General features: G+C 68.7%; 57 protein-coding genes and 1 tRNA gene (2 of these 58 cut by a window edge). 35 read left to right on the plus strand and 23 right to left on the minus strand.

All coding sequences use genetic code 11. The features are described 5' to 3' along the window. Window positions 1-767: the 5' portion of a DUF3152 domain-containing protein gene (locus ACIRG5_RS38245; RefSeq protein ID WP_402914278.1), read on the minus strand. The gene continues 25 nt to the left of window position 1, outside the view; the window shows 767 of its 792 coding nt (coding positions 1-767); the start codon lies at window positions 765-767; its stop codon lies off the left edge, out of view. An 80-nt stretch (window positions 768-847) separates the two neighbouring features. Here ACIRG5_RS38245 and ACIRG5_RS38250 point away from each other — a divergent pair, with 80 nt between their 5' ends. Together ACIRG5_RS38250 and ACIRG5_RS38255 are read left to right on the plus strand one after the other, a co-directional pair. Continuing rightward, window positions 848-1,513, plus strand: a complete 666-nt coding sequence (locus tag ACIRG5_RS38250) for a response regulator (RefSeq protein ID WP_402914280.1) — start codon at window positions 848-850, stop codon at window positions 1,511-1,513. Further along, window positions 1,510-3,231 carry a sensor histidine kinase gene (locus ACIRG5_RS38255; protein WP_402914282.1) on the plus strand — a complete coding sequence of 574 codons (1,722 nt, stop codon included), beginning with the start codon at window positions 1,510-1,512 and terminating at the stop codon, window positions 3,229-3,231. Before ACIRG5_RS38250 ends, ACIRG5_RS38255 begins: the two co-directional genes overlap by 4 nt. On the opposite strand, the gene ACIRG5_RS38260 is transcribed toward ACIRG5_RS38255, so the two are convergent. Then, window positions 3,212-4,027, minus strand: a complete 816-nt coding sequence (locus ACIRG5_RS38260; protein WP_402914284.1) for an NAD(P)/FAD-dependent oxidoreductase — start codon at window positions 4,025-4,027, stop codon at window positions 3,212-3,214. The genes ACIRG5_RS38255 and ACIRG5_RS38260 overlap by 20 nt on opposite strands. Before the next feature lie 50 nt (window positions 4,028-4,077). Here ACIRG5_RS38260 and ACIRG5_RS38265 point away from each other — a divergent pair, with 50 nt between their 5' ends. Further along, window positions 4,078-4,638, plus strand: a complete 561-nt coding sequence (locus tag ACIRG5_RS38265) for a helix-turn-helix domain-containing protein (RefSeq protein WP_402914287.1) — start codon at window positions 4,078-4,080, stop codon at window positions 4,636-4,638. A gap of 7 nt (window positions 4,639-4,645) precedes the next feature. Continuing rightward, window positions 4,646-4,915 carry a DUF2277 domain-containing protein gene (locus ACIRG5_RS38270; RefSeq protein WP_402914290.1) on the plus strand — a complete coding sequence of 90 codons (270 nt, stop codon included), beginning with the start codon at window positions 4,646-4,648 and terminating at the stop codon, window positions 4,913-4,915. Here the strand turns inward: ACIRG5_RS38270 and ACIRG5_RS38275 are convergent. Beyond that, a complete protein-coding gene (locus ACIRG5_RS38275) occupies window positions 4,912-5,127 on the minus strand; it encodes a hypothetical protein (protein WP_402914292.1) in 216 nt (71 codons plus the stop codon). The genes ACIRG5_RS38270 and ACIRG5_RS38275 overlap by 4 nt on opposite strands. Before the next feature lie 357 nt (window positions 5,128-5,484). Here ACIRG5_RS38275 and ACIRG5_RS38280 point away from each other — a divergent pair, with 357 nt between their 5' ends. Both ACIRG5_RS38280 and ACIRG5_RS38285 read left to right on the plus strand, forming a co-directional pair. Further along, window positions 5,485-6,135 (plus strand): hypothetical protein, encoded by a 651-nt coding sequence (locus tag ACIRG5_RS38280; RefSeq protein WP_402914295.1) that lies wholly within the window; start codon window positions 5,485-5,487, stop codon window positions 6,133-6,135. Window positions 6,136-6,171: 36 nt separating this feature from the next. Continuing rightward, the gene (locus ACIRG5_RS38285; RefSeq protein ID WP_402914297.1) at window positions 6,172-6,603 is read left to right on the plus strand and encodes an SMI1/KNR4 family protein; all 432 of its coding nucleotides are present in this window, start codon (window positions 6,172-6,174) and stop codon (window positions 6,601-6,603) included. Here the strand turns inward: ACIRG5_RS38285 and ACIRG5_RS38290 are convergent. Together ACIRG5_RS38290 and ACIRG5_RS38295 are read right to left on the minus strand one after the other, a co-directional pair. Then, window positions 6,600-7,241 (minus strand): HNH endonuclease family protein, encoded by a 642-nt coding sequence (locus ACIRG5_RS38290; protein WP_402914300.1) that lies wholly within the window; start codon window positions 7,239-7,241, stop codon window positions 6,600-6,602. The two genes, ACIRG5_RS38285 and ACIRG5_RS38290, sit on opposite strands and share 4 nt — an antisense overlap. A gap of 63 nt (window positions 7,242-7,304) precedes the next feature. Further along, window positions 7,305-8,252, minus strand: a complete 948-nt coding sequence (locus ACIRG5_RS38295; protein WP_402914303.1) for a methionyl-tRNA formyltransferase — start codon at window positions 8,250-8,252, stop codon at window positions 7,305-7,307. A 93-nt stretch (window positions 8,253-8,345) separates the two neighbouring features. Between ACIRG5_RS38295 and ACIRG5_RS38300 the strand changes: the two genes are divergently transcribed. Continuing rightward, window positions 8,346-9,596 carry a lysine N(6)-hydroxylase/L-ornithine N(5)-oxygenase family protein gene (locus tag ACIRG5_RS38300; protein ID WP_402914575.1) on the plus strand — a complete coding sequence of 417 codons (1,251 nt, stop codon included), beginning with the start codon at window positions 8,346-8,348 and terminating at the stop codon, window positions 9,594-9,596. Then, window positions 9,593-11,128, plus strand: coding sequence for an amidohydrolase (locus ACIRG5_RS38305; RefSeq protein WP_402914306.1), 1,536 nt, complete (start codon window positions 9,593-9,595; stop codon window positions 11,126-11,128). Before ACIRG5_RS38300 ends, ACIRG5_RS38305 begins: the two co-directional genes overlap by 4 nt. On the opposite strand, the gene ACIRG5_RS38310 is transcribed toward ACIRG5_RS38305, so the two are convergent. Continuing rightward, window positions 11,106-11,417: a helix-turn-helix domain-containing protein gene (locus tag ACIRG5_RS38310; RefSeq protein WP_245822154.1), complete on the minus strand. Its 312-nt coding sequence runs from the start codon at window positions 11,415-11,417 to the stop codon at window positions 11,106-11,108. The genes ACIRG5_RS38305 and ACIRG5_RS38310 overlap by 23 nt on opposite strands. A gap of 39 nt (window positions 11,418-11,456) precedes the next feature. After that, window positions 11,457-12,266 carry a hypothetical protein gene (locus tag ACIRG5_RS38315; RefSeq protein ID WP_402914309.1) on the minus strand — a complete coding sequence of 270 codons (810 nt, stop codon included), beginning with the start codon at window positions 12,264-12,266 and terminating at the stop codon, window positions 11,457-11,459. A 152-nt stretch (window positions 12,267-12,418) separates the two neighbouring features. Between ACIRG5_RS38315 and ACIRG5_RS38320 the strand changes: the two genes are divergently transcribed. Continuing rightward, window positions 12,419-13,891 carry a CHAD domain-containing protein gene (locus tag ACIRG5_RS38320; RefSeq protein WP_402914312.1) on the plus strand — a complete coding sequence of 491 codons (1,473 nt, stop codon included), beginning with the start codon at window positions 12,419-12,421 and terminating at the stop codon, window positions 13,889-13,891. Between the two features lie 129 nt (window positions 13,892-14,020). Beyond that, the gene (locus ACIRG5_RS38325) at window positions 14,021-15,586 is read left to right on the plus strand and encodes a beta-N-acetylhexosaminidase (RefSeq protein WP_402914315.1); all 1,566 of its coding nucleotides are present in this window, start codon (window positions 14,021-14,023) and stop codon (window positions 15,584-15,586) included. A gap of 3 nt (window positions 15,587-15,589) precedes the next feature. Here ACIRG5_RS38325 and ACIRG5_RS38330 read toward each other — a convergent pair whose 3' ends face one another. After that, a complete protein-coding gene (locus ACIRG5_RS38330) occupies window positions 15,590-16,927 on the minus strand; it encodes an aldehyde dehydrogenase family protein (RefSeq protein ID WP_402914318.1) in 1,338 nt (445 codons plus the stop codon). 198 nt (window positions 16,928-17,125) lie between these two features. Between ACIRG5_RS38330 and ACIRG5_RS38335 the strand changes: the two genes are divergently transcribed. From ACIRG5_RS38335 to ACIRG5_RS38370, 8 genes are read left to right on the plus strand one after another with little or no spacing between them, the layout of a single operon-like run. Beyond that, entirely contained in the window at window positions 17,126-18,481 is a 1,356-nt protein-coding gene (locus ACIRG5_RS38335; protein WP_402914321.1) for a GAF domain-containing protein, read from the plus strand. A 59-nt stretch (window positions 18,482-18,540) separates the two neighbouring features. Then, on the plus strand, window positions 18,541-19,815 hold the full coding sequence (locus tag ACIRG5_RS38340; RefSeq protein WP_402914323.1) for an FAD-dependent oxidoreductase: 1,275 nt from the start codon (window positions 18,541-18,543) through the stop codon (window positions 19,813-19,815). Beyond that, on the plus strand, window positions 19,793-20,350 hold the full coding sequence (locus ACIRG5_RS38345; RefSeq protein ID WP_402914325.1) for a DUF402 domain-containing protein: 558 nt from the start codon (window positions 19,793-19,795) through the stop codon (window positions 20,348-20,350). Before ACIRG5_RS38340 ends, ACIRG5_RS38345 begins: the two co-directional genes overlap by 23 nt. Beyond that, entirely contained in the window at window positions 20,347-20,934 is a 588-nt protein-coding gene (locus tag ACIRG5_RS38350; RefSeq protein ID WP_402914578.1) for a uridine kinase, read from the plus strand. The genes ACIRG5_RS38345 and ACIRG5_RS38350 overlap by 4 nt, the downstream gene beginning before the upstream one ends. A gap of 46 nt (window positions 20,935-20,980) precedes the next feature. Then, window positions 20,981-21,511 (plus strand): RNA polymerase sigma factor, encoded by a 531-nt coding sequence (locus ACIRG5_RS38355; protein ID WP_402914327.1) that lies wholly within the window; start codon window positions 20,981-20,983, stop codon window positions 21,509-21,511. Continuing rightward, complete coding sequence (locus ACIRG5_RS38360) at window positions 21,508-22,230, plus strand: hypothetical protein (protein WP_402914329.1); 723 nt, start codon at window positions 21,508-21,510, stop codon at window positions 22,228-22,230. The genes ACIRG5_RS38355 and ACIRG5_RS38360 overlap by 4 nt, the downstream gene beginning before the upstream one ends. Before the next feature lie 10 nt (window positions 22,231-22,240). Next, a complete protein-coding gene (locus tag ACIRG5_RS38365; RefSeq protein WP_402914331.1) occupies window positions 22,241-22,525 on the plus strand; it encodes a DUF6412 domain-containing protein in 285 nt (94 codons plus the stop codon). 41 nt (window positions 22,526-22,566) lie between these two features. Beyond that, entirely contained in the window at window positions 22,567-23,184 is a 618-nt protein-coding gene (locus ACIRG5_RS38370) for a YidC/Oxa1 family membrane protein insertase (RefSeq protein WP_402914333.1), read from the plus strand. Here ACIRG5_RS38370 and ACIRG5_RS38375 read toward each other — a convergent pair. Beyond that, entirely contained in the window at window positions 23,166-24,692 is a 1,527-nt protein-coding gene (locus tag ACIRG5_RS38375) for a PucR family transcriptional regulator (RefSeq protein ID WP_402914336.1), read from the minus strand. The two genes, ACIRG5_RS38370 and ACIRG5_RS38375, sit on opposite strands and share 19 nt — an antisense overlap. 92 nt (window positions 24,693-24,784) lie before the next feature. Between ACIRG5_RS38375 and pruA the strand changes: the two genes are divergently transcribed. Then, window positions 24,785-26,410 carry an L-glutamate gamma-semialdehyde dehydrogenase gene (gene pruA, locus ACIRG5_RS38380; protein WP_402914338.1) on the plus strand — a complete coding sequence of 542 codons (1,626 nt, stop codon included), beginning with the start codon at window positions 24,785-24,787 and terminating at the stop codon, window positions 26,408-26,410. 88 nt (window positions 26,411-26,498) lie between these two features. Further along, on the plus strand, window positions 26,499-27,422 hold the full coding sequence (locus ACIRG5_RS38385; RefSeq protein WP_402914340.1) for a proline dehydrogenase family protein: 924 nt from the start codon (window positions 26,499-26,501) through the stop codon (window positions 27,420-27,422). Here the strand turns inward: ACIRG5_RS38385 and ACIRG5_RS38390 are convergent. Together ACIRG5_RS38390 and ACIRG5_RS38395 are read right to left on the minus strand one after the other, a co-directional pair. Then, the gene (locus ACIRG5_RS38390; protein ID WP_402914342.1) at window positions 27,409-29,823 is read right to left on the minus strand and encodes a hypothetical protein; all 2,415 of its coding nucleotides are present in this window, start codon (window positions 29,821-29,823) and stop codon (window positions 27,409-27,411) included. The genes ACIRG5_RS38385 and ACIRG5_RS38390 overlap by 14 nt on opposite strands. Window positions 29,824-29,934: 111 nt before the next feature. Beyond that, window positions 29,935-30,855 carry a class I SAM-dependent methyltransferase gene (locus ACIRG5_RS38395; protein ID WP_402914344.1) on the minus strand — a complete coding sequence of 307 codons (921 nt, stop codon included), beginning with the start codon at window positions 30,853-30,855 and terminating at the stop codon, window positions 29,935-29,937. A 211-nt stretch (window positions 30,856-31,066) separates the two neighbouring features. Between ACIRG5_RS38395 and ACIRG5_RS38400 the strand changes: the two genes are divergently transcribed. The 3 genes from ACIRG5_RS38400 (at window position 31,067) to ACIRG5_RS38410 (ending at window position 34,341) form a co-directional block, all read left to right on the plus strand. Further along, window positions 31,067-32,710: a bifunctional 3'-5' exonuclease/DNA polymerase gene (locus ACIRG5_RS38400; protein WP_402914346.1), complete on the plus strand. Its 1,644-nt coding sequence runs from the start codon at window positions 31,067-31,069 to the stop codon at window positions 32,708-32,710. A 124-nt stretch (window positions 32,711-32,834) separates the two neighbouring features. After that, window positions 32,835-34,217, plus strand: coding sequence for a carbohydrate-binding protein (locus ACIRG5_RS38405; RefSeq protein ID WP_402914349.1), 1,383 nt, complete (start codon window positions 32,835-32,837; stop codon window positions 34,215-34,217). A 52-nt stretch (window positions 34,218-34,269) separates the two neighbouring features. Continuing rightward, a tRNA-Val gene (locus ACIRG5_RS38410) sits at window positions 34,270-34,341 on the plus strand. 179 nt (window positions 34,342-34,520) lie between these two features. On the opposite strand, the gene ACIRG5_RS38415 is transcribed toward ACIRG5_RS38410, so the two are convergent. After that, complete coding sequence (locus tag ACIRG5_RS38415; RefSeq protein WP_402914351.1) at window positions 34,521-35,684, minus strand: alginate lyase family protein; 1,164 nt, start codon at window positions 35,682-35,684, stop codon at window positions 34,521-34,523. A gap of 108 nt (window positions 35,685-35,792) precedes the next feature. On the opposite strand from ACIRG5_RS38415, the gene ACIRG5_RS38420 reads away from it, so the two are divergent. Continuing rightward, window positions 35,793-36,434 (plus strand): helix-turn-helix domain-containing protein, encoded by a 642-nt coding sequence (locus ACIRG5_RS38420; protein WP_402914353.1) that lies wholly within the window; start codon window positions 35,793-35,795, stop codon window positions 36,432-36,434. Here ACIRG5_RS38420 and ACIRG5_RS38425 read toward each other — a convergent pair. Continuing rightward, entirely contained in the window at window positions 36,416-37,243 is an 828-nt protein-coding gene (locus ACIRG5_RS38425; protein WP_402914356.1) for a hypothetical protein, read from the minus strand. The two genes, ACIRG5_RS38420 and ACIRG5_RS38425, sit on opposite strands and share 19 nt — an antisense overlap. A 174-nt stretch (window positions 37,244-37,417) precedes the next feature. Between ACIRG5_RS38425 and ACIRG5_RS38430 the strand changes: the two genes are divergently transcribed. The 4 genes from ACIRG5_RS38430 to ACIRG5_RS38445 are packed head-to-tail and all read left to right on the plus strand — an operon-like array spanning window position 37,418 to window position 40,521. Beyond that, window positions 37,418-37,816: a hypothetical protein gene (locus ACIRG5_RS38430; protein ID WP_402914359.1), complete on the plus strand. Its 399-nt coding sequence runs from the start codon at window positions 37,418-37,420 to the stop codon at window positions 37,814-37,816. Window positions 37,817-37,832: 16 nt separating this feature from the next. Next, window positions 37,833-38,408: a DUF3558 domain-containing protein gene (locus tag ACIRG5_RS38435; RefSeq protein ID WP_402914362.1), complete on the plus strand. Its 576-nt coding sequence runs from the start codon at window positions 37,833-37,835 to the stop codon at window positions 38,406-38,408. Window positions 38,409-38,412: 4 nt separating this feature from the next. Next, entirely contained in the window at window positions 38,413-39,732 is a 1,320-nt protein-coding gene (locus tag ACIRG5_RS38440; RefSeq protein ID WP_402914365.1) for a PPE domain-containing protein, read from the plus strand. A 9-nt stretch (window positions 39,733-39,741) separates the two neighbouring features. Then, entirely contained in the window at window positions 39,742-40,521 is a 780-nt protein-coding gene (locus tag ACIRG5_RS38445; protein ID WP_402914368.1) for an ESX secretion-associated protein EspG, read from the plus strand. A 58-nt stretch (window positions 40,522-40,579) separates the two neighbouring features. Here the strand turns inward: ACIRG5_RS38445 and ACIRG5_RS38450 are convergent, their stop codons facing one another. From ACIRG5_RS38450 to rox, 6 genes are all read right to left on the minus strand, one after another. Next, window positions 40,580-41,740, minus strand: coding sequence for a lactate 2-monooxygenase (locus ACIRG5_RS38450; protein ID WP_319981814.1), 1,161 nt, complete (start codon window positions 41,738-41,740; stop codon window positions 40,580-40,582). 13 nt (window positions 41,741-41,753) lie between these two features. Then, window positions 41,754-42,125, minus strand: coding sequence for a VOC family protein (locus tag ACIRG5_RS38455; protein WP_402914372.1), 372 nt, complete (start codon window positions 42,123-42,125; stop codon window positions 41,754-41,756). A 10-nt stretch (window positions 42,126-42,135) separates the two neighbouring features. Further along, a complete protein-coding gene (gene secD / locus ACIRG5_RS38460) occupies window positions 42,136-44,256 on the minus strand; it encodes a protein translocase subunit SecD (RefSeq protein ID WP_402914374.1) in 2,121 nt (706 codons plus the stop codon). Window positions 44,257-44,331: 75 nt separating this feature from the next. Continuing rightward, a complete protein-coding gene (locus ACIRG5_RS38465; protein WP_402914376.1) occupies window positions 44,332-44,655 on the minus strand; it encodes a hypothetical protein in 324 nt (107 codons plus the stop codon). After that, window positions 44,655-45,605: a tetratricopeptide repeat protein gene (locus ACIRG5_RS38470; protein WP_402914379.1), complete on the minus strand. Its 951-nt coding sequence runs from the start codon at window positions 45,603-45,605 to the stop codon at window positions 44,655-44,657. Before ACIRG5_RS38470 ends, ACIRG5_RS38465 begins: the two co-directional genes overlap by 1 nt. Before the next feature lie 45 nt (window positions 45,606-45,650). Beyond that, window positions 45,651-47,078 carry a rifampin monooxygenase gene (rox, locus tag ACIRG5_RS38475; protein WP_402914382.1) on the minus strand — a complete coding sequence of 476 codons (1,428 nt, stop codon included), beginning with the start codon at window positions 47,076-47,078 and terminating at the stop codon, window positions 45,651-45,653. A 91-nt stretch (window positions 47,079-47,169) separates the two neighbouring features. Between rox and ACIRG5_RS38480 the strand changes: the two genes are divergently transcribed. Then, complete coding sequence (locus ACIRG5_RS38480) at window positions 47,170-47,631, plus strand: hypothetical protein (RefSeq protein ID WP_402914385.1); 462 nt, start codon at window positions 47,170-47,172, stop codon at window positions 47,629-47,631. Here ACIRG5_RS38480 and ACIRG5_RS38485 read toward each other — a convergent pair. Next, the gene (locus tag ACIRG5_RS38485; RefSeq protein WP_402914387.1) at window positions 47,575-47,967 is read right to left on the minus strand and encodes an NUDIX domain-containing protein; all 393 of its coding nucleotides are present in this window, start codon (window positions 47,965-47,967) and stop codon (window positions 47,575-47,577) included. The genes ACIRG5_RS38480 and ACIRG5_RS38485 overlap by 57 nt on opposite strands. A 10-nt stretch (window positions 47,968-47,977) precedes the next feature. Then, window positions 47,978-48,559: an NAD(P)H-dependent oxidoreductase gene (locus ACIRG5_RS38490; protein ID WP_319981822.1), complete on the minus strand. Its 582-nt coding sequence runs from the start codon at window positions 48,557-48,559 to the stop codon at window positions 47,978-47,980. 82 nt (window positions 48,560-48,641) lie between these two features. Between ACIRG5_RS38490 and ACIRG5_RS38495 the strand changes: the two genes are divergently transcribed. Then, the gene (locus ACIRG5_RS38495; protein ID WP_402914391.1) at window positions 48,642-49,115 is read left to right on the plus strand and encodes a MarR family winged helix-turn-helix transcriptional regulator; all 474 of its coding nucleotides are present in this window, start codon (window positions 48,642-48,644) and stop codon (window positions 49,113-49,115) included. Between the two features lie 5 nt (window positions 49,116-49,120). Here ACIRG5_RS38495 and ACIRG5_RS38500 read toward each other — a convergent pair whose 3' ends face one another. Continuing rightward, entirely contained in the window at window positions 49,121-50,308 is a 1,188-nt protein-coding gene (locus ACIRG5_RS38500; protein WP_402914394.1) for an NAD(P)/FAD-dependent oxidoreductase, read from the minus strand. A gap of 176 nt (window positions 50,309-50,484) precedes the next feature. On the opposite strand from ACIRG5_RS38500, the gene ACIRG5_RS38505 reads away from it, so the two are divergent. From ACIRG5_RS38505 to ACIRG5_RS38515, 3 genes are read left to right on the plus strand one after another with little or no spacing between them, the layout of a single operon-like run. After that, window positions 50,485-50,685, plus strand: a complete 201-nt coding sequence (locus ACIRG5_RS38505; protein ID WP_093599065.1) for a hypothetical protein — start codon at window positions 50,485-50,487, stop codon at window positions 50,683-50,685. Window positions 50,686-50,738: 53 nt separating this feature from the next. After that, entirely contained in the window at window positions 50,739-52,241 is a 1,503-nt protein-coding gene (locus ACIRG5_RS38510) for an AMP-binding protein (protein WP_402914397.1), read from the plus strand. A gap of 29 nt (window positions 52,242-52,270) precedes the next feature. Further along, entirely contained in the window at window positions 52,271-53,581 is a 1,311-nt protein-coding gene (locus ACIRG5_RS38515) for a response regulator transcription factor (protein WP_402914400.1), read from the plus strand. A gap of 228 nt (window positions 53,582-53,809) precedes the next feature. Here ACIRG5_RS38515 and ACIRG5_RS38520 read toward each other — a convergent pair whose 3' ends face one another. Next, the gene (locus ACIRG5_RS38520; RefSeq protein WP_402914401.1) at window positions 53,810-55,048 is read right to left on the minus strand and encodes a helix-turn-helix domain-containing protein; all 1,239 of its coding nucleotides are present in this window, start codon (window positions 55,046-55,048) and stop codon (window positions 53,810-53,812) included. Between the two features lie 28 nt (window positions 55,049-55,076). On the opposite strand from ACIRG5_RS38520, the gene ACIRG5_RS38525 reads away from it, so the two are divergent. Together ACIRG5_RS38525 and ACIRG5_RS38530 are read left to right on the plus strand one after the other, a co-directional pair. Further along, window positions 55,077-55,211 (plus strand): hypothetical protein, encoded by a 135-nt coding sequence (locus tag ACIRG5_RS38525; RefSeq protein ID WP_402914403.1) that lies wholly within the window; start codon window positions 55,077-55,079, stop codon window positions 55,209-55,211. Between the two features lie 124 nt (window positions 55,212-55,335). Further along, on the plus strand, window positions 55,336-55,749 hold the 5' portion of the coding sequence (locus ACIRG5_RS38530; RefSeq protein ID WP_402914580.1) for a PH domain-containing protein. 69 nt of this gene lie beyond the right edge of the window; only the first 414 of its 483 coding nucleotides appear in the window; its start codon is at window positions 55,336-55,338; its stop codon lies beyond the right edge, outside the window.

A 55,749-nucleotide genomic window follows, 5' to 3' on the forward strand; every position in this document is an offset into this window, starting at 1 on the left:
GTGCACACCTTCCCGTCCTGCGGGATGACCGCGCCCTGAGGCACGCCGTCGGTGATGCGGACGATCTCGTCGTTGGACACGCTGAACGTCTGCTGCATCATCACCGGCGCCGGGCCGCCGGCGATGCCACAGGGCTGGTGCCCCTGCCCGAACGCGTGCCCGACCTCGTGGTTGACCATGTACGTGCGGTAGGCGTTCAGGTCAGGCAGGAACGCGACGGCGCCACGGATCCAGCGGGCGGCGCTGAGGAACACGAGGTTACCGTCGCGGCACGAGACGTCGACCGGGATCTCAAAGCCGCACACGTTCCGGGCGGTCTGTTGGGACGTCAGCCGCACGCGCACCGATGCGGAACCGGAGACGCGCTGCACCGAGCGCGCGCCACGAGCAGTCCAGCCACGCGGGTCGGCGAGAGTGGCGTCCACGAACGCCGCGAAGGCCTGTTCGTCGACGGTGATGCCGTTCTCGATCTCGACGGCGTAGGTCCGCAACGGGCCCGTGCCGACGACCGGGCCGTTTCCCGGAACGACGTGGAACGTGCCCGCGCCAGACTCCGGGAACTCGGGGCCGTCGGGCAGGTCCGAGCTGGAGGCGTAGACGCGGGGCGGTGGTGGCGGGAGCGGGGCGGGCGAGGAGGCGACCTCGGCGGGCGTGACGGTCGACGGTGTGGTGGGAGCCGCCGCGGGGGACGTCTCTCCTGCCAGCTGCGTCGTCGTCAGCAGGATCGCGGTCAGCCCGACCGTCGCCAGAGCCAGGTGCACCTTCATGGCGGCAACGCTCGCCGGAACTGATGAAGAACCTGTTTACGTCCCGCTTGACTGTCGTGAAGGCCTGCATACTTCGCACTGTGTGTGCCCACATTCTCGTCGCCGAGGACAACGTTCACCAGGCTGAACTCGTCCGCCGGTACCTGGAGCACGACGGGCATTCCGTGGTGGTCGTGCACGACGGACGGGCGGCGATCGACGAGACGCGGCGCCGCAATCCCGACCTGCTGGTGCTGGACGTGATGATGCCGCTGGTCGACGGCATCGACGTGATGCGCGCGATCCGGGCCGAGTCGGACGTGCCGATCGTGCTGCTCACCGCGCGGTCCACTGAGGACGACGTACTGCTCGGCTTCGACCTGGGCGCGGACGACTACATCACCAAACCGTTCCGTCCACGGCAGATGGTCGCGCGGGTGCGGACGATCCTGCGGCGCACCGGCCGTGCGCGCGAGACGAGCGCCACGGTGCTCAAGGTCGGCGATCTGACCGTCGACCCGATCCGGCACGAAGTCCGCGTCAAGGACGAACTGGTGAGCCTCACGCCCGCCGAGTTCCGGTTGCTGGCCAGGATGGCCGCGCAGCCGCAACGGGTGTTCACGCGTGAGCAGCTCCTCGAAGACGGGTTCATCACCGCACGCACGGTTGACGTGCACATGATGAAGCTTCGACGCAAGATCGAGCAGGACTCGCGCCGGCCGGAACGGCTTCTCACCGTCTACGGCATCGGATACAAGCTGGTATGAAAAGCCTCCTCGTCCGGTTCTTCCTGTTCTCGCTGGTGATCGCGGCCTGCTCGATCGCCGTCACGGCGTGGCTCGCGTCGCAGGCGACGACAGGTGCGATCCGCCAGGAGCAGGGCGACGCGCTCGAGACCGACGCGCAGATCTTCGACGAGCTGGTGCACTACGCGGCCACGCACAAGGACTGGGCCGGTGCGAAGTCCGATGTGGACGGAATCGCGCAGAAGTACGACCGCCGCATCGCGCTGACCGACGGCAACGGCACGACGCTGGTCGACACCGGTGGCAAGAACTCGCCGCAACTGCCCATCACCCCCAAGGCGCTGGTCGACCCGTTGAACGTCAACGGGAAGATCGATCCCAGGGCGGTCGGGCCGTTCAAGCTCGCCGACGAGGAGTACCGCACGCTGCACGCCTACGCCGACCAGCTCCTCCAGTGCACCAGCAACAGGATCACGTTGATGGAGGCGCCCAACGGCCGGCCGCGGCTGTCCAACCTCGGCCCCGGCGAGCTCTCGACCTGGGACGACTGTTCGGTCGGCTACCGGCTCTACACGCTCACGGTGACGGAGAAGGCCGCGTACGGGCAACTCCAGGCCTTGTTTTCGAAGTGCCTCGACCAGCGCGTGCCGTACGGCAGGAACTACGACAAGCCACCCGGTCCTGGTCCCGACAACTTCGACTGGGAGATCACGACCGTCAACGGCGCGCCGCCGGAGGTGGTGGCGTGCATGGACACCTCGCGCCGCGAGCAGCTCAGGCCGTACGTCGCGGCGCCGGCCCAGCTGTTCCTCACCTCACCGACCGGTGACGAGCCGATGGCGATCGACCTCTCGACGACCGGCGCCACCCGGATCACGCTGGTGGCTCTGGGAATTCTCGCGCTCGCCGGGTTCGCGTCGTGGCTCACCGCCACCCAGCTCGTGCGGCCGATCCGAGCTCTCACCGCCGCCACGAAACGCACCGCCGAAGGCGACCGCACGGCACGGGTGGCGGGCGGGGCGGGCGAGATCGGTGAGCTCGCGCGGTCGTTCAACTCCATGTCCGAGAAGCTCGCCGAGACCGAACGCCAGCGGCAGGCCATGGTCAGCGACGTCGCGCACGAGCTGCGCACGCCGTTGGGCAACATCACCGGCTGGCTGGAGGCGACGCAGGACGGGCTGGCCGAACCGGACCCGCACCTGATCGCCATGCTGCTGGAGGAATCCCTTCTCCTGCAACGACTCGTGGACGACCTGCACGACCTCGCCCAGGCCGACGCGGGCACGCTCCGGCTCCACCCCGAACCGATCGCGCTCGACGACGTCGTGGACCAGGTCGTCAACGCGCAGCAGAACCGGGAGATCCTGCTGCGCGCGGAGACCACGCCGGTGCACATCAGCGCGGATCCGGTGCGGCTGCGGCAGGCGCTCGGCAACCTCGTCGCGAACGCCGTGCGCTACAGCCCGCCGGGCGGCGAGGTGGTCGTGAAGCTGTTCCAGTGGCAGGACAGGGCGATCCTGGAGGTCACGGACACCGGCACCGGGATCGCCTCCGACGACCTGCCGCACGTGTTCGACAGGTTCTGGCGCGCGGACAAGTCCCGCAGCCGCCGCACGGGTGGCAGCGGGCTCGGGCTCGCGATCACGCGGCACCTGGTCGAGGCGCACGGCGGCACGGTGTCGGTGACGAGCACTCTCGGCGAGGGCTCGACGTTCCGGATCAGCCTCCCGCGGGCATGAGGCCCAGCAGGTCCATGTTGATCATTCCGGCCGCCTGGGCTCCCTGAGCCGCGGCGACGATCACGATGGCCGTCGGGTCCGTGACGTTGCCCGCCGCGTAGACGCCGGGCACGCTCGTGCGGCCCTTGGCGTCCGTGCGTACGAACGGTCCTGCCATGGTCTCTTCGGTTTCTGCGCCCAACGCGAGCAGGAACTCGTCGCGCGGTTTGACCGGCGCGGAGTACACGAGCGCGTCAGCCGGGATGCGTTCCGAGCCGGAGATCACCGCGACCAGCCGGTCGTCCTCGACCTCGATGCCGTCGACCGCGGGCACGTGGGTGACGTCGTCCGACCACTGCCGGACCAGCTTCACCTTCATCTCCTCGCCGAACACCGCGAGCTTCTGGTCGCGGACCTCGTAGCCGTGGCAGTACGGGCAGCCGAAGACGTCGCGGCCCCAGCGTTCGCGCAGGTTGTCCGGCACCTCGTCGACCAGACCGGTCGCGAACAGCAGGCGCTGGGCGTGCACCGTGCGCTCGGCCAGTTCGACAGCGAACCCGTCGTCGGTCCTGGTCACGCCGCGAACGTCGTCGTTGACGATCTCTCCGCCGTAGCCCTCGACCTCGGCCCGTCCGTGCTTGAGCAGGTCCAACGGCGAGAGGCCATCGCGAGAGAGATAGTTGTGCATGTGCGCGGCCGGCGCGTTGCGCGGCTCGGCACCGTCGACCACGAGCACGCTGCGGCGCGCCCTGGTCAGCATCAGAGCGGCACTCAGTCCGGCCGCTCCCCCACCAATGATCACCACTTCGTACGTCATGCACCAACAGTGCGGTCGACAGTCCAGTTTTGGCAAAGTAAGTTGCCGTTATGGCAACAACCGTGGGGCAACGGCTCGCCGCGCTGCGGGCCGAGCACGAACTGACGCTGGCGTCGCTGTCCGAGATGACGGGCATCTCGAAGTCGACGCTGTCGCGACTGGAGACCGACCAGCGCAAGCCGACGCTGGAGCTGCTGCTGCCGTTGTCGCGGACCTACCAGGTGACCCTGGACGACCTCGTCGGCGCACCGGAGGTGGGCGATCCGCGTGTGCAGATGAAGCCGCGCGAGCTCGACCACGGCCGCGTCGGCATTCCGCTGACCAGGTCGATCGGGCCGTTGCAGGCGTGGAAGATGATCCTCTCCGACGCCGAGTTGCACGAACCGCGCGTGCACGAGGGCTACGAGTGGTTCTACGTGCTGAGCGGGCAGGTCCGGCTGCGGATCGGCGACAAGGAGGTCGTGCTGCGAGCGGGCGAGGTGGCCGAGTTCGACTGCCGCCAGCCGCACGCGCTGAGCAGCGCCGACGGACGGCCCGCCGAGATCATCAGCCTGTTCGGCAAGCAGGGGGAGCGCATCCACACCCGCGCGGCGCCGCCCAACAGGCCATAGTGGAGTCATGTGCCGAAACATCCGGGTGCTCCACAACTTCGAACCGCCCGCCACGTCCGACGAGGTGCAGGCCGCGGCGCTGCAGTACGTGCGGAAGGTGGGCGGTGCGGCCAAACCGTCCGCGGCGAACCAGGCCGCGTACGACAGGGCGGTCGCGGCCGTGGCGGCGGCGACGCAGGAACTGCTCGACGCGCTGGTGACGACCGCGCCGCCCAAGGACCGCGAGGTCGAGGCGGAGAAGGCTCGCGCGCGGTCCGCGGAGCGATACGGACGTTAGCGCGTGACGCGGGTGTCGAGGTACATGCAGATCAGCTTGGCCGCGACGCCCGCGGAGCCGACGATGAAGGCCTGGTCAGGGCCGAGCGTGACGGCGATAGCCCACAGCAGCAGTGCGATCAGCACGAGGATGACCGTCACCTGAGCCGCGTGCGGCCAGGTGCCGGGGTGGGTCAGCCACCTCGCAGACAGCCGCGGCTGCGGAACCTCCACGTCACCCGCTCTATCGGGTGAACGCTCCGCCTTTACCGCCATCGTGCTCCCTCGCCGTGATTCCTCCTGACGAACCCATTCTGCTGAGTTGATCTTCTACGGAGTGTTACTTCCGCTGGTCTTGCGGTGAGCGTTCGGTGAGCGTCGGCGAACGGCAGACGAACGGTCATCTGTGTGATCGGTTGCCGGTCCGTCACCGTCCGTTTACCGATTGCGATCTAGGTCGCAACTCTACGTGTCACCCACTCGGGTGACTGTTCGACACAAAGTGACCGTTGCACCGTTCGGAGCAGCGCCGTTTTTGTCAGACCCCTCGGATAACGTCAGGTGAAGCTCGCGGTACGAGGGGAGAAAACGTTGCCGGACAACAACGTCAGCGTCACCGCACTGTCGTTCACCGAGTACGTCATGAGCGGTCAGCGTGGACGCATCAACATCGTGTCGGAACAGCGGGGGATGTACCTGGCCTCCGATACCAGGGTGTGCGGGTTCTACAACCCGATCCGCGACGCCATGCGACGAGCGGTCAACTCGACGGAGCCGGAGATCGAGCTCAAGAAGGCGATCATGAACGCCAACCGCACGGGCCAGCCGCGGGCGTTCGAGGAGATCGCCGACGGCTTCCTGCCCTGGCTGACGGCCTTCAAGGCGACCGGGGTGCCGGTGGAGGGCGCCACCTACCGCGCCGGTGAGCTGACCTTGAAGGTGCGGCCGCACCTGGGGCTGCGCAAGAAGGACGGCACGACCTACGCGGTGCTCGTGCACGCCAAGGAGCTGCCGCTGACCAGGGAGGCGGCGAACGTCGGGCTGCGGATCCTGCAGCACACGGTCGCGGACACGCTGCCCGGCGCCGTCCCGCTGGTGCTCGACGCGCGGCGCGGCAAGGCGTACCAGATGCCGGCGCGCACGAACCTCGGGAAGCTCGACGTGCTGATCGCGGCCGAGGCCATGGGGTACGTGACGCACTGGAAGCTGTCCGGCCTGTTCGAGTCCGTCCAGGTCGGCTAGGGGGAAGAGTTGTCGGGGAGTGCGGACCTTCTCAGGTTGCTCAGGCAGGAGCCGAAGGGTGTGCCCGAGCAGGCGTGGGCGGAGGCCGAGGAGCACCTGGGGTTCGTGTTCCCCGATGATTACAAGCACCTGATGTCGGCGCTCGGCAACGGTGTCTTCGACCACGTCGTCGAGGTGATCTCGCCCGTCGCCGACGAGGACTCGCTCAGCAACTACCTGAGCGATGCGTACGACACTCCGGACGGCCTGGTTCCGTGGGGCAGGGCCGATCGCGGCTGCATCCTGTTCTGGCGCGCCGAGGGTCCACCCGACGAGTGGACGATCACTTTCGGCGACGCGGATTTCCGCGAGTGGGAGAGCTATGACGGGCCGATGACCGCGTTCCTGCACGACCTGCTCACCGGGAAGATCACGAGCAGACTCATCGAGTTCACACCGACCCCGAACCCCGGGTTCTGGCCGAGTTAACAGGTCTGGAGCAGGACGGCCAAGGCGTCGTGCTCGGCCTGGTCGACGGTCAGCTTGTAGCTGATCTTCACCGAGATCCAGTGCTGCGCGTACGTGCAGCCGTAGGCCGCGACCGGCGGCTTCCACTTCGCCGGGTCCTGGTCGCCCTTGGAGCGGTTGGACTTCGCGGTCACGGCGAGGAGCTGGATGCCGCCGAGGTCGTTGGCGAACGCCTTGCGCTCGTCGTCGGTCCACTTGTCGGCGCCGGAGCGCCACGCTTCCGCGAGGGGCACGGTGTGGTCGATGTCGACCTCGCCGGCGTCCTTGATCACCACGCCGTCGTAGGCGCTGTTCCAGGTGCCGGAGACCGCCTTGCAGTCCTTGTCCTGCTTGACGTCGGTGCCCTGCTTCTGCAGCACGATCTCCCTGGTGTCACAGGAGTTTCCCTGCGAGGCCCAGTGCGGGAAGCGGTCGCGGCTGTAGCCGGTCATCTTGCTCTCCGGCGCGATCTTCAACGCGGCGAGGTCCGACGAACCGGTCGGAACGGGCGCGGGCGTGTTGGGCGGATTCTCCTGGGAAGACTGGAGATTCGTGAGGTACCAACCCACTGCCACGAGCAGCACGAAGACCACCAGTGACGTCACCGCCGCACGATTCATGCGGCAATGATCGACCATGCCGATCACGGACCGGTCACCCGGCCCGTGATCCGCGTGTCGGAGCTACGGACGCGAGGTCAGATAGCCGCCCATGTGCTTGAAGTACTCGTGCGCCTTGAGCTCGGTGCCATCGGCGGTACGAACCTTCTTGACCAGCAACGCCTTGCTCTTGCCGCGCCTCGCCTCGGCGCCCGCGACGATCGTCACGCCGTCGCCCTCGCGGTAGAAGATCCGGCCGGGAGTTCCGCCGTAGACCTCGGCGGACACGTCGGCCTCGATGATCTCGAGGCGCTGGCCGCGGTGGAAGCAGTACGCGCTCGGGTACGGCGCGCACTGCGCGCGCACCAGGCGATCCAGTTCCTCGGCGGTCCAGGTGAAGTCGATCCGGAGGTCTTCCTCGGCGCGCTTGTGGAAGAACGAGGCCTGCGAACGGTCCTGCTTCTGGAAGTCCGTGCGACCGGACGCGATCTCCGCGAGACCGTCGACCGTGATCGGGCCGAACAGCTCCAGCGTCTTCTCGAAGAGCACGGCGGTCGTGTCGCGCGGGCCGACCGGAACCGAGCGCTGCAGCACGATGTCGCCGGCGTCGAGCGTGTCGTCCATCATGTGCGCCGTCACGCCGACCTCCTTCTCGTCGTTGAGAAGCGCCCAGATCAACGGCGAGAAGCCCGCGTACTTCGGCAGCAACGAGTCGTGCACGTTCAACGTGCCGTGCTTGGGCAGCGCGAAGACCTGCGGCGGGATCCAGGTCCGCCAGTTGCAGGCGACGATCACGTCCGGCTCGGCGGCCTTGAGCGCGTCGAACAGCTCCTGGTCCTCCGGGCGTTCGCGGACGAGGACCTCGACGCCGTGCTCGCGGGCCAGCTCCTCGACCGAATCGCTCCAGACCTTCTCGTACGCACCCTCACCCTTGGGGTGGGTCACCACCAGGACGACCTCGTGCTCGGACGCCAAAAGTGCCTGCAGGGTGCGATGACCCCAGGTCTGGAACCCGAACATGACGACCCTCATGGGGGTGTCCTCCTTCACTTGACTGCGATACGGTCAGGCTAACCTAACTGAAGGCTTGCGCAGATAGCTTAGGCTGCCCTAAGTTCGGTGCTCATGCATCCGATCTACGACATCGTCGGTATCGGGTTCGGTCCCTCGAACCTGGCGCTCGCCATCGCTCTGACCGAGCACAACGAGCAGGCCGAAACCCCTGTCACCGCGGTGTTCCTGGAACGCCAGCAGGTGTTCGGCTGGCATCGGGGCATGCTCCTGGACGACGCCACCATGCAGGTCTCGTTCCTCAAGGACCTGGTCACCATGCGGAACCCGACCAGCCGTTTCTCGTTCCTGTGCTATCTCCAGGACCGAGGCAGGCTGATCGACTTCGTCAACCACAAGAACCTGTTCCCGTTGCGCGTCGAGTTCCACGACTACTTCGAGTGGGCCGCGGCCCAGGTCGACGACATGGTCGCGTACGGCGCCGAAGCCGTTGGCGTGGAAGCGATCCAGGACGACCTGTTCGAGGTGACAACAGCCACGGGTGACGTGTACCACGCTCGCAACCTCGTCTTCGCGACCGGACTGCGCCCGACCGTGCCCGAGGGCATCACGCTGTCGGATCGCGTGTGGCACAACAGCGAGTTCCTGCACCGCGTCGGCGAGCTGACGGACCCGAAGCGCTGCGTGGTCGTGGGCGCCGGGCAGAGCGCGGCGGAGGCCGTGGCGTACCTGCACCGCGAGTTCCCCGGCGCCGAGGTGTGCTCGGTGTTCTCCCGCTACGGCTACAGCCCCGCGGACGACAGCTCGTTCGCGAACCGGATCTTCGACCCCGAGGCCGTCGACCACTACTACGACGCCCCGGACGCCGTGAAGCAGCGGTTGATGGACTACCACCGCAACACCAACTACTCCGTGGTCGACATCGACCTCATCGCGCAGCTCTACCGCACCACGTACCAGGAGAAGGTGCTGGGCACCGAGCGGCTGAAGATGATGAAGATGACCCGGCTCGTCGCGGTCGAGGAGTCGCCGGACGGCGCGCGTGCGGTGATCCAGTCGCTCGTCACCGGTGAGCAGGAGTTCGTCGACACCGACCTCGTGCTCCTCGCGACCGGCTACGACGAGGCCGCGCCGGTCCTCGGTTCACTGGACGTGACCTGCGCACGCGACGAGGCCGGCCGTCTGATCGTGGGCCGCGACTACCGCCTTCAAACGTCGCTCAGGGGCGGCATCTACCTGCAGGGCGGCACCGAGCACTCGCACGGCATCACGTCGTCGCTCCTGTCCAACGTCGCCGTGCGCTCGGGTGAGATCCTCACGTCCGTGCTGACCAACACTCCTGTGCCGGTCCTCGCGACCGCGTGAAACTCGATCTCAAGCTGACGGCCTGCCGGGCCATCACGATGGACCCGGCACGCCCCGCCGCGCACACGATCGGCATCTGGCAGGGCCGCGTCGCCGGGCTGGACGAGCAGGTCGAGGACCTGCCCGCCGCCGAGACCGTCGACCTCGGCAACGCCGTGGTGCTGCCGGGTTTCATCGACGCCCACACGCACCTGGCGTGGAACGGCCGTCGCACCATCGACATCACCGGCCTGACCGCGGTGACGCAGATCCTCGACCGCCTCGCCAACGCCCCCGGCACGGGCTGGATCGAGGCGTCCGGCTACGACCGCCGGATCATGGACCGCCTGCTCACCGCCCTGGACCTCGACCGGATCAGCGACGGCAGACCGGTGTACGTCGCCGACCTGTCCGGGCACGCGTGCGTCGTGAACTCCTTGGTGCTCAAGCAACTTCCGGAGATCACGAGCGACGGCTGGCTGACCGAGAACGAACAGCTGGCCGCGCGCACGTTGCGACTGCCCTACTCACTCGACGAGATCACCGCCGAGCTGCACGCGAGTGCGCGGCAGGTGCTGTCCGAGGGCGTCACGATGTGCGCGGAGGCGGGCATCGGCGCGGGCCTGATCGCCAGCAGCCCACTCGAAGCGGCCGCGTACCAACGCGCTCAGCTACCGATCCGCGTACAGCTCATGGTGTCCGCCCACGTCCTGCACGACGTCGCCGCCGACCCGTCGGACGGCATCCCGCGCGCGATCGACCTGGGCCTGCACACCGGTTTCGGCAGCGACGTGCTGTCGATCGGCGCCCTGAAACTGTGGACCGACGGCGGCATGATGGCCCGCACGGCCGCGTTGTCCGAGCCGTACCTCGGCAGCGACAACGCGGGCCGGCTCGCCGAGTCCGAAGAGTTCCTGCGGGCGGCGATCATCGACGGCCACCACGCGGGCTGGCAGCTCGCGATCCACGCGATCGGCGACCGCGCGATCGATGTCACCTTGGACGCGGTCCAAGAAGCACAACGCCAACGCCCACGCACGGACGCGAGGCACCGCATCGAACACTGCGGTCTGGTCCGCCCCGGACAGCTCAGCCGAATCGCGAGCCTCGGCATGGTTCCCGTCGTCCAACCAACGTTCCTGTGGTCCTACGGCGATGACTACAGCGAGATCATGGGCGAGACGCGGGCACCGTGGATGTACCGCGGCCGCTCGTTCCTGGACCACGGCATCACCGTCGCGGGCAGCTCGGACCGCCCCGTCGCGGACGGAGCCCCGTTGCGCGCCATCGAGTTCATGGCGCGCCGACGGTCATCCAGCGGTCGCGCGATCGGACCGGACGAGGCGATCACCGTCGAGGAAGCGATCCACGCCTACACGCTCGGCAGCGCCTACGCGTGCCGCAAGGAGCACGTGCTGGGCAGCCTCACGCCGGGCAAGCTCGCGGACCTCGTGGTGCTCGGCGACGACCCGCGCACGAGCGACGCGATCGCGGAGATCCCGGTGCTGGCGACCATGGTCGGCGGCTCGTTCAGCTTTCAGCGAGCTTCTTGATCGCGGCCAGCCGCTGGTCCCACTGGGAGGCGAGCGAGGACATCCACGTGGCGGTGGCGTCGAGCGCGCCGGACCGGACGGAGAAGTTGTTCTCCCGGCCGGCGCGGACGGACGCCACCAGCTCGGCCTTCTCCAGCACGACCAGGTGCTTCACGATCGCCTGACGGCTCACCGGCAGCTCACCGGCGAGCGTCGACGCCGACACGGGCCCCTTGGCCGCCACGAGGTCGAGCACCCGCCGTCGCATCGGATCCGCGAGCGCGGCCAGCACGTCGTCGACCTGACTCACTCGCCCACCCCTTCTGCAACCCGTCGGTTGCAGAACAGGCTACTGCAGGTGGAAGGTCGCGGCCAACGTCGTGAGGCGGTCGATGATGTCCGCGTAGACGTTCGTGCGGCGAACCCAGTTCTCACTCCCGGACGCGGCCGACGGCGGCTGCCCGAGCGGCGTGACCGCGTCCGTGACGCCGTACTCCAGCCGGTAAGCGAGGACCGCGATCGCCGACTCGAGCCAGAACGACGGGTCCGGCGTGGGAATCTCGCCCAGCCCGACCCGGAACCACACGGGCATGCGCGCGTACTGCCCGAGCGCCTCGGAGATGCGCCGCGCGGCCGCGTCCTTGATCTCGCCGCGAGCCTTGTCCCCGGCCAGCACGGCCTCGGTGCGCCACTCCTCCCCCACGGCGTCCTCGTCGGCCTCCAGCCGCTCGGCCGCCCGCTGCGCGCTGGCCTCGTTCGCGTTGATCAACCACTCCATCTGGCGGACCTCGTGCGACAGCGCGTCCCGCTCGAACCGGGGCACCCGCCCACCGTCCAGTTTGGACCTGGCCTCGTCGCGGCGAGCCTTGAGCCCGTCGAACTCCAGCACCTCGGCCCTGAGGTCGACCCGCGCCGGATCGGCGAGGATCTCCTGTTCCGCGTCCCATGCCTTGCGCAGCGCCTCGACCAGCGGTTCGACCTCGCCGGACACCGCGTCGAGGTCGGCGAGCGGCCCGTCACCGGCACCGGACAACCGCCGTTCCAGCACCGTCAGCCGAGCCGTGACGCGCTCCAGTTCCGCGGACAGCTGACCGACATGACTGATCAACGTGGCGACCTGGGGCTCGACCACGTCAAGCCGTTCCTTCTCCGTGGGCACGCGACCAGCGAACCGGACAGTAGGGACGCGCAAAAGCGGGTACCCGACGAATACACGCATTCGAGGAGCGGTTCCGCCCGGCCGTGGCAGCCACCCCTCACGCACCGTCACGACACTGGGTGAACTGGGACAAAACGAGGTATTAATAGAAAATGGCGACCTCCGTTACTGAGACCGAACGCAAGTACGAGGCACCATCGGACGCGAGTCTGCCGGACCTCACCGAGATCACCGGCGTGGCCACCGGCCCGGAGGAGTTCGACCTCGAAGCCACGTACTTCGACACGGACGACTACCGCCTGGCCCGCGCCGGCGTGACCCTGCGCAGGCGCGTGGGCGGCGACGACGAGGGCTGGCACCTCAAACTCCCGGCAGGCGAGGACTCCCGCCAAGAACTGCGCGTCCCCCTGGGCAAAGCCGTGAAGAAGCCCCCGAAGGACCTCTCCTCCCTGGTACGCGCCCACACCCGAGGCCAGAACCTCGCCCCAGTGGCCGAAATCCGCACCAACCGCCGCCGCTGGCAACTGACCAACGGCACCGGCGACATGCTCGCCGAGGTGGTCGACGACGTCGTCACCGCCCAAACCATGGGCTCTTCAACGACAACGACCTCATGGCGCGAAATCGAAGTAGAGCTGGGCGAAAGCGGCGACCGCAAGCTCCTGGACACCGTGGAACGCCACTTGGGCGACGCGGGCATCGTCCCGTCCTCGTCGAAGTCCAAGCTCTCCCAGGTGATCGGCGTGAAACGAGACGCGGGCCCCACCCTCGGCAAGAAGCCGACAGCAGGCGACGTCCTGCTCGCCTACCTCTACGACCAACGCGCAGCGCTGCAGAACCAGGACCCCCGAGTCCGCCGCGACGAGCACGACGCCGTCCACCAGATGCGAGTGGCCACCCGCCGCATGCGCTCGGCACTGCAAGCGTTCGGCAAGATCGTCGACCGGGAACAAACCCGCGCCCTCGCCGACGAACTCAAGTGGCTCGCCTCGGTCCTGGGCACCTCACGTGACCTCGAAGTACTCCGCACACGCTTCGAGAACAACCTCCACGCCCTACCGCCAGAACTGGCCCTGGGCGACGTGGCGGCCCGCATGACCCGCTACTTCGCCCCGCTGGAAGCCAAGGCGCACAAGGACTCCGTAGCGGCCCTGGACAGCGGGCGCTACTTCACCCTCCTCAACACCATCGACGCCCTCCTGACCGCACCCCCTCTCACACCTCTGGCTTCAGGCAAGGCGAAGGAAGTCCTCCCGCCCCTGGTGGAAAAGGCCCGCCACCGCCTGGACGTCCGCGTGGAGGAAGCGCTGAAGGTCAACGACAGCGACGAGCCACTGCACGAGGCCCGCAAGGCGGCCAAACGCCTCCGCTACTCGGCAGAAGTAGCCGAACCGGCACTGGGCAAGCACGCCAAGGCCCTGCGCAAGCGCGCGAAGGACGTCCAAACCCTCCTGGGCCACCACCAGGACTCGGTGGTGGCACGCCCAGTGCTGCTGGAACTGGGCAGGGGCGACGAGAACGGCTTCACCTTCGGCTTGCTCTACGGCCAGGAAGTCGAACTCGCGCACAGGACGGAAGCCGCACTCCCGGCGTTGTGGCACAAGCTGAGCAAGGAACACCTCTAGCAGCCACCCACCCCCAAGGTGACCCACCTGCGGACCTCGCCTGGAATTGGTCTGAACCTTGACAGCCAAGACCAACCCCTGAAACCGTGACCGAACGCCGCCAAGGTCCCCTCGTGTCCGGAGGATGGCGTGAAATCAAAACAACTGCAGGCCGCACTGGCGGCACTGGTGATCGCCGGATCAGGAGTGCTGGTGACCGACACAGCCGAGGCAGCCAAAGCCACCGCCCTGCAAGAACTGGTCCCCCAGCCGGTCCAGGTGCAGTCCAGGGCGGAGACCTTCACTCTCTCGGCGGCCGCCAAGATCCAACTGGGTTCGCCGGACGCCCGCAAGCCCGCCGAACTGCTGGCCAAGATCCTCCGCCCCTCCACCGGCTACGCCCTACCGGTGACTGACGGCGTGACAGGCGACGGCATCGTCCTGACCTCCGGCGCAGACCCGAGAACGGGCCCAGAGGGCTACCAGTTGGACGTGACCCCGAAACAGGTCGTGATCCGCGCCAACACCGCGGCAGGCCACTTCAACGGCATCTCCACCCTCCGCCAACTCCTGCCGGCCAAGGCAGAGGCGAAGACCAGACAACAGGGCCCTTGGCAGGTCCCAGGAGCCAGCATCCTGGACCACCCGAGGTACCAGCACCGAGGCGCCATGCTCGACGTCTCCCGGCACTTCTTCACCCCGGCCCAGGTCAAGCGCTACATCGACCAGATCCAGCAGTTCAAAATCAACTACTTCCACCTCCACCTGAGCGATGACCAGGGCTGGCGCCTGGAGATCAAGAGCTGGCCGGAGCTGACGAAGATCGGCGGCAGCACAGAGGTAGGCGGCCGCACGGGCAAACTCTTCTACACCCAGGACGAGTACGAGGACCTGGTCCGCTACGCGGCCGACCGGGGAATCACCGTGATTCCGGAGTTCGACATGCCGGGCCACACCAACGCCGCTCAGGCCAGCTACGCCGAACTGAACTGCGACGGCAAGAAGCGCCCCCTCTACACCGGCACCGAGGTCGGCTTCAGCTCCCTCTGCATCAACAAGGACATCACCTACAAGTTCGTGGAAGACGTCATCAAAGAGGTCTCCGCGATCACCCCGGGCCCGTACTTCCACCTCGGCGGCGACGAAGCACTCAGCACCCCCGACGCCGACTACACGACGTTCATGAACCGCGTCCTGCCGCTCGTCAAGAAGTACGGCAAGACCACCACGGGCTGGCACGAGTTCATCAAGACCACCAAGGACACCACGGCGATCCCGCAGTTCTGGGGCACCGAGACGACCGACGCCAACGTGGCCGCGGCGGCCCAGCGCGGCAACAAGATCGTCATGTCCCCGGCCAACCGCATCTACCTCGACATGAAGTACAACAAGGACACCAAGCTCGGCCTGGACTGGGCGGGCCTGGTCGAGGTCAAGGACGCCTACAGCTGGAACCCCGGCGCGTACCTCAAGGGCGTGACGGAAGCCAACGTCCGCGGAGTCGAAGCTCCACTGTGGACCGAAACGCTGAAGTCCTCCGCGGACATCGAGTACATGGCGTTCCCGAGGCTCCCGGTAGCGGCAGAACTCGGCTGGTCACCGGCGAGTGTCCACAACTGGGACCGCTTCGCCCCACGCCTGGGCGCGCAGGGACCGCGCTGGAAGATCCAGGGCATCAACTTCTACGCGAGCACCCAGGTGCCCTGGAAGAAGTAGTCCTCAGAAATACCCCTGCCCACGGTCCGAGTAGCTGACCAGCAGGTGCTTCACGCGGCGGTAGTCGGCGAGCACGGCGGTGTTCGCCGGGTACGCGTGGTAGTTGTTGACCCACACCCGCTCGGCGCGCAGTTCCTGGCCGACGTTGTGCGCGAGCGCGACGTCGCGGCACCAGATGCCGGCGCCGAGCTGGGCGGCGGCCTCGTTGGCGATCTTCAGCGCGTCATCGCGGTCGTCGAACCGGGTCACCGACACCACAGGCCCGAGCACGTCCTCCGAGAACACGGACGACCTGTGGTCACCTTCGAAGATCGTCGGCTCGACGTAGTGGCCGGAGGCCGAGCCACCAGCGACCAACCGCGCGCCCTCGGCCTTGCCGCGCTCCACGTACGCAAGAACTCGATCGCGTTGCGCAAGACTCACGACAGCGCCGACCATGGTGTCGGTGTCGAGCGGGTCGCCCATCCGCAACGACTGCGTGCGGACCGTCGCGAGGTGCAGGAACTCCTCGTAGACGGCGGTCTGGATCAACGCGCGCGACGGGGCCGTGGAGATCTCGCCCTGGTTGGCCGCGAACATCGCGAAGCCTTCCAACGCCTTGTCCAGGAAGCCGTCTCGCGACGCGGCGACGTCGGAGAAGAAGATGTTCGGGCAGCGCCCCGCCACGACGGGATGGTCGTCGGAGCCGGTCACGACGTTGACGACGCCGGGCGGCAGCAGGTCGGCGATCACGCCCAGCAGCACGTGGATCGAGGCCGGCGTCTGCAGCGCGGGCTCCAGCACCACGGCGTTGCCGGCGGCCAACGCGGGCGCGAGCACACGGCAGGCGTTCATCAGCGGGAACGTCCACGAGACGCGTTCGTGCACGACGCCGAGCGGCTGGAACGAGCGGTAGTCGTAGGAGTCGCGGCTGAGTTGCTCGACCTCGCCCACCTCGGCCCGGACGACGGCGGCGAACTGGCGGAACAGCTCGATCAGCAGCGGGATGTCGGCGACCAGGGCCTCGCGGACCGGCTTGCCGTTGTCCCACGTCTCGGCGACGGCGAGTTCGGTCGCGTGCTCCTCGATGCGGTCCGCGATCTCGCACAGCACGGTGGCGCGCTCTCGGGCCGTGGTGCTCCCCCACGCGCGTGCGGCGCCGCTGGCGGCGTGCAGTGCACGGGCGCGGTCGGCGTCGGTGCCGCGGGCGACCTCGGTGAACACCTCACCGGTCACCGGCGTGACGTTCTCGGCGTACTCGCCGGCCACGGGCGACACGTAGTCGCCGCCGATGAAGTGGTCGTACCTCGCTCGGTACGCGACCACGCTGCCGGGCTGCCCCGGTGCCGCGTACTGCGTCATTCTCGACTCCCTGCCAGAAGAGGGCCCACACGGAGGCTGAGGTGGGGGAAATGAGAAAGTAGGCAGCAGAACGTTGCATGCTCGTTGCAAGCCGTGGATGGATCAGTGACCCACGAACCCGGGCAACACGCACTGTTGCTGAGTCGAGTCAGAGATGCCGTGTTGAGTGGTACTCACACGGTTGATTTGCCACGCTCAGTGATTTCCGCGTCGTGGCAGCGGTCACTCGCCGCGAACGTCGATCCCGACCTGCACACCGCGCCGACCGTGTTCGCCGCCGACGAGCTGTCCGACCTGCGCGAACGGCATCCGCTGCACCCGACCCTGCCGTTGTTGCGCGAGACGTTGCTGGGCTTCGCGGAAGAGGCGAAGCACATCATGATCGTCGCGGACGCCCAGGGCCACATCCTGTGGTGCGAGGGCTCCAAGGACACCCGCGGCAGCGCCGAGAACGTCGGCCTGGCCGAGGGAACGCTCTGGTCAGAGGGTGCGGCGGGAACGAACGGCATGGGTACGGCGCTGGCGGTGAACTCCCCCGTCACGGTCCACTCCGCCGAGCACCTCGTGCGGACCTACCACCACTGGACCTGTGCGGCGAGCCCGATCCGCGACCCCGACACGGGCGCCACGATCGGGGTCGTCGATCTCAGTGGCCCGATCGAGACCGTCCATCCCTCGATGGTGGCACTGGTGTCCGCGTCGGCCCGGCTGGCCGAGTCGGAGATGCTCGCGCGGATGCACGCGCAGGACGAGGAGCTGCGGGCGCGCAACATGCGGCACCTGATCGCGTTGCGCGGTGAGCCCGGCGCGCTGCTCAGTCCCACCGGCAGGGTCGTCGCGGTCGAGCCGTACGGGCTGCTGCCCCCACGCGTCGACGTCTCCACGGACCGGGTGGAGCTGCCCGACGGCCGCGAAGCCGTGCTGGAGCCGCTCGCCCACGGCTACCTGCTGCGCATTCCACGTCAGCGGCACGTGCGGCGCAGCGTGCTGTCGCTGTCGTTCCTGCTGCCCGAGCCGAAGGTCGTGCTGGACGGCCGCGAGGTGCCGCTCTCGTTGCGGCACGCGGAGATCCTGTGCGCGCTGACGTTGCAGGGCAGGCTGACCGCCGACCAGCTCGCGCTGCACCTCTACGGCGAACGCGGCAACCCCACGACGGTGCGCGCCGAACTGCACCGGCTGCGCGCCCAGCTGGGCCCGGACGTGCTCGCGACCAGGCCGTACCGGCTCACCGCCGACGTCGAGACGGACTTCCTGGCGGTGCGGGCCGCGCTCAAGTCCGCCGACGTGCCGCTGGCCGCGAGCAGGTACCGCGGCTCGCTGCTGCGCCGCTCCGAGGCACCCGTCGTGCTGGCCGAGCGGGACGACCTCGCGACCGGCGTGCGCAAGGCGGTCCTGCAGCGCGGTGACGCGAACGCGCTGTGGACCTTCACCCAGACCGACTCCGGCGAACACGACGTCGAGGCACTGGAACAGCTGGTCAAGCTGCTGCCGCCGGACGACGTCCGGCTCGCGATCGCCACCGCGCGGCTCAGGAGACTCAGTCAGGACGATTGACAAGACTCTCGTGAACTGAATATCTTCCTTGCTAAGAGATTTGGCGAGGGGGAGTTGTCATGCGCGTACTCATCATCGGAGCGGGGACCGGTGGCCTGTGCCTGGCGCACGGGCTGAAGAAGGCCGGCGTGGACGTGGCGTTGTTCGAACGCGACCGCACGCCGCGCAGCATGCTGATCGGCTACCGGGTGGGGATCAGCCCGGACGGAAGCAAAGCGCTGCACAGCTGCTTACCTCCGGACGTGTTCGCGGAGTTCGTCCGCACCACCGCCCGGCCGCCGAAACACATAGTCATGCGCACCGAGAAGTACAAGGAACTGCTGGTCGGCGACATCGCGACGGATCTCGACGACAGCCGCAGCGAGAAGTCGGTCAGCCGGATCGCGATGCGCACGGCGTTGCTCGGCGGCCTGGACGACGTCGTCCGGTTCGACAAGACGTTCACGCGCTTCACCCGCAACGACGACGGCACCGTCACCGCGTTCTTCGACGACGGCACGTCCGCGACCGGTGACGTGCTGGTGGGCGCGGACGGCGCGCAGTCCAGGGTGCGCAGGCAGCACCTGCCGGACGCCAAGGTGGTCGACACCGGCATCACGTCGATCGCGGGCAAGCTGCCGCTGACCGAGGAGAACGCGAAGCTGCTGCCCCCGCTGGCCGACGGCGGCATCACGTTGCTGTTCGGGCCCCACGGCGAGTTCGTGATCATCCACGTGATGCGCTTCGACGGCACGGGCGTCGAGGACGACTACATCATGTGGGGCTACGCGGCCGCGCACGACAAGTTCCCGGACATGAAGGGCATGAGCCAGGCCGAGCTCAAGCAGGCCGTCCTGACCATGACCCCGAAGTTCCACCCGAACCTGCGCAAGCTCTTCGCGCTGGCCACGCCGGAGACCGTGTTCCAGATCAGGGTCCGCACGTCCGAACGGCTGCGGCCGTGGAAGCCGAGCAACGTCACGATGATCGGCGACTCGGTGCACCTGATGACGCCCGGCCGCGGCATCGGCGCGAACACCGCGTTGCGCGACGCGGAACTGTTGTCCCGCAAGCTGATCGAGGCCCACAACGGCAAGAACGTCGTAGAGGCGATCGGCGAGTACGAGCAGGAGATGATCGAGTACGGGTTCGAGGCCGTGGAGGCCTCGCGCGAGATGATGGACGGCAACAGCCTGGTCCACAAGCCCGTGATCGGACGGATCGCGGCGGCGTTCCAGCGGACGTTCCTGCGCGTCACCAACGCCGTGCCCGTGCTCAAGCGGAAGATGCTGGCCGAGGACGCGGCCGAGCGTGATCACGTAAGTTCTGACCATGAGGTTGTTCACGCCGGGTGAGGTCGTGGTGCGGCGTGAGGTGCTGCACGGCAAGGTCTGGTCCGAGATGCCGACCAGGGTGATCGCCGACGAGCCGGGGCTGCTCGCGGTGTTCGTGGAGCCGGGCACCCGGCTCACCTACCCCGACCACCACCACCCGCACCCGTGGGACAAGCCGGAACGCGGCTTCTGGCGCGGCCACGGCAAGCTCATGCTGCACCGCCCGCGGGACGCCTACTCCGTCGACCTGTTCTGGAAGGGCGAGAACAGGACGTTCGGCAACTACTACCTGAACCTGCAGGCGCCCTACCGCCGCGTCGAGGACGGGTTCGAGACCCTCGACCACGCCCTGGACTACACCCTCGACCCGGACGGCACCTGGGCCCAGCGCGACCTCGACGAGTTCGAGGAGCAGGTCGCGTCGGGCAAGTACTCCGCGCGGGAGGCCGAGGAGATCAGGGCCGAGGGGCTCAAGATCGAGAAGATGCTGGCGTCCGGCGAGATCTGGTGGGACACGGCCTGGGCGGACTGGCGACCACCGTTGGACTGGCGGTGAAGGTCCGGCCGCTCACGTTCGACACGCTCGTCGCCGAGATCGTCGGCCAGGTGTCGGAGATCGGCGGACGGGTGCGCGTCCTGATCGACGGCGCACCCGCCGCCGAACCTGGCAGGCTCGCGGACGCCGCCGTGGAACCGTTGCGTGCCTTGGGCCGTGCGGTGCAACGAGTGTCTCTTGAGGACTTCCTGCGCCCGGCCTCGGTGCGGCTCGAACACGGCCGCACCGACTCGTACTCGTACCGGCACGACTGGTTCGACTTCGGCGGACTGCAACGCGAGGTGCTCGACCCGGCGATGGACGGCAAGGTGCTGCCGTCGTTGTGGAACGCCGCCACCGACCGGGCCAGTCGCGCCGAGTACGTCGACCTGCCGGAGAACGGGGTCGTGCTCGTCGACGGCACGCTGATGCTCGACCGGTGGCTGCCGGCCGAGCTCACGGTCCACCTGTGGCTCTCCCCCGGCGCTTTGAAACGCAGGACCGCCGAGGAGTGGACCCTGCCCGCGTTCGACGACTACGAGCCGGTGGCCGACCTCTTCGTGCGCTACGACCACCCCGAACGGCCGGGTCTGGTCGAGTCGTGAACCGCTCTGCCCGCCGCGGACATAGGCGGGGCAGAGAGGAGGGTCCGTGACCGACGAAGAACTCTGGGGGCAGGTCCGGGCCGGTGTGAGCGAGGCGTTCGGGCTGCTGTTCGAACGCCACGCCCAAGCCGTGTTCGCCTACTGCCTGCGCCGCACCGGTACGTGGGCGGTCGCCGAGGACCTGGTGTCCGTGGTGTTCATGGAGACCTGGCGCAAACGCACGTCCGTGACCGTCGAGGAGTCGCTCCTGCCGTGGCTGTACACCGTCGCTTTGGGTGTCACCCGCAACCACCAACGTGCCCGCAAGCGGTACAAGACCGCGCTGGACAAGGTTCCGCCACAGCCCGCCGATGACGTGGCACGGCGGGTGGACGCGGAGGCCAGGACCAGGACGGTGATCGCGGAGCTGGAGAAGCTGCCCGCCGGGGAACGGGAGGTGCTGGAGATGTCCGCGTGGTCGGACCTGAGTCAGGCGCAGATCGCCAGGGTGCTCGGCATCCCGGTCGGCACGGTGAAGTCCCGACTCGCTCGCGCGCAACGCACCGTGCGTGGCGCCCTGCTTGAGGAGGCACTGTGATCAAGCCCGACATCCCGCAGCTGGAACCGATGCGGCTCCAGGTCCGCAAGCACGCGCTGCTCAACGAGATCAGTTCGAAGCCGTCCCGGCGGTGGTGGCGTTTCACGGTGCCCGCGACGGCTCTCGTGGCCGCCGTCGCCGTGACGCTCGTGCTGTGGACCCCGACGAACCAGGACGCCTCCGCATCGTGGACCGCCGAGCCGAGGGCGCCCGGCGACATGTCACCCATGATCGCGGAGTGCGGGAAGACGCTCGACCGGCACGACGCGGAGCGCGGGGTCGAGGGCCAGCCGGTCTGGCCGGCCCCGCGTGAGGTGTCGGTCACCGACCACCGCGGCAACACGACGATGGTGCTGTTCACCAGTCCGCAATCCGAGGCACTGTGCTGGGGAACACCGAATGCCGTCGGCTTGGGCGCCCACGGCGGCATCGAGGAACGCGAGCCGCTCGGCGACCGCCTGTTCGCCGACTTCGCCCCGCAGATCGGCATGACGGAGGTGGGCAGTGACATCAGCACGACCGTTCTGATCGGCCGGGTGAGCCCGAAGGTCGGCAAGGCGGTCATCGTCACCGAGGACGCGCTGGAGGTGACCGCGAGTCTCGGCGACGGCTGGATCGTGACGTGGTGGCCGAGCCTGGGCGTGCCGAAGCAGGTCCGGCTCTACGACCAAGCGGGCAGCCTGCTGGAGACCGCCCCGATTCCCGTCAAGCGCAGGTAGTCTGCAAGGCATGTGGCGGCCGGAGACCAAGCAGCGAGCGTTGTTGATGCTCGCGGTCTTCCTGCCTGCCCTCTACGCCTTCACGTTGTTCTCGTCTCCGACCGAGGTCGTCGCGGCCGTGACCGCGCTCGCCCTCGCGTTGATCGTGGTCGTCGCGCTGGTGCCGCTGTCGGTGGCACCGGCGCGGTCGCTCTCGATCCGCGAACGAGCCCAGCGCTCAGCCCAACTGCGGCTGCGAAACCCTGACGCCGCAGGCAAAGCCCGTCCCCGAGCACCGGGATGCCGGACGTTCTGACACGTCCCGCACTTCCCTGACTCAAGACGGAGAAACACACCTTGTTCGCTGACCTGGGCGCTGCCCTGGCGAGCTTCGGCATGCCCGCGCTCGCCATCGTTCTGTTCACGATCGTCGTGCGGCTCGTGCTGCACCCCTTCTACCGCGCGGCCGTGCGTGGCGAGAAGTCCAAGGCCAAGCTCGCGCCGGAGATCCAGAAGCTGCAGAAGAAGTACGGCAAGGATCTGATGAAACTCTCGGAGGAGTCGCAGAAGGTCTACAAGAAGAACGGCGTGTCGATGTTCGCCGGCATGCTGCCGATGCTCGCGACCGTCCCGTTCTTCATGGTCATCTACCAGGTCGTGACGACGCCGAACCCGTTGCTGGACGGCACGTTGTTCGGCATTTCGCTCGGCTCGCACTTCACGACCGGTTTCGCGTGGGTGTTCTTCGTGCTGTTCGGGCTGCTCGCCGTGGTCGCCTATCTGACCGTGAAGTGGCAGCAGTCGCGGATGACCACCACGCCCCAGCCGGGGTTCATGACCGGGCTGGTCAAGGTGCTGCCGTTCGGGACGATCCTGGTGGCCGCGTACCTGCCGCTGGCCGCCGGGTTGTACCTGCTCACCACGACGACGTGGACGATCGCGGAACGGGCGTTGCTCTACCGCATCCTGAGCTGAAGCTGGGCGACGAGCCGGACGAGCGGGTCGTCCAGATCCAGGTCGATCCGCTTGAGCCGGTACCTGAGCGTGTTCGGGTGGACGTGCAGCCGGTCTGCCGCGGCGCGCACGTCACCCAGCGCGTCGAGGTAGGTCAGCAACGACTTCGCGAGTTCCGGGTCGAGCGCGTCGATCCTCGGATCGCGGATCCGCGGATTGTCCTGCAGCAACGCCAGGATCTCGCTCACCAGGACCTGGGAGCGGACGTCGGCGAGCGTCGCCACCTCGGCGTCGAGGTCGCGGGCCATCGCGTCCAGCACGCGTTCGGCCTCCTGGCGGGAGATCTGCGCGTCGTCCAGTGTGGACACCGTCGAGCCGACGGCGGCTTGGACGGCCGTGTGCAGGTGACGGCGTGCGGTGGTGACGATCTCCCTGGTCAGGCTCAGGAGTTGGGCGTTCGGGGCGAGGTCCGGCAGCAGGACGTAGGTGCGGCCGCCGGACTCGCTGACCAGCGCGCTGCGCCGGTACGCCGCCGCGTGCACCGAGATCAGCCCGGTCATCTCGGCTCGGCGCAGCTCGTGTTCGCTGCGGTCGCCTTCGGCGCTGCGCACCGCGAACACCACCACCGCGGCGGGTTTCGTCGGGTCGGCGCCGATCTGACCGGCGACGGTGGCGGCGTCCATCCGTCCGGTGAGCAGGGCGGCCAGGAGGTTCTCGCGGAACCTCGACGTGGGCTGGTTGCGTTGCTGGATCAGGTGCGGGGCGGTGACGCGGGCGGCGCCGAGCAGCGCTCGTTCGGCCTGGTCGGTCAGCGGCTGGTCGCCCTCCTGCACCCAGATCGTGCCGAGCGGCTGGCGGCCGGCGTGGATGCCGACGGCGATGCGTCTCCGGATGCCCAGTTCGGGGCGTTCGTCGATGCGGACGACCTCTTCTCCTGACCGGAGGAGGTTGTAGACACCCCATTCGCGCAGCATCTTCAGGTACGGCTCCGGGCCCTGGCGGCCGAGGATCGAGAGCCGTCGCAGTTCGTCGACCTCGTCGGACGAGCGGGAGTAGGCGAGCACGCGGCTCGCGGTGTCCTCGATGCTGACGATGCCGCCGGTCAGGGTGGCAATCGTTTGCGCGAGCGCGAACAGGTCGCCGAGGACCTCGCCGTCGTCGGTCGTGGTCGTCAGGACGCCTTTGGCGAGCGACTCGAGGTGGCCCCAGCGGACCTCGGGCCGGACTTCCAGCAACGCCACTCCAGCGTCCGTCGCCGCCTGTTCGAGCGCCTGGGACGACTCCTTGACCGCGACCGCGGCGGCTTTGGCTCGTCCCGCGGCCCTGATCAGCGGCAACGCGGCCCGGCCTCGGGCGCCGATGAGCAGGGCGAGGTCACCTTGCGCCACGTCCGGCGGGTCGTCCGGATCCATGATCACCACATCGCGCACGTCCACCTCCAGGCCCTGCGGGGCAACCTGCAGTTCGACGAGCGGATCGCCCAGCGCGATGAGAACGTGGCGGAGGCTCGACACTGTTCGATCGTACATCTGACCTGGTGAATCTTGGCGTTTCGCACAACCGAGGCCAGGTCGCGCGGACTTACGGTTTGCGTACCGAACAAGCCCATAAGGAGTTGCGAGTGGACGCGGTCACCCAGGTTCCCGCCCCGGTCAACGAGCCGGTCCTGCAGTACGCCCCCGGTACCCCGGAGCGCGCTGAGCTGCAGGCCAAGCTGGTCGAGCTGCAGAAGGAGCCGCTCGATCTGACGCTGACCATCGGTGGCGAGCAGCGTATGGGTGGCGGCGAGCGTTTCGACGTCGTCCAGCCGCACAACCACCGCTCGGTCCTCGGCACCCTCGCCGGCGCGACGCAGCAGGACACGACCGACGCGCTGCGGGCCGCCCGTGAGGCTGCTCCGGCGTGGCGCGCGATGTCGTTCGACGACCGCGCGGCGATCATCCTGCGCGCCGCCGACCTGCTCGCCGGTCCGTGGCGGCAGACGCTGAACGCCGCCACGATGCTCGGCCAGTCGAAGACCGCGATCCAGGCGGAGATCGACTCGGCGTGCGAGCTGATCGACTTCTGGCGCTTCAACGTGCAGTTCGCCCGCACCCTGCTGGCCGAGCAGCCGATCTCCTCCCCCGGCGTGTGGAACCGCACGGACCACCGTCCGCTGGAAGGTTTCGTCTACGCGATCACGCCGTTCAACTTCACGGCCATCGCCGGCAACCTGCCGACCGCGCCCGCGCTGATGGGCAACGTCGTGCTGTGGAAGCCGTCGCCGACCCAGTCGTTCGCCGCGCACCTCACCATGCGTCTGCTCGAAGAAGCCGGCATGCCCCCCGGCGTCATCAACCTGCTGCCCGGTGACGGCCTCGCGGTGTCCGAGGTGGCGCTCTCGTCCCCCGACCTCGCGGGCATCCACTTCACCGGCTCCACGCCGACGTTCCAGAAGCTGTGGGCGCAGGTGGGCGCGAACATCGCGAACTACCGCTCGTACCCGCGCATCGTCGGCGAGACCGGTGGCAAGGACTTCATCCTGGCGCACCCGTCGGCCGACCCCGACGTGCTGCGCGTCGCCCTGATCCGCGGTGCTTTCGAGTACCAGGGCCAGAAGTGCTCCGCCGCGTCGCGCGCCTACGTGCCGCGCTCGGTGTGGAACAAGATCAAGGACCAGTTCCTGTCCGAGGTCGACGCCCTGACCTACGGCGACGTCACGGACTTCTCGAACTTCGGTGGCGCGGTGATCGACCGCCGCTCGTTCGACAAGCTGTCGGGCGTGCTGCAGGCCGCTCGCGCGGACTCCTCGCTGGAGATCGCCGCCGGTGGCACCGCGGACGACAGCGACGGCTTCTTCGTGCGGCCGACCGTGCTCGTCGGTTCGGACCCCACGAACTCCGTGTTCACCACCGAGTTCTTCGGCCCGGTGCTCGCGATCCACGTGTTCGAGGACGCGGACTACCTGACCGTGCTCAAGCAGATGGAGAGCGCGGCGCCCTACGGTCTGACCGGCTCGATCATCTCGCGTGACCGTGCCGCCGTGGCGCACGCGCAGGAAGAGCTGCGGTTCGCCGCCGGCAACTTCTACGTCAACGACAAGCCGACCGGTGCCGTCGTGGGCCAGCAGCCGTTCGGCGGCGGCCGCGCGTCCGGCACGAACGACAAGGCGGGGTCGGTCCACAACCTGCTCCGCTGGGTCAGCCCGCGCTCCATCAAGGAGACCTTCGCGGCGCCCACCTCCCACCTCCACCCGCACCAGGGCTAGATCCAGCCCTTCTGAAGTGAGGGGAACGTCCTTGAGCCACAAGCACCGGGACGTTCCCCTCACCTCTCACACCCTGAGGACGTGAACCATGTTGCGCTCCAGCCTTCTCTTCGCGGCCCGCAACGCGAGCGCCCGCAAGCTCGTCGAGTCGACGCCGCTGACCCGGCCCGTCGTCGAGCGGTTCGTCGCCGGTGCCGACGTCTCCTCCGCGATCCGCGCGACCGCCGAGGTGCTCGGCGACGGTCGTCTGGTCACGCTGGACCACCTCGGTGAGGACACCTTCGAGGAGTCGCAGACCAACGACACCGTCGAGGCGTACCTGACGCTGTTGTCACGACTGGAGTCGCACGGACTCACCGAGGGCGCCGAGGTGTCGGTCAAGCTGTCCGCCGTCGGTCAGTCGCTGGCCGTCGACGGCGAGAAGATCGCGCTGGAGAACGCCCGTCGCATCTGTGCCGCCGCCGGTGTCGTCGGCACGACCGTGACGCTGGACATGGAGGACCACACCACCACCGACTCGACGCTGGGCATCCTGCGCGAGCTGCGAGTGGACTTCCCGTGGGTCGGCGCGGTGCTGCAGGCCTACCTCAAGCGCACCGAGCAGGACTGCCGCGACCTCGCGTACTCCGGTTCGCGCGTGCGGCTGTGCAAGGGCGCCTACCAGGAGCCTGCTTCCGTTGCGTACCAGGACAAGCACGACGTCGACCTGTCGTACGTGCGGTGCCTGAAGGTGCTGATGGAGGGGCAGGGCTACCCGATGGTGGCCTCGCACGACCCGCGCCTGATCGCGATCGCCGCCGACCTGGCGTCCGCGCGCTCGAAGGACACCTACGAGTTCCAGATGCTGTACGGCATCCGGCCCGAGGAGCAGCGCCGCATCGCCGCCGAGGGCAACCGCATGCGCGTCTACGTTCCGTACGGCGACGAGTGGTACGGCTACTTCATGCGCCGCCTCGCGGAGCGTCCGGCCAACGTGGCGTTCTTCGTGCGCTCGCTGCTCACGAAGAGCTGAGCTCGGCGGCCGTTTCGAGGGCGAACCGCAACTTCACCGGCTCACCTGCCTCGCGGAAGACGTCAGCCGCGCGGTGGGTGAGCCGAAGTGCTTTCTCCGTCTCGTACTTCGTCTCCGCGCACAACCGCCCGTAGATCGTCAGCGCGTCGCCGTAACCGGCGTGGCGGTCGAGGTCGAGGCCTGCCATGTGCCACAGCACGACGGCCGTGTGCGCGGTGTTGCGCGCCTCTTCCTTCCGTTCCGCGCCACGGAGTCTGCACACGTGCTGCTGCAGGGCCGAGAGGTAGACGGTGGGCGCCGTCCTCGCCTTCAGGGCCTGGCAGACGCCGACCGCGAACTCGGACATCCGCAACGCGCGGACGTGATGGTCCGCTTCGGACAGCGCGCGGGCGGTGTTCTGCAGCGGTGGCGCCAGTTTCGCGCCGAAGAACTCGACGAGCTGCGAAGGTAGGCGGTGGCAGAGTTCGAGGCACTCGTCGGCGGTGTGCAGCGCCTGCGCGTCCTGGTCGTGCAGGAGTTGCTGCTCGACGAGCATCGCGAGGGCGATCACGAGGCCCGCCTGGTTCCAGACGAGGTCCTCGGCCGCCAGTTCCCGATACACCTCAACGGCTTCCTCGGCCGCGCCGACGTCGCCCACGACCTTGGCGACGTTGAGCAGTGCGGCGCCCAGGCCCTTGCGGTCGCCCGTCTCGCGCCAGAGCATCACGGCCTCGCGGGCGGTGAGCGCGGCGTCGATGTCGTCGGCCAGCTCGCTCAGAGCCTGGCTGCGCTGGGTGAGTGCCTCGGCGAGGTCGGTGCCGAACGTCTCGGGATTCGCGACGGCGAGGCGGCGGAAGAGGTCGATGGCCTCCTTCAACGCCTCGCTGGCCGCTTCGGCCCTGCCCAGGTCGACGAGCATGGTGCCCGCCGCGACGAGGTTGCGGGCCAGTTCCGGTTCGAAGCGCGGGTCCTCCTGGGCGAGCACTCGCCAGTTCGCGATGGAGAGCTGCATCGAGTCGGCCGCGTGCTGCTTGTTGCCCTCGACGTGGAAGCGGCGGGCCATCGCGGCGGCGACCCTGGCGAAGTCGGCGCGGAACAGCGCCGGGTGGTTCTTCGCGAGCTCCTGGAAGAGCAGGGTGGCGCGGCTGATGGCGGTCATCGCGTCCTCGTCGCGGCCGAGCGTCTGGTAGCGGTAGCTGATCTGCTCCAGGGCGGACGCGAGCTGCGGGATGGACTCCGGGTCGGCCTCCGCGATCTCGCGCCAGAGGTCGATCGCCTCCTCGGAGACGGCCAGCACCTCGTCGTTGCGCTGCGCGTTGATGAGCCGGAGTCCCAGGTCTCCCAACGCGTCCGCGAGCAACGGCCGGTTCTCCGGGTCCTGCCTCGCGAGCTCGCGGTAGCACTCGACCTCGGCCTGGGAGGCCTCGACGGACTCCTGGCGCAGGCCGCACAGCATCGTGCGGGCGCTGAGCATGCCGTACATCTCGGCGCGTTCGAGGACGTCGTCGGCGCGCTCGATCAGCCGGTGGGTGAGGATCGACGGGATCGCGTCCGTGGCGAAGCGCTCGTCGCGGAAGACCTGGCGGGCGATGGTCTCCAGGGTGGCGAACGACCCGATCTCCGCGGCGACGCGGAGGCTGTCGCGGGCCATGTCGCGCACGATCTCCGGGTTGCCCGTGACGAGCTCGTCGAGCCTGGGCCTGAGGTTCGGCCAGCGCAGGGCGGCGCGGGCCAGCAGGTCCGGGTCCGGGGTGTCGGGGGTGGCGACCGCGTGGTAGTCCTCGGCGATGCGGCCGGTCTTGCGGCCGTCGTCGCGTTTGAGGAGTTGCCGCACGAGCTGGGTGCGGTTCACGTCGCACGGGTCGCCGTGCACCGCGGTCAGCGCGGCCATGTGCAGGTCGAGGACCGTCTCCCCGGCGATGTTCGGCGGTGGCTCGTCCGGCGCGGTCACCGTGAGGTGCTTGGCGAAGTGCTGGCAGGCCAGCGTGAACGACTCGGCGCGGTCGTCCAGCGTCGAGGCCAGTTCGAGGGCGGTGACCTGGTGGTCGAAGTCCGCGATGCGCTGGCGGGTGGAGGACCACCACCAGCCCGTGGTCCTCGCCGCCAGCAGCACCCGTGTGCGCGCTGGTCCGTGCCGGAGCGTGTCCTGCAACTGCACGAAGACGTCATGCCACCGCAGGCGATCGGCGTCGTCGATCACCAGCAGCCTGCCGTGCGCGTCGTCGTCCCAGAGCTCCTCCCGGAAGTGCTGGAGCAGCCTGGTCTTGCCCGCGCCCGCCGGGGCGTGCAGCAGCAGAGACGCCTGCGGCGCGGGGCTGTCGCGCCACAGCGTGAGTGTGCGCAGTTCGGATTCTCTGCCGTGAAAGGGGACCACCTGGTGGGTGGGATCCAGCAATGCGGCGACGCTGAGTGCTCGGTCCACGGCTTCATAGTCGGCCGGTCACCAGGCGAGGGATAGCAAGACCACACCATCGTGGCCTTTTCCCGTTTTTCCTTCACTCCATTGCCTACTGGCTTGGAGAAGCTCCAACAGCTACCCGCGACGGGCCAGGTGGTGACGGTAGCTCTCGTACTCGCCGACGAACTTCGTCCGGATGCGGGCGAGCTCCAGCACCTTCGACAGCGTGTCCTTGTGGCCGATGAAGTCGGCGCCGGCGTAGTGCGCGCCGTTCAGGCCACCGATGATCCGGGCCCGCAATGGCATCTGCTTGCGGGCGTACTCCTTGCGGAAGAAGCTGCCGGGAGCCATCCGCTGGCGGATCGCGCTCTTCACGTTCTCCGTGACGTCGCGCTCCGCGATCCAGTCGAACTCGGTGACGTTCTGCTGCAAGCTGCTGCGGAACCGCTGGTTGGAGCGGGGGTCGAAGACGTCGATGATCGAGAAGTGACCGCCGGGCTTGAGGACCCTCGCCACCTCGCGGAAGAACTTCTCGACGTCGGGATAGTTGTGCGAGCTCTCGACGTTGATGACGAGGTCGAACTCGCCGTCCTCGAACGGCAGGCTCTCCGCGTCGCCCTCGACGTAGGTGAGCCGGTCGCCGCGCGCGAGGATCGCGTTGGCCCTGCGGATGGCCGCGCCGGAGATGTCGAGGCCGACCGCCCTGGCCGGGTCGATCAGGCGGGTGAGGAAGTTGAGGCCCTCGCCCATGCCGCAGCCGACCTCGAGGACCTTGAGGGTCCTGAAGTCGTTCGCCGTGTACGGCAGCCCGCGCAGGGTCTGGAAGTAGAGCTGCTCCGAGAACCCGTCGCTCACGCCCGCGTTGAAGTTCGGGCGCAGGCCGTTGAGCTCGTTCAGCAGTTCGGGGCAGTGCATGCCCCAGTTCCAGAAGTCGCCTGTCCGCGACCACGACGCCACGTCGTCGTAGACCGCCGAGACAGCGCCCTTGAGCTGGGCCGCGTCGGGGATGCCGGCGTTGAGGTCGCGCAGGCCGGTGGCCGCGTTGCCGTTGGTCATGAGAGCTCTCCCAATGTGAGCGTTCCTTGGTTTGGCACTGTGGCAGCGCTCCCACTAGGAGATGACCTGTGGTTTGACTGAGAACCTTTCCAATCACGACGCCGCGCTGCGCGAAGCGCTACCTCCCGGCGCGCGCCGCTCATGTACTGGTTACTCGTGAAAGTCTCAGCCTGGACTGAAATTGTCAGACCTGTTCGGCACAATCCCAGGTGTGCTGGTCGCTCTGGTTGCCGAGGCGGACGGTGCCGGGCGGTGGCAGAAGCTGAACGATGACGGGACGCCCTCTGGTCCCGTGATGACAGCTTCGTCGCTCGCCTCGGCCGTCGCGTCGCTGGAGCGCGCCCACAGACCGCGCTGGGTGTGGGCGGACACGTCCGAGATCTACCCGGTGCTGCTCTCGGCCGGGGTGCGGGTCGACCGGTGCTGGGACCTGCACCTGACCGAGGCGTTGCTGCTCGGCGTGGAGGGCCGGCATCGCGAGCCGAAGGAGCTGCCTGGCGCGTTGGCCCGGGTGCTCGGGTTGCCCGCTCCCGCCGACGTCGGGCCGCCCAAGAAGGACGACGCGCTGACGTTGTTCGGGCCGGAGCCGGTGACGCTGCCGGGCGACACGGACGAGCTGGCCGCGTTGTCGCTGGTTTTCCGTTCGCAGCAACGGAATCCGGCGCTCGGGTTGCTGATCGCGGCGGAGTCGGCGTCGGCGCTGGTGGCGGCGGAGATGACGCACCACGGGTTGCCGTGGCGGGAGGACGTGCACAACAGGTTGCTGGAGGAGGTCCTCGGGCCGCGTCCCGCACCCGGCCAGCGGCCGAAGTTGTTGCAGGACCTGGCGGATCAGATCCAGGAGGCGTTCGGCGGGCGGGAGATGAACCCGGACGCGCCGGCCAGCATCGTGCGGGCGTTCGCGCGGGCGGGCATCGAGGTGCCGTCGGCGCGGCGGTGGGTGTTGAAGAAGGTCGATCACCCTGCCGTGGCACCACTTCTGGACTACAAGGAGCGCGCACGGCTGTGGGTGGCGCACGGCTGGTCGTGGCTCGACACGTGGGTCGAGGACGGGCGGTTCCGGCCGGATTACGTCGTGGGCGGCGTCGTCACCGGACGTTGGGCGTCGCGTGGTGGAGCCGCGTTGCAGATTCCGCGGCTGATGCGGCAGGCGGTGATCGCCGACGACGGGTGGTGCCTCGTCGCGGCGGACGCGTCGCAACTCGAACCGCGGATTCTCGCTGCCCTGTCAGGGGATTCGCGGTTGATCGAGGTCTGCGGGGACGACGACCTCTACGCGTCGCTGGCGGAGGACTCGTTCAAGGGCGAACGGCCGCGGGCGAAGATCGCGATGCTGTCGGCGATGTACGGCGGCACCTCTGGCGAGGCCGGGCCATTGCTCGCCGTGCTGCGCAAGAGGTTTCCGATCGCCGTCGGCTACGTGGAGGACGCCGCGCGCGCCGGCGAGCAGGGCCGTATGGTGCGCACGCGGCTGGGCCGCACGTCACCCACGCCGTCGGCGGCGTGGCAGGAGCTGACCGGGGGCGCCGACGAGTCGGGTGAGTCGTCGAGCTCGTCGCGGCAGGCGGCGCGGAACTGGGGGCGCTTCACCCGGAACTTCGTGGTCCAGGGCAGCGCGGCGGACTGGACGGCGGCGTTGCTGGGCGTGCTGCGCAACCGGTTGCCCGCCGACGCGCACCTGGTGTTCTTCCAGCACGACGAGGTGCTCGTGCACTGCCCGCTCGCCGACGCCGACGCCGTCATCGAGGCGATCGCCGAAGCCGGGCGCGAGGCGACGCGGCTTCTGTTCGGCGGGACAGCGGTGCGGTTTCCGATGAACGCGGTGCCCGTGACCTGCTACGCGGACGCGAAGTAAGTCCAAACGAGACGCCGCGCAACCTGGTGCGTTTTGGGGCGTTAGTCCGAACGGAGGCTTGCTCTTACCCCGTGAGAGCGCTCTCATAAATGGACTGCACCCGTGACAAGGAGGTCACCCGCGCATGAGGCAACGACGCCGCATCCTCGCGGCCACGACAGCTCTTATTGCCGCGGTACCCCTGGCGATCGCCGCCATGTCCGCCAACGCTTCGATCCCACCCCCTGCCGCGGGATGGACGCAGGTGTGGGGTGACGACTTCAACGGTTCCAACGGATCGCTGCCGTCGAGCTCCAACTGGATCATCGACACCGGCCACGGCTACCCCGGCGGACCTGCCAACTGGGGCACTGGCGAGATCCAGAACTACACGAACAGCACCAACAACCTGAAGCTCGACGGCAACGGCAACCTGCGCATCACCGCCCTGAAGGACGGCGGGGGCAACTGGACGTCGGCGCGCATCGAGACCCAGCGCTCCAACTTCAAGCCGGCGGCCGGCGGCAAGCTCGCCATCGAGGGCCGGATCCAGATGCCGAACGTGACCGGTGAAGCCGCTCTGGGCTACTGGCCCGCGTTCTGGACCCTGGGCGCGCCGTACCGCGGCAACTACTGGAACTGGCCGGGCATCGGCGAGTTCGACATCATGGAGAACGTCAACGGCATCAACTCCGTCTGGGGCGTGCTGCACTGCGACGTCGCTCCCGGCGGTGCCTGCGGCGAGTTCACCGGCATCGGCAACTCGCGGGCGTGCCCCGGCTCGTCCTGCCAGTCCGCCTTCCACACCTACCGCTTCGAGTGGGACGACGCCGCGAAGACGTTCACGTGGTTCGTCGACGGCCAGTCCTTCCACCAGGTGACGCAGGCACGCGTGGGCGTCAACGTGTGGAACGCGATGACGTCGCACGCCGGGCATTTCATCCTGCTCAACCTGGCGATGGGCGGCGCGTTCCCGAACGCGTTGAACAACAACCAGCCGACCCCTGTCGCGGCCACGCAGTCCGGGCACTCCATGGTCGTGGACTACGTGGCCGTGTACTCGGCTGGCGGCGGGACCACCACTCCCCCGACGACCACGACCACCACGTCGAACCCCGGCGGTGGGGGCTCCGCGTACAGCGAGCTGCAGGCGGAGAACGCCTCGGAACGCTCCGGTGGTTCGGTGGCGCCAGGGGATGGTGGTTCCGGCGTTCACCAGATCGCGAACGGCGGCTACCTGAAGTTCTCCGGCGTGAACTTCGGCTCGGGGCCTGCCCGCCAGTTCCTGGCGCGCGTGGCCTCCGGCGCCGGTAGCGGGGTGAGCGGCCTGGTCGAAGTGCGGCTCGGATCGCGCACGGCGACTCCGGCGGGGTCGTTCGCGGTCGGCAACACCGGTGGATGGGACGCGTGGAGAACGATCCCCGCGAACATCTCGGACATCTCCGGCACGCACGACGTGTACGTGACGTTCACGAGCGGCCAGCCGGCGGCTTACGTGAGCGTGAACTGGGTGAAGTTCGGCCTCTGACCCCCTGAGCGCGGGGACCGGTTCGTCCGCTAGAATGTCATCCGTACGACACGGATGATTAGCTCAGCGGGAGAGCACTACCTTGACACGGTAGGGGTCACTGGTTCAATCCCAGTATCGTCCACGGAACTCGGGGCGAGTTGTGTTCGCGGAAAGCGCGAACCGGCTCGCCCCGTTGTGTTTTCTGGGGGTGCAACCCCCAGACCCCGCCCGGCGGGCTTCGCCCCCGGACCCCCTCCGTGGTCACCTCGTGCGGTCCAGGCTCGTACAGCCGTCACTGGGAAACGGGCCCTTCTTCTCGTTCTAGCCCAGGTTGTCGCCGTGGGTCAGCGTCTCCCACGACACGAACAGGTTGTTGGTGCCGAGCGGGCGGCGCTGGGTCGTCCACGTCCCGGTGTTGGGCATGGGATTGCCGAGCCTGTTGTGCATGGCGTTGTAGCCGACCTCGGTGATCGGCCCGAGGCCGCGCTTGACCGCTCCGCCGCACAGCCACGACGGCGGCCCGTTCAGTTCGTAGGTGGCTTGGAAGCCCAGTGCCTCGCGCAGGCGCGTGCCGACCTCGGGGTAGAGGTCGACGCCCTGGATCCGGGAAGTCTCGGCCACGTGCGAGATCGCGGACAGGCCGTATCCGGTGTGGACGAAGTCGCGGCAGGTCTCCTGGGTGAGGCCGTTCACGAACGTCGACTGGCCGTGCCAGAAGCCGATGATCTTCTCGCGGGTGTCGAGGTTGTTGCTGGGCACGGTTTTCGGCAGCGCGCCATCGGACGTGAGGTAGATGAACGCGGGGACCCTCGCGCGGTAGAGGCTGATGCCGCGGTCGTAGATGGCCTTGTCGTCCAGGAAAACGCCGATGCCGACGATGGCCTCGGCGATGCTGAGCTCCCAGTTGCCCGTGCGGGGGTCGCTGCCCTGGATCTCGTTGTAGTAGACGTCGCGCAGCATCGTGCCGAACCTGCCCGCGTTGGGCCAGGTCCCGTAGACGTGCTTGATGATCTCGGCGGCGCGCGGCCAGCTCGACGCCGACCACGCCGTCTTCAGGTGGGCGTTGTCGTGGGTGTGGTCGCGGATCGTGGCGGACCAGGCGTCCATGATCTGGATGGCCTTGGTGGCGTACCTGGCGTCGCGCGTCACGTACCAGGCCAGCGCGTGGGTGTAGGCGGCGATGGCGTCTTCGCGTTCGTCGGTGCAGCCGTTGTCGGGGTTGGACACCGGGCCGCACTCGACCACCGCGCGTGGGTGCGGCGTGTACGACAGGGATGCGTACCGGGAGCCCATCATCGCGTCGTAGGCACGCTTTTGCGGCTGGGTGCCGGCGTTGACGCGGGTGCGCATGACGTCCAGCTGGCCCTTGCTCACGAGCACGCCGGGGTGGGTGAACGTGGGCGGGGCAGCCGTCGCCGAGGGCGCTCCGGTCAGGGTGAGCACCACCGTTGCGGCCAAGGCTGTGCGCAGGGATTTGCCTCGCATGGAGTTGTCCTTCGGTCGTCTCCTCGTGGGGGTGTGGCGACGGGAGTTTTGTCTTACCCACCACGGATGACAACGTTTGCAGCGACCGGAAACAGGTACGGTCGGTCTGTGTACGCCGAACGTCCTGCTCCCGCGGGCCTGGCCTGCCTCTGGACGCGCACGGTGGCCGCGCCGACCGTGCAGCGGGTGGTGCCGGACGGCTGCACGGACCTGATGTGGGCGCCCGCCACCGGTGCCTTGTTCGTGGCCGGTCCGGACACTTCGGCTCAGCTCGCCGTGGTCGCTCCCGGGACGTTGTACGGCGTGAGGTTGCCGCCGGGGGCGTTTACGTCGGTGTTCGGGGTGCCCGCGCACGCCGTCCGGGATCTGCGGGTGCCGTTGTCCGAGCTGGTGCCTGCCGCGCGGCTCGGATCGTTCTCCGAGATGGTGGCGTTCTGCGCTTCGCGGGTGGTCGTGGACCCGGCAGTGGCCGCGACGGCTTCCCTGCTGCGTTCCGTGGACGTGGCGTCGGCGGCGTGGAAGATCGGGCTGAGTTCACGTCAGCTGCGGCGACGGTGCCTGGACGCGTTCGGGTATCCGCCCAAGGTGTTGCAGCGGGTGTTGCGGTTCGACGCGGCACTGCGGCTGGCCTGGGACGGCGTGCCGTTTTCTTCGGTCGCCTTCGAGGCCGGCTACGCGGACCAGGCTCATCTGGCCCGCGAGGTGCGTGCGTTGGCTGGGGTGTCTTTGGGTCAGCTGATCCGACCGTAGCGGCGCAGGGTCAGCAACGCGTCGACCGTGGCGATGGAACGCCATTCGAAGTCGACGACCGGGGTGAAGGCGGGGAACCCGAAGTTCCAGCCGCCGTCCTCCTGCTGACCTCGCTCGAGTTCGTCGAGGTCTTCGGTGAGTTCTTTCTCGGTGAACCAGCCGCAGGCGAGGCTGGTGGGTTTCTGCGCGTAGGTGTGAGGTTCGAGTGCTTCGCCGTCCGCGTACCCCTCGGTGCTCGGCTGGAGGTGCTTGAGCTTCTCGGCCGCGAGCTCGGCGCGGGACCGGTCCGGCACCTCGTCCAGGAACATCGCCGCTGCTCGCAACTCGTACGGATGGGTGTTCTCTAGCTTCTCGATCTCCTGCCAGCAGTAGCTCGTGGCCTTGTCGAGCCACGGGTCGGTCGTGCCGAGCGCGTGGAGGGCGGCGGCGATCTGGGCGGTCAGCAGGAGTCCGCCCTGGTCGTCGGCGGCGACCCAGGGTGCCTTCGGGTGGTCCTTCGAGGTGGACATGCCGAACGGGACGGAGCCGTCAGGGCAGGTCTCGGTGAGCCAGCGCAGGATCGATTCGGCCTGCTCCGGGGCGTTGACCTCGACGAACACCTGAAGGGCGCGCAGGGCGTGCAGCGGCTGGCTGGTCGGACCGCGGTGGTCGGGTTCGAGGCCGTACCCGTAGCCGCCGTCGTCGTTGCGGTAGGCCAGCACGGCCTGGACGACGTGCTCGGCCTTCCCGCCGCCGAAAGCGTGTTCGAACCAGCGCTGTTCCAGCGTGCGGGCGTTGAGCCAGAGGAAGTTCCTCGCCTGTTCGATCATGCCTCGAACCTATGCCGGTCATGGAGCGGGGTCTTGAACGAATCGGCCATGTGACCTGATCAGCTGATCCGTTCGACTCCGCAGGGAACCGGTCCTATGCGAAAATCCTCTAACAGGGGTGTGGAGTTCTGAGGGGAGCTGGCCAGGATGCTGATGTTCGACGCACTCGTACCCGTGAGCACTTCCGGGGCCGTCGGCAAGGGTGTCGGCGCCGCCATGGGCGCCGCGGCGGGAGCAGCCGCTGGTGCGGGCGGCGGCGGAGTCGCGAAGTTCAGCGTCGATCCTGACCAGGCGCAGAAGATGATCGACGGCCTGAAGAAGGCAATCGAGAAGCTGATCGATCTGAGGGACAAGTCCGACGAGATCCAGAACTCGGGTGCTCCCGGTCCAGACCCCTACAGCGGCTATGCGACGCTCGCGATGCGCAAGACGGCTGGTGCCGAGCCCGGCGGATACCTGTGGGCGAACCAGGAAGCGCAGAAGGCTCTGGAACAGACCGTCAAGAACATCGAGAAGGCACTTGCCGAGTACCAGGCCACCGACGACGCGGCGCAGTCCGCGATGAAGGGCTGACACGATCTTGAAGCGCATGACCGCCCTGCTCACCGCTGTGCTCGCGTTCGGCGCACTGACGGGGTGCACGGCCACCCAGACCGGCGGTAATCCGACCACGGCGCAGCCGACTGGCACCGGTCAGTCGAGCAGCGAGCCCACGAGCGACGGGTCCGACGCTGGGCTCAGCATCGCCAAGTTCGTGAGCAGCCCGTGCAGCATCCTCACCGCGAGCCAGGTGACGACGCTTGGTTCTGTGCGAGCTCCAGAGCCCGGCACCGGCGAACTCGGCCCCAATTGTGTGTGGAGGGGCCAGGACGTCATCAAGAACTCGAAGTACACGGTGCACGTGACCGAGAACAAGCCCTTCGAGGACATGGTCAACAACGTCAAAGCCAACCCGGTCTTCACTGAGAAGAAGGTCGACGGCGTGCGGCTCTACTCCACCAGTCAGACCGACGCGTCGACCGGTTGCCTGACCTCACTGCAGGCCTCGAAGAACGACTCGATCACCATTCAGGTCGCCACCGCCGCGGACGAGCGCGCGACCAAGCCGGCCTGCGCGGAGTCCGAGCGGGTCGCACAGCTGATCATCACAAACCTGAAGGGGTAGCGAGATGGCTGGGGATGAGCCGAACATCGGCGGCTTCGCGATGCTCCCCTTCGCGGGCGGCGAAACGATCTACAAGTGGTTCGAGAACGGCAAGGGACCGAGCCAGAGCACCTCGGTCACCTCGCAGGCCTGGCGCAGTCTCTCCAGCGGACACGGGGATGTCGCCCAGTTGATCGAGAAGGCCGTGAGCGATTCCGGTGCCGCCTGGGAGGGCTCCGCGGGTGACTCGGCCCGTGGAAGCACCTCACCGCTCGCGACGTGGGCAACCGTCACCGGCGAGTCGGCGACCCAGGCGGGCACGACCGCCGACACCGTCGGCAGCGCGTACGCCGACGCCAAGAACTCGATGTCCATGCCGCCGAAGGTTCCGGACAAGCCGTTCCTGAACGACTGGCGTCCGTGGGACACCGACTACGACAAGGCGCTCGAGAAGAACCAGCAGGTCAGCGAGCAGAACGTCCGGGCGTTCAACCAGTACGCGGGCGCGGTCAACGCGAGCATGAGCAACCAGCCGACGTTCATCGCGCCGACCGCAACCGATGGCAGCGTCCAAGAAGAACCGGGCGGCGACAAGAACAACGTCGACAAGGTCGGGATGCAAAGCCAGCCTCCGCCCACCATCGGCAACCCTGGCGGCGGCGACCGCAACGGTGGCGGTGGCCAGGACGGCACGGACCTGTCCACCTGGACGCCGCCGGGTACCGGTGGTGGCGACGACACCGGCACGTCCGGCGTCAACGACCCCAAGTTCACTCCGCCGCCCACCGATGACGGCGGGCGGCGTCCGCCGCCCAACATCGGCGTTCCGACCCAGCCGCCGGACGGCGTGTTCAACCCGAACGACCCGCGGCGTCCTGGCGGGCCGCTCGACCCCAACAACCCGCGCAACCGTCCCGGCGGCCCTGGTGGGCCCGGTGGACCCAACGGTCCCGGCGGTCGTGGTCTGGGCGGACCCGGCGGCGGTGGTGCCGGCGGCGGTCGCGGTGGCGGTGGCCTCGGCGGACCCGGTGGCGGCGGCCTCGGTGGTGCTGCGGCGGCCAAGGGCATGGGTGGTCCTGGCGGCATGGGCGGCGGCTTCGGTGGCGCGTCCGGTGTTGCCGGTGACGGTCGTGGTGGCGCTGGTGGCTTCGGGCCGTCCGGTGCCGGTGCGGCGGGTGCCGGTGGCCGTGGTGCGGCGGGCATGGGTGCCGGAGGTATGGGCGCCGGTGGCGGTCGCGGTGACGGCGAGGAGGACAAGGAGCACAAGTCCGCGTCCTACCTGCAGGAGACCGAGGACATCTTCGGCGACGGAACGATGGTTGCTCCGCCGGTCATCGGCGGATAAGGGGGAATCGTGCTGCGGAGCAGGGTCGCAATCCCTGTCACGGCGCTCTATCAGGCGTGGCAGGCCGCGGGCCTGCCGACGCTGCACCGTGCGTTGATCGCTCAGGTCGACTTCGACGAGGATCTCCTCGAGTCGGGCGACGTGAGCGAGCTCGAACGGTTGCAGCGGTCGGCGTGGGCGCAGCTCGAGCAGTACGGGCTCGCGCGCGGCGGTCAGATCCACCCGGATCTGGCGAACGCGCTGCGGCTCGTGGTCGAGGCCGGCGTGGAGTACTGGGCGTTCTTCAGCTTGAAGGACGGTCCTCAGCAGAGCGTGCTGGTCGTGTCGAACGGCCAGGACGCGCTGCGGATCGTGCTCACGCAGGACCAGCAGTTCGTGCTCGAACCGGTGCGCGCGGACGAGGCACCGCAGGCGTTGGTCGGCGCGCTGCCGCCCACGCCGGCGGGCAGGGGCAACCCGATCACGCTGCCCGAGGAGGCGCTGCAGCAGAAGCCGCGGCAGTCCTACGAGGACACCGGGTCGTTCATGCAGCAGAGCAGGCCGACGAGCACGCCGAACGACCAACTGGTCGCGCAGCTCAACGAGATCATGAGCCAGCCGCGCACCGGCGGTGGTCAGGTGTTCTCGGCCAAGCGCGACCACCTCGGCCGCAAGCAGCGCTGCGTCAACCCGCTCACGTACATCGACACGCCGAGCGGGCGGTATCTCGCGGCCAAGAGCGACGGCTGGCTGCGGGTGCAGCCGGCCGACTTCGGCACGCTGGCGCGAATGACCGCCACCATGCCGTAACAGGCGAAGAAGAACCGCCACGTCGGCCGGGTCGCAGCTGCGGCCCGGCCGACGTCGTTCAGGAGAACCGCAGCGCGTCCGGCCCCAGGTCGGCCGGGCTGCGGTGACCCGACAGCCCGAGCGTCAGGTCGAAGTCCGCGAGCAGGCTGCGCAGCACGTGCTTCACGCCGACCTGGCCGCCGTGCGCCAACCCGTACGCGAAGGGTCGCCCGACCATCACGGCCTTCGCGCCCAACGCCAGCGCCTTCACGATGTCCGCACCGGTGCGGATCCCGGAGTCGAACAGCACGTCGACCTGCTCCCCCACCGCCTCGACGATCGACGGCAGCGCGTCCAGCGAACCCACGGCACCATCCACCTGACGGCCGCCGTGGTTCGAGACGACGACACCGTCCATTCCGTACTCGACGGCCTTGCGCGCGTCGTCCGCGTGCTGGATTCCTTTCAGGACGATCGGCCCGTCCCAGTGCTCGCGCAGGAACGCCAGCTGGTCCCACGACTTGTCGGTGCCGGTGAACAGCTGCACCCACCGCAGGATCGCCATCGGCAGGTCCTCCTCCGGTGACTTCTGCAGGCCGGCGCGGAAAACCGGGTCGCTGAACGGAATCGCCGTGCCCACCCCACGCAGGAACGGCAGGTAGGCCTGGTCCAGGTCGTGCGGCCGCCACGCCAGCGTCCACGTGTCCAAGGTGACGACCAGCGCCGTGTACCCGGCCTTGCGCGCCCGATCCAGCAGCGACGCGCACACGTCGGGGTCGTTCGGCCAGTAGAGCTGGTACCAGCGCGGCCCGTCGCCGGACGCCTCCGCGACCTCCTCGATGGTGTGCGACGACGCCGTCGACAGCACCATCGGCACGCCGAGTTCGGCCGCCGCCCGCGCGGTCGCCAGCTCGCCGTCCGGGTGCAGGATCGACTGCACGCCAACGGGTGCGAGCATCACCGGCGCCGGCAGCTCGGTGCCGAGAACGGTGACGCCGAGATGCCGTTCGGTCGCATTGGTCAGCATCCGCGGCACGATCCGCACGCGGTCGAACGCCTCGCGGTTCGCGCGCACGGTGGCGCTCGATCCCGCACCTCCCGCCACGTACCAGAACGGACCCGGTCCCAGCCGGTCGCGCGCGGACTGCTCCAGCGCGTCCGGATCGGTGGTGAACGGCGGCACGGCGCCACCGAGCCCCTGAAGGTAGATCTCGTTCTGGTACCCGGCGAAGGAGGTCATGCCGCCTACTTTGCTACGAAGCGAGCTGCACTAGGAAGAACTCGTTGCCGAAAGGGTCGCTGAACCAGGTGGCCCGATCACCCCACGGCATGGTCTCCGGCGCGCCCTTCACCCGCACCCCCTTGTCCACCAGCCCGGCGACGTCGCCGTCGATGTCGCCGGTGATGAGCGAGATGCCGCAGCCCGTCGCGAACGACACGTTCGGCGCGTCCGCCAGGGTCAGCGCGAACGCCGTCCGGGCGCCGGGAGGAGCGACGGTCAGCCAGCGCATGCCCGCCTCGTTGCTGTCCTGTCGCTTCTCCCAGCCCAGCACGTCCACGTAGAAGGCCAGAGCCTCGTCGAGATCGCGGACGTTGATGGTGACCGAGTGCACATGAGTGATCATGCGCGGAACGTTAGGCCCGTGCTGCCACCGGGCGCTTCTTCGAAACTGCTCGACGGGGCCAGCGCGACTCCAGCCAGATGGCGACGGGCGCGGCGGTGACCACTGTGGACATCGTGCCCGCCACCAGCCCGATCAGGAGTGCGGTGGCGAAGTTGGCCAGTGATCCGTCGCCGAGCACCAGCAACGCCGCGAGGACGAAGAGCACGCCTATGCCGGTGTTCACGGTTCGTGGCACGGTTTGGACCACCGCGTCGGAGACGACGTCCGGGTACGAGGCCTTCAGGCGGGACCCGCGCAGTTCGCGCAGGCGGTCGAAGACCACGACCGAGTCGTTGACCGAATAACCGATCACGGTCAGCAGGGCCGCCAGGAACACGCCGTCCGCGGTCTTACCCATCCACGCGAAGATGCCGACCAGCACCAGCACGTCGCTGAGCAGCGCGGCGACCGTGGCCACGCCGAGGCGCCAGTCGAATCGGATGGCCAGGTAACCGAGCTGGGCGGCCACCGCGATGGCGAGGCCGATCACGGCGTTGCGGCGCAGTTCGGACGACAGCGACGGGCCGATCAGCTCGTTGCTCGACTGGCGGGCGCCGCCGTCGACCGCCGAGCTCACCACCTGGCCGATCCGCGCGGACTGCGCCTCGTCGATCGGGCCGGTGCGCAGCGAGACCTCGTTGCCCGACGACGAGACGACCACGTCGGAGAAGCCCGCGTCACCCAGAGCGGTGCGCACGCGCCCGGCGTCGATCGTGCCGCCCGCGGTGAAGTCGAGCATGCGGCCGCCGGTGAACTCGACGCCCAGGTTCAGGCCGCGCGCGAAGAGACCGGCGAACGCCACGAGCACCACGGCACCCGCGCTGATCAGCCACAACGACGGACGCCGGTACAGCACGACGGACAGGCGCCGGCGGACCCAGCCCAACGTGTGCAGGCCGCTCAGCTGAGGGTGCCGGCCGACGAAACGGGTGCCGAGGGCCCAGACCACCAGGACGCGCGACAGCACCAGGGCGCTGAACATCGACGCCAGCACACCGATGGTCAGCGTGACGCCGAACCCCCGGACCGGGCCGGTGGCCAGCCAGAACAGCAGACCGGCTGCCAGCAGCGTCGTCACGTTCGAGTCCGCGATCGCGCTCAACGCGCCGCGGAAACCGTTCTCGGACGCGCGGCGGAGATTGGGTTTCCGGGCGTACTCCTCGCGCGCTCGTTCGAAGATCAGGACGTTCGCGTCGACCGCCATGCCGATCGCCAGCACGAAGCCGGCCAGACCCGGCAACGTCAGCGTCGCCCCCACCGCCAGCAGCCCGGCGTAGGCGACACCCGCGTAGCCGACCAGGGCGAGGACGGCGAGGAAGCCGGCCAGGCGATAGGCGACCATCAGGAACAACGAGGTCAGCGCGATGCCGATGATCGCGGCCTTGGCGCTGGCCTCGATGGCCTCGGCGCCCAGGGTCGCGCCGACGGTGCGCTGTTCGATCACCTCGACCGGCACCGGCAGCGCGCCGGAACGGATGACCAGGGCCAGTTCCTTGGCCTCCGGCTGGGAGAAACGGCCGGTGACCGTGGTCGCGCCACCTGCCTGACCAGCACCGCACGGCGTGTCGAGGCTGACCTCCGGTGACGAGATCGGCTTGCCGTCCAGCACGAACGCGATCTGCCTGCCGGGAGTGCCGGACGGCTCGCAGGCCGCCTCACCGGTGACCTTCTGCCAGGTCTTCGCACCATCGCCCTGGAACTGGATGTTGACCACGAAACCCGCGCCCTGCGGGTTGCGCGTGGACTGCGCGTCGGAGATGGCCTCGCCGGTCATGACGGTCTGGCCGTTGCGCTGCACGGTGAGCTGCGCGGTCTGGCCGAGGACCTTCACGGCCTCGGCGGGGTCCTGGACACCGGGCAGTTCGACGACGATGCGGTTCTCGCCGGAGCGGGCGATCACCGGTTCGGCGACGCCCAGAGCGTCGACTCGACGGCGCAGAACCTCCAGTGAACGGTCGGCGGCGTCGGAGTCGCCCTTGGCTTCGAGGACGATCTGGGTTCCGCCACGCAGGTCGAGGCCGAGGCGGGGATCTGTGGTGAGCAGAAGAAAAGCGGATGCGACGAGGACCCCGAGCGCTGTGAGACCGCGCACGAGAAGACCCCGGCGCGCGTTGTCGCGCGACATGGGTGAGTGAGCCTTCCGAAGAGGGTTGCTGGAAAAGAAGATTCAGCGACCGGAAGGCGGTGAACGATCCCGCTGCGGCGTCCAGCGGATGCCGTCGGGCGTGCGGTGCACGCGCCGGGCGAAGGCGACGACGAACCGCATCGGCATCGCGGGCCTCGCGACGGGCGGCACGTCGGACGGCACCTGGGCCTGCGGGACCTGGGCTGCCTGGGGGTTGTGCGGCTTGGGTGCGGTGACGGGCAGGTTCGCGAAGTCGTGGCCGTGCCGGATGACGGAACCGGCCGTGACGGGCTCGGCGGGCGCGGCGACGATGAACAGCTGTCCGAGGAACAGCAGAAACGCGAGCGCGACCGCGTTGCGACGCATCACCGCTTCCTGCCTCCACCGACGTAGACGAGCGCTCCCCCCACGACAGCGCACAACCAGGAAAGCACAAGTGGCTGCATCGTGGTGGCGCCGAGGAACAACGCGACGGTCCAGCCGACCAGGATCAGAGCCGAAGCGGCGAGCAGGGACACGGTCACGGCGAGCTTGCGCAGGCTGAACAGCAGCTTGAACGGACGCAGCCGCAACGCCACGACCAGGCAGCACAGCACCAGCGCGCCGGTGAAGAACCCCAGGTAGGGCGTCGGGCGGGGCATGCCGGCGATCAGCGCGAGTAAACCGCCGCCGACCAGCAGCAACGAGAGCATGCGCAGCGCGCGCCAAACCTGCACCTTGTTCAACTGCAGCTGCGTGGGCCGTGACGAACGTCGCCGTTGCACGGTCGCGAGGTTCGCCTTGGAGTCCGCGTCGGACGGGTCGAGCTTGATCGCCGTCCGGTACGCGTGCTCGGCGGTGCCCCAGTCGCGCATGCGCAGGGCCGCGTCGCCGAGCACCTGGAACGCCCGCGCCTCGGTCGGCGCGAGCTGGGAGGCGTGCAGGGCCGAGTCGAACGCCTCGACGGCGCCGTCCGGGTTGTCCGCGAGGACCTCGGCGAGCACGACGTAGCAACGCCAGTCGCCGGGCTTGCGCCGCACGGACTCCCGCGCCGCGACCGCCGCCTCCACGTGCCGGCCGAGGTCGCTCAGCGCCAGGGCCGCGAGCCGCTGCGGCCAGGCGGGCTCGCCGTCGAGCACCATCGCGCGCTTCGCCGAGTCGAGCGCCTGGTCCGCCTCACCCAGGTCGAGGTGGGCGGCGGCGAGCCGGCACCACGCCTCGGCGTGCCGAGGGTTCGCCGCCACGAGGGGCCGCAACAGGTCGATCGCCTGCCGCGGCTTCCCCGAGGCGGTGAGCTCGGCTGCGCGCAGCAGCACGGCTGTCATCGGCTCGGACACGCCGCACAGTGTGACAAAGCGCCTCCGGGCCTCGAACGGGTGACCTCAGCCGGCCGTCCCGAACCAGCGCGCGAGCTCCAGTTCGAGCGCCTCCTGGTCCTCGCCGGCCCACGCCACGTGCCCGTCCGGCCGCACCAGCACGGCGGGCGCGTCGAGGTCCTCGCTGACGTCGACGACGTGGTCGACCCGGTCCGCCCAGCCGCCGGCCGACAACGTCCCCGCCTGGTCGAGCAGGATGCCGCGACCTGCGTGCATCTGGTCGTAGAGGCCACCGCGCTTGAGCGAGAGGTCCCCGATCCGCCTGCCCACCAGGTCGTTGTCCGAGCCGAGGTCGTACCGGACGGAGACCGCGATGATCTTCTCGATCAGGTAGCGGTTGACCTCCTCGAACCCCACGAGCTCGGTGAACAGCCGCCGCACGGACTGCGGCCCCGGCTCGACCTTCATCAGTTCGATCTGCGCGCGGGTGTTGTTCAGCACCTCCTCGGCCACCGGGTGCCGTTCGGCCTCGTAGGTGTCGAGCAGGCCGGAGGGAGCCCAGCCGTGCACGGCCGCCGCGAGCTTCCAGCCCAGGTTGAACGCGTCCTGCACGCCGAGGTTGAGCCCCTGGCCACCGGTCGGCGGGTGGACGTGCGCCGCGTCGCCCGCGAGGAACACGCGGCCGGACCGGTAGCGCTCGGCCTGCCGGGTGGCGTCGCCGAAGCGGGACAGCCAGCGCGGCGAGTGCACGCCGAAGTCGGTCCCGGCGACCTTGACGAGCTGCTCCTTGAAGTCGTCCAGGGTCGGCATGACCGCGCGGTCCTCGTTCACCCCCTCCGCGGGCACGACGACCCGGTACGTCGCGGTGCCGCCGATCGGGCCGATGCCGAACCGCTTCTGGGTCTTGCGGATCTCCAGCATCAACGGCATCGCCTCCTCCCACGGCACGCCGATCTCCATCTCCCCCAGCAGCGTCTCCACCCGCGACGGCTCGCCCGGGAAGTCGATGCCGGCCAGCTTCCGCACGGTGCTGCGGCCACCGTCGCAGCCGACCAGGTACCGCGCCCGAAGCGACGTGCCGTCCGCCAGTTCGACGGTCACGCCCTCGTCGTCCTGCGCGAACGCGGTCACCGCGGCGCCACGCCGGATCTCGGCACCGAGCTCGGTGGCGTGCTCGGCGAGCATCCGTTCGGTGATCGGCTGCGGAAGGCCGAGGACGACCGGGTACTTCGTGTCCAGCCGCTCCGGCGCCGGCTTGTCGATGCCCGCGAAGAACCCGGCGAGCGGATGCGTCGTGCCCGCGTCGAGGAACCGGGCGGCGATGCCGCGCTGGTCCAGGATCTCGATGCTGCGCGCGTGCATGCCGAGCGCACGGACGACCTTCGTCGGTTCCGAATCCCGTTCGAGCACCAGCACGCTCACGCCGTGCAGACGCAACTCGCCAGCCAGCATCATGCCGGTCGGTCCACCGCCGGCGATGATGACGTCGATCATGGAGTCTTCCCCATTTCCCCAGGTAGATGACGTTGGCCGGGAAATGATGAAGCACAACCGGGGTCTTGTGGCAAGGCCCCCCATGCGCTATATGTTGAAGTGGGAGGAGAGCAGCGCTCTCCTCTTTCGTCGTTCCTGGGGTCACGACGTGGTGCGCTGGTACTTCGCCGGCCTCGTGCTGTCGTTCTTCGGGACGACGGCGGCGTTGTTCGCCTCCTCGCTGCACACCCCGGCGGCGTTTCCGCTGGTGGAGCACGGTCTGCGGTACGGGCCCGAGTTCCTGGGCGTCCTCGCCGCCGCTCGGGGCGCGGGATGGTTGACCGCGGTGCTGGTGTCGGGATTCGTGAACGGTGTGGGTCTCGCCTGGACAGTGATCGCGGTGGCGACGCTGGTCCAGCAACGCACACCGCCCGCCGTGCTCGGCCAGGTCAGCGCCACGGCGATGACCATCGTGTTCGGCGCTGTGGACGGCGTTCGCGGCCGCGGTCCGCGAACGTCAGGACAGCACCCCGGCGTCCCGCAGGTGGGCGAAGATGATCCGGTCGACCGGTGAGATCCGGTCCGCGTCGGCGGTGGTGAGCCAGGCGAGTTCCTCGATCTCGGCCGACGCCACCGGTTCCCCGTCGAACGACGCGGTGTAGCAGGTCATGCGCACGGTCACCCCCGACGTGTGGCCGTGCGCCTGCGCTTCGAACGTCCCCAGGTGCTTCGCCGACGCCGCGTCGATCTCGACCGACAGCTCCTCGCGGATCTCGCGCACGAGCGTCTCGACGTCGGACTCGCCCGGCTCGCGCTTGCCGCCGGGCAGGTAGTACGTGTCCTTGCCCGCCGACCGGGTGCCGAGCACGCGGCCGTCCTTCAAGTAGATCCAAGCCACCTTGTCGATCACACGATCGAGGTTAGGCGCTGGCGAGTTCCTTGACCACGCGGTGGGCGTCGGCCAGCGACTCCACGGCGAGCTCGCGGAACTGGTGCATCTGCGGCACCACGTCCGCCAGGGTCAGCTCGGCGTGCACGAACTCCAGGTTCTGGTCGAGGCCGACCATCGACAGCACGGCGCGCAGGTACGGCTCCTGGAAGTCGAAACCCTCGCGGGGCGTGCCCGGCTTGTACGAGCCGCCGCGGGCCGTCACGACGACGACGCGCTTGCCGCCCCACGCGAACGTGCCGTCCTCACGGGCGAAGTGCTCGGAGGTCGCGACCTGGTCGATCCAGGCCTTGAGGGTCGACGGGATCGAGAAGTTGTACATCGGCGCGCCGATGAGGAGCACGTCGGCGGCGTCGACCTCGGCGATCAGGCCGGCGGCGATGCCCTGGTCCGTGCCGTCCTTGTGCGGGATCGGCGACGCGTGCAGGTCGCGGTAGGTGTAGCCGGAGCCGGGGTTCGCGGCACGCCAGCTCTCCGCGAACGCGTTGGAGATCTCGCGGGTCACGGAGCCCTCGTACCGAATGCTCGTGTCGATGTGAAGCAGATTGGTCATACTCGGAACATACGAGCGAAGAACTTCCGAGTCAAGATGTTCTTAGTCGAGAACATCTCCGCCGGGATGTAGGATGGGACACATGGAGGAGCAGCCGGAACTCGTCGAAGCCTGCTTGGAGAAGTGGGATTTGAACTGGCTGCTGCACCGCGCCGCCCAGCGCGTCGGCGCCGCGTACGCCGACGAGATCGCCAAGTTCGGGATCTCGTTGCGCGGTCAGCTGGTGCTGGGTGCGCTCGCCAACGAGGAAGCCCAGCGCACCCAGCTCAAGCTCGGTGCGATGCTCGGGCTCGACAAGACCACGCTCACCAGCGAGCTCGACAAGCTGGAGCGAATCGGCCTGGTCATGCGCGTTCCCGACCCCAACGACCGGCGCGTGCGCACGCCGATGATCACCGACAAGGGCCGGGAACTGCAGAAAGAGGCGGGTGACGCGCTCGCCGAGGTAGAACGCGCCTTCCACTCCCGCTTCACCGCCGAGGAGATGGCGGTCATTCGCAAGGCCCTGCAGGACCTCTCGCGCGGCGAGGGTCCGATGCACGGCTCCTGCATCTAGCCGACCTAGACGAGCGCGCCCAGGTCCGCGTCCCGCAACTGCTCCGGTGTCACGGTCGCCTGTGCGTCCACCAGCGCCTTCAACGCCGTGCCGTGGTCCCAGACGTTGACGTTCATGGCCGCCCGCAGCCGTCCGTCACGCAGCCAGAACGCGATGAACTCCCGCGAGGCCACGTCACCGCGCACGACCAGTTCGTCGTCAGGGCCGGCGAGACCTCGGTACTCCATGCCCAGGTCGTACTGGTCGGTGAAGAAGTACGGCGACTTCAGGTACGGCTCGTCCAGCCCGATCAGCGGCCCGGCCACGTGCGTGCCCTGGTCCTTCGCGTTCGCCCAGTGCTCGACGCGGACCCGGTGGCCGTAGCGCGGGTGGTCCTGCGCGGCGATGTCGCCGGCCGCGAAGACGTCGGGCGCGGACGTGCGCAGCAACGCGTCCACCGCGACGCCGCCCTCGGCCAGTTCCAGGCCGGCGGCCTCGGCCAGTTCGAGACGGGGCGAGGCCCCCACGGCCAGCACCGTCACGTCCGGGTGCAGCTCGGTGCCGTCGTCCAGGCGCACGCCCACCGGTGAGAAGCTCGCGACACCCGTGCCCAGCTTGAACTCCACGCCGTGTTCGGTGTGCAGGCCGCGGAACATCGCACCCATCTCGGCGCCCAGCACGCGCACGAGCGGTTCGGCCAGCGGGTCGACCACCGTGACGCGGCAGCCGTGCGCGCGGGCCGCGGACGCCACCTCGCACCCGATCCAGCCCGCGCCGACGATCACGACGTGCCTGCCTTCGCGCAACGCGGACTTCAGCGCCAGCGAGTCGTCCAGCGTGCGCAGCACATGTCCTTGCGCGCCAGGCAGAACGCGTGGACGCGATCCGGTCGCGAGCAGCAACCGGTCGTAGGTGCGCACCGCTCCATCCGAGTCCACGATCGTGTGATCGCCGGGCCGCAGTTCCAGCACGGACACGCCGAGCTGGAGGTCGATCTCGTTGTCGGAGTAGAAGCTCGGCTCGTGCACCCACGCGGGTTCGGCCGCCTTGCCGAGCAGCAGGTCCTTGGACAGCGCGGGAAGTTCGTACGGGCGGTGGTGCTCGGTGCCGAACATGGTGATCTTGCCGCCGTAGCCGCGGTCTCGGAGCGCGCCCGCCGCGGAGGCACCGGCGAGGCCAGTTCCTACGATCACGATGCGTTGCGGTTCCGCCATTTTCACCCCTTCAGGTGACCCAGTCTCGTCCCACGTGCGACGCTATCCGCAGCTCGGCACGGTCGCTGAACGGAGAACGCGAAACCTCCGTCATGACCAACGGTGACGCGCGTCTCTCTGACGCGAGCACCGGCACCACCGGGCCGGCGCGCCGAGTGAGCTGGAGGAAGAAACCCGTGGGAGCCCAAGAGGAGTGGCAGGTGAGCTGCCGCGACATCGCTTCGCGCCGACGGGACATGACGGTGTTCGTCAGCCAGGGACACATCGTGATCACCGTGCCGCCGGGAGAGGCCGCCGTGCTGACTCCACTCGAGGTCGGCCGGCTGCGGGCGGCGTTGCGCGACGCGGTAGTGAGCGCATCCAACACTGACATGTGACCGCCGTCACACCGTTACCTACTCGCTAGTAGGTAGATGGCAGAGTGGGTCGCATGGTGACCCGCGTGCTGCTGACCCTGGTCAAAGCCGGAGTGATCCGGCCGTTGGGCCCGCGCGGGCTCTCCGGCACCGTGCGCGGGTATCTGCAGTGGGACATCACGCTGGCGTGGGGCTTCCAGACGGGCGCGGGACGCCACCCGGACCGTGCCGCGATCATCGACGACGACGGCGTGCTCACATACGCGGAAGTGAACGAGCGCACCAGCCGGCTCGCGCACGCCTTCCGCCCTGGGGAACGCGTCGGGCTGCTGTGCCGCAACGGCCGCGCGTTCATCGAGACGATGACCGCGTGCACGAAGATCGGCGCGGACGCCGTGCTGCTCAACACCGGCCTGAGCAAGGGACAACTGGCCCAGGTGGCGCAGGACCAGAAGATCGGCAGGATCGTCGCCGACCGCGAGTTCGCCGACGCACTGCCCGCGGACGTCCCGGTGTTCTTCACCGACGAGCTCGAGTCGCTGATCGCCAACGGGCCCACGACCTCGTTGCCCCGCAGGCCTCCGCGCGGCCGCCTGATCATCCTGACCTCCGGCACCACCGGCACGCCGAAAGGCGCCCGCAGGCCGGAACCCGCGAGCCTCGCCCCGGCCGCCGCGCTGCTGTCGCGGATTCCGCTCAGGCACGGTGACGTCATCTCCATCACCTCTCCGCTCTTCCACGCGTGGGGCCTCGCCGCGTTCCAGCTCGGGCTCGTGCTCGGCGCCACCCTGGTGCTGCGCCGCAGGTTCGATCCGGCGCAGGCGTTGAAGGACGCCGACAGGTGCACCGCGATGTTCGTGGTTCCCGTGATGCTGCAACGCATGCTGGAGCACGAGCACCGGCCGAACCTGCGGGTCATCGCCTCCAGCGGTTCCGCCCTGCCGCCCCGCGTCGCCGCCCGCACGCTGCAGGAGTTCGGCCCGGTGCTCTACAACCTCTACGGCTCAACGGAAGTGAGCTGGGCGAGCATCGCGACACCGGAGGAGATGCTGCGCGAGCCGGGCACGGCGGGCAAGCCGCCGCTCGGCACCAGACTGGCCGTTGTGGACGATCAGGGCAAGCCCGTGGCGCCGGGCGAGACCGGGCGCATCTTCGTGGGCAACGAGATGTTGTTCGACGGCTACACCAACGGCACCAGCAAGGAATCGCTGGACGGCCTGATGTCGACCGGCGATCTCGGTTATCTCAAGGACGGCCTGCTGTTCGTGGCCGGACGCGACGACGAGATGATCGTGTCAGGTGGTGAAAACGTTTACCCGCACGACGTCGAGGATTTGCTCTCCACGCTGGACGGCGTCACGGAGGTCGCGGTGCTCGGCGTGCCGGACGACGAGTGGGGCCAGCGCCTGGCGGCTTTCGTCGTCGGCGCGAAAACCCTGACGGCCGAACACATACGTGAACACGTGAAGGCGAATCTGGCGCGATACTCCGTTCCCCGGGATGTTTTCTTCGTCAACGAGTTGCCGCGCAACGCGGCCGGAAAAGTGTTGAAACGTCAATTGCGCGAGCACCACTAGAGTCAGCCTCCGAATGAGGGGGCTTCACCATGACGGTTCCCGGCAGGACCGCGGATCCGCGTTCCAACGCCGTGCACAACCTGCGCGAGGCACGCATCGCCCTGGACGAGGGCAGGCCGGGCGAGGCGTTGGAGTACGCGGAGAAGGCGGTGGCCGCGTTCGCGTGGCTGGACGACGTCGAGGGCGTCGCGGAGGGTGTGCTGGCGCAGTCGGTGGCGCTCGGCAAGCGGGGGCTGTGGCCCAGCGCGCTCGACACGATCGACAAGGTGCAGGAGATCGCGGCGGCGAACCGCCACATCGGACTGCAGGCGCGGTGCAGCTTTTCCCGTGCCGTGGTGGAACTGCGGCTCGACTCGCGGGAGCGGAGCTTCAACTCCTTCGCCCGCGCGCTGGGTCTCGCGGAGCTCACCGGCGACAACGAGCTGATCGGCTCGGTGCTGTTCGAACAGGCACGGGTGATGCGCATGCAGTACCACGAGCACTGCATGATCCGCACCGAGGAGAACCGCTGCAGCCTCGACGGCGAGCCGTGCGTGCGCAAGATCCGCCGCGCGGAAGCGTTGTGCGCTCAGGTGCGGGACCGGTGGAAGACGCTCGGCGATCCGGTGCGGATGGCGATGGTCAACGTCCTGCTGACACACGTGCGCATTGATCTGGGTGAACTTGACCGCGCGCACCGCAGCTGGCAGCGCGCTGACCAGTTGCTTGCCGGAAGGAACCGCCCGGTGGCGCGGGCCGAGGCGCTGATGGCGCGGGCGCGCCTCAGCGGTGCGCGGGCGCGCTACCCCGAGCAGATCGCCCAGCTCACCCAGGCCGCCGAACTCGCGATGAGCTGCCTGGCACGGGAAGTGGCGGTGCACGCGCACCAGCAGCTGAGCGAGGCGCACGAACGAGCCGGCGATCTGGAACGGGCGTTGCGGCACGCGCGCCTGCAGTTGGAGCAGTACCGGTTGTGGGAGCTGCAAGAAGGTCGCGATCTGCTGCGGATGCGCGAGCACGACCTGTCGTCACGGCTCGTGGAACAGTTGGCGCACAGGCGTTTCGAGCCCAAGCGGGAGGACACCGTGATGCGCGTCCCGCACACCGGCGAGCTCCACGAAACCGGTACCGCGGAGCACACGAACACCCGGATCGCCCGCGCCCTGCGAGCGGGACTCACCAAACGCGGCATCGAGGTGCTGCGGCTCGTGGCCGCCGGAGCGAGCACGGCGATGATCGCGGAGTCGCTCGGCCTGTCTCCCAAGACGGTGCAGAACCACCTCCAGCGCATCTACACGACGCTTGACGTCAACGGACGCGCCGGTGCCATCGTCTGGTGGATGAACCTCACCACCAGCTAGTCATTCGCAGTCAACCCCTTGACAACTGGGCCGACCGGACAGGCGGGCCATCGCCCGTTCGGTCGCTTGCCGTCGACCGGGAACTGCCGGTTCCCGGGTGTTTTACCCATGTTCACGCGGTGCAATTGGGTGATGTGATGGGTAACTGGTCTGTGTCATGCTCCGTTAACAAGGTGTCCAGTTAATGAGCGAGGGGCGGTCATGACGAGGCAACGCCCGTACGTCGGGCTAGTGCTTGCGCAGCGCGATGCGTGCCACGTCTCGCCACAGCAGCGGATCGACGCCTTCGGGGTTGATGTGTTCCAGCAACGCGGCGAGTGCGGTGCGCGCGTCGGCGCCGCCGTCCGCGTCGACCTCGTCCGCCGCCCGCACGAGCAGCAGGTGGCACCGCAGCTGCTGCTCGGCGTCGAGCTGGCCGGTCGCCAGCGCGATCTCCGCGAGTTCGCGGGCCCGGTCGACCTCGCCGTCGCGCAACGCCAGTTCCGCCCGCAACGCGCGGGCGTGCGCGAGCAGGTTCTCCTGGCGGCGCATGGCCGCGACCGTCGTCTCCACCTTGTCCAGCAACGCGACCACGTCGTCGAGGTTCGCTCCCGGCGTGCGCAGCGTGATGGACGCTCCGGCCAGGCGGACGCGGCAGCGGTACTCGGCATCGCCGTCGAAGTCGTCCAGCATCGCGACGGCCTCGCGGATGCAGTGCGCGGCCTCCATCCGGTCCCCCAGGCGATCCGCGACCTTGGCGCGCACCCACCACGTGGAGATCGCGAGCCGGTCGCGGCCGAGTTCGGGCAGCCGCGCGGAAAGCTGGTCCACGACCTGTTCGGCGTCCGCCAGGCGGCCGGCCCCGGTGAGCTCCGCGCACAACGAGATGAGCGCACGCGTGTGGACGCGACGCACCCGTTCGCCGTCACCGTTCGACAGTTCGACGGCCTCGGTCGCGGCCTTCACGGATTCGGCCGTCCGGCCGAGGCGCCGCAACGAGGATGCGCGCAGGATCTCCACGAGCGCGTCCACCGCCGGACCGGGAGACCACGACTTGCGCAGCTTCGCCCCCGCCAGCAGCAGGCCCTCGTGGTCTCGCTGCCGCGCGAGCATCACCAGGCGCGTCCAGCGCACGCACCAGCCGAACATCTCCTCGTCGGACCGCTTTCCCAGCGTTTCCAGCAGATCGACGGCCATCACGAGGTCACCGTCGTGGTACGCGAGCAGCGCTTCGCACCACGCCAGCGCCTCGTCCTGCATCGCGGTGCGGTCCTCGTCGACCATCAGCTCGGACGGGTCGACGCCGAGCACCTCGGCGAGCCTGCGGACGACGGTGGGCGACGGCACCCGTTCGCCGGACTCCAGCCGGGACACGTAGCTCATCGAGACGCCGGGGCACGCGAGGTCCTTTTGCGACAAACCTCGCTGCAGCCGGACCGCCCGCAACCGCGCACCGAACCTCGTCAACGACTTCCTGCCCTCATCCACGGCCGCCACCTATCGAAGGAGCCCCTTAATGAAGTTGAACACTATCGCTCGAACCGTCGCGGCCGTGATCCTCAGTTTGGGGGCGCTGCTGGCGATGTCGGGCGCGGCCTCGGCTGACGACCGCGACGCCGGGTTCACCCCGCCGTACTGCTCCCAGCCCTGATCGACCGCCCTGCCCGAGGTGGTCTTGCCTCCCTCGCAAGCAAGACCACCCCGGCCATCGACACACCAATTGACACACCTGACCACACCACCAGGTACGGGTGAGGCACCCTTGTGGGGTGACTCTGCAACTGCGCACGCCTCGTCACCAGGTGAGCCCGAAGTCCGTCCTGCTGTGGACGATGCAGGCCGCCGTGTTCTGGCTCGTGCTCTTCGTGCCCCAGCTGATCGTGTTCCTGCTGGTGGGCAACCCGCCGACGTGGGAGTTGGCGCTCATGATCGCCACGCTGGTCGTCGGGATCGTGCACACCGCGGTCGAACCGAGCTGGCGCTACCGCGTCCACCGCTGGGAGACCACGCCGGACGCCGTCTACACCCTGTCCGGCTGGCTGAATCAGGAGTGGCGAGTCGCGCCGGTGTCGCGGATCCAGACGATCGACACGAAACGAGGGCCGTTCCAGCAGTTGCTCGGCCTGTCGACCGTCACGGTGACGACGGCGTCGGCCGCCGGGCCCGTGGAGATCGAGGGCCTGGAGCAC

Source organism: Lentzea sp. NPDC102401 (genome assembly GCF_044765805.1).
GTDB lineage: Bacteria > Actinomycetota > Actinomycetes > Mycobacteriales > Pseudonocardiaceae > Lentzea > Lentzea sokolovensis.

Bases quoted from the DNA above. Each gene is read 5' to 3' on its own strand.
- ACIRG5_RS38255 (WP_402914282.1), top strand. From the start codon at position 1,510: ATGAAAAGCCTCCTCGTCCGGTTCTTCCTGTTCTCGCTGGTGATCGCG.
- ACIRG5_RS38260 (WP_402914284.1), bottom strand. From the start codon at position 4,027: ATGACGTACGAAGTGGTGATCATTGGTGGGGGAGCGGCCGGACTGAGT.
- ACIRG5_RS38265 (WP_402914287.1), top strand. From the start codon at position 4,078: ATGGCAACAACCGTGGGGCAACGGCTCGCCGCGCTGCGGGCCGAGCAC.
- ACIRG5_RS38270 (WP_402914290.1), top strand. From the start codon at position 4,646: ATGTGCCGAAACATCCGGGTGCTCCACAACTTCGAACCGCCCGCCACG.
- ACIRG5_RS38290 (WP_402914300.1), bottom strand. From the start codon at position 7,241: ATGAATCGTGCGGCGGTGACGTCACTGGTGGTCTTCGTGCTGCTCGTG.
- ACIRG5_RS38295 (WP_402914303.1), bottom strand. From the start codon at position 8,252: ATGAGGGTCGTCATGTTCGGGTTCCAGACCTGGGGTCATCGCACCCTG.
- ACIRG5_RS38300 (WP_402914575.1), top strand. From the start codon at position 8,346: ATGCATCCGATCTACGACATCGTCGGTATCGGGTTCGGTCCCTCGAAC.
- ACIRG5_RS38320 (WP_402914312.1), top strand. From the start codon at position 12,419: ATGGCGACCTCCGTTACTGAGACCGAACGCAAGTACGAGGCACCATCG.
- ACIRG5_RS38330 (WP_402914318.1), bottom strand. From the start codon at position 16,927: ATGACGCAGTACGCGGCACCGGGGCAGCCCGGCAGCGTGGTCGCGTAC.
- ACIRG5_RS38340 (WP_402914323.1), top strand. From the start codon at position 18,541: ATGCGCGTACTCATCATCGGAGCGGGGACCGGTGGCCTGTGCCTGGCG.
- ACIRG5_RS38345 (WP_402914325.1), top strand. From the start codon at position 19,793: ATGAGGTTGTTCACGCCGGGTGAGGTCGTGGTGCGGCGTGAGGTGCTG.
- ACIRG5_RS38365 (WP_402914331.1), top strand. From the start codon at position 22,241: ATGTGGCGGCCGGAGACCAAGCAGCGAGCGTTGTTGATGCTCGCGGTC.
- ACIRG5_RS38375 (WP_402914336.1), bottom strand. From the start codon at position 24,692: ATGTACGATCGAACAGTGTCGAGCCTCCGCCACGTTCTCATCGCGCTG.
- ACIRG5_RS38385 (WP_402914340.1), top strand. From the start codon at position 26,499: ATGTTGCGCTCCAGCCTTCTCTTCGCGGCCCGCAACGCGAGCGCCCGC.
- ACIRG5_RS38395 (WP_402914344.1), bottom strand. From the start codon at position 30,855: ATGACCAACGGCAACGCGGCCACCGGCCTGCGCGACCTCAACGCCGGC.
- ACIRG5_RS38405 (WP_402914349.1), top strand. From the start codon at position 32,835: ATGAGGCAACGACGCCGCATCCTCGCGGCCACGACAGCTCTTATTGCC.
- ACIRG5_RS38415 (WP_402914351.1), bottom strand. From the start codon at position 35,684: ATGCGAGGCAAATCCCTGCGCACAGCCTTGGCCGCAACGGTGGTGCTC.
- ACIRG5_RS38425 (WP_402914356.1), bottom strand. From the start codon at position 37,243: ATGATCGAACAGGCGAGGAACTTCCTCTGGCTCAACGCCCGCACGCTG.
- ACIRG5_RS38435 (WP_402914362.1), top strand. From the start codon at position 37,833: ATGACCGCCCTGCTCACCGCTGTGCTCGCGTTCGGCGCACTGACGGGG.
- ACIRG5_RS38440 (WP_402914365.1), top strand. From the start codon at position 38,413: ATGGCTGGGGATGAGCCGAACATCGGCGGCTTCGCGATGCTCCCCTTC.
- ACIRG5_RS38450 (WP_319981814.1), bottom strand. From the start codon at position 41,740: ATGACCTCCTTCGCCGGGTACCAGAACGAGATCTACCTTCAGGGGCTC.
- ACIRG5_RS38455 (WP_402914372.1), bottom strand. From the start codon at position 42,125: ATGATCACTCATGTGCACTCGGTCACCATCAACGTCCGCGATCTCGAC.
- ACIRG5_RS38465 (WP_402914376.1), bottom strand. From the start codon at position 44,655: ATGCGTCGCAACGCGGTCGCGCTCGCGTTTCTGCTGTTCCTCGGACAG.
- rox (WP_402914382.1), bottom strand. From the start codon at position 47,078: ATGATCGACGTCATCATCGCCGGCGGTGGACCGACCGGCATGATGCTG.
- ACIRG5_RS38480 (WP_402914385.1), top strand. From the start codon at position 47,170: ATGTTGAAGTGGGAGGAGAGCAGCGCTCTCCTCTTTCGTCGTTCCTGG.
- ACIRG5_RS38490 (WP_319981822.1), bottom strand. From the start codon at position 48,559: ATGACCAATCTGCTTCACATCGACACGAGCATTCGGTACGAGGGCTCC.
- ACIRG5_RS38495 (WP_402914391.1), top strand. From the start codon at position 48,642: ATGGAGGAGCAGCCGGAACTCGTCGAAGCCTGCTTGGAGAAGTGGGAT.
- ACIRG5_RS38500 (WP_402914394.1), bottom strand. From the start codon at position 50,308: ATGGCGGAACCGCAACGCATCGTGATCGTAGGAACTGGCCTCGCCGGT.
- ACIRG5_RS38510 (WP_402914397.1), top strand. From the start codon at position 50,739: ATGGTGACCCGCGTGCTGCTGACCCTGGTCAAAGCCGGAGTGATCCGG.
- ACIRG5_RS38515 (WP_402914400.1), top strand. From the start codon at position 52,271: ATGACGGTTCCCGGCAGGACCGCGGATCCGCGTTCCAACGCCGTGCAC.
- ACIRG5_RS38525 (WP_402914403.1), top strand. From the start codon at position 55,077: ATGAAGTTGAACACTATCGCTCGAACCGTCGCGGCCGTGATCCTCAGT.